General features: G+C 42.2%; 49 protein-coding genes, 1 tRNA gene and 1 riboswitch (1 of these 51 running past the window's edge). Of the genes, 36 read left to right on the top strand and 14 right to left on the bottom strand.

The features are described from left to right. Positions 1-240: 240 nt before the first annotated feature. Entirely contained in the window at positions 241-930 is a 690-nt protein-coding gene (locus QL229_RS12065; RefSeq protein ID WP_138556667.1) for an SAM-dependent methyltransferase, read from the bottom strand. A gap of 228 nt (positions 931-1,158) precedes the next feature. On the opposite strand from QL229_RS12065, the gene QL229_RS12070 reads away from it, so the two are divergent. Further along, complete coding sequence (locus QL229_RS12070) at positions 1,159-2,052, top strand: bifunctional GNAT family N-acetyltransferase/hotdog fold thioesterase (protein WP_135923239.1); 894 nt, start codon at positions 1,159-1,161, stop codon at positions 2,050-2,052. Positions 2,053-2,094: 42 nt separating this feature from the next. On the opposite strand, the gene QL229_RS12075 is transcribed toward QL229_RS12070, so the two are convergent. From QL229_RS12075 to dapA, 5 genes are all read right to left on the bottom strand, one after another. Next, entirely contained in the window at positions 2,095-3,132 is a 1,038-nt protein-coding gene (locus QL229_RS12075) for a phospholipase A (protein WP_281546925.1), read from the bottom strand. 187 nt (positions 3,133-3,319) lie between these two features. Beyond that, complete coding sequence (locus tag QL229_RS12080) at positions 3,320-4,438, bottom strand: succinylglutamate desuccinylase/aspartoacylase family protein (RefSeq protein ID WP_281546926.1); 1,119 nt, start codon at positions 4,436-4,438, stop codon at positions 3,320-3,322. A gap of 5 nt (positions 4,439-4,443) precedes the next feature. Next, the gene (locus QL229_RS12085; RefSeq protein WP_281546927.1) at positions 4,444-5,649 is read right to left on the bottom strand and encodes a PLP-dependent decarboxylase; all 1,206 of its coding nucleotides are present in this window, start codon (positions 5,647-5,649) and stop codon (positions 4,444-4,446) included. Then, entirely contained in the window at positions 5,649-6,389 is a 741-nt protein-coding gene (locus tag QL229_RS12090; RefSeq protein ID WP_135923242.1) for a 2,3,4,5-tetrahydropyridine-2,6-dicarboxylate N-succinyltransferase, read from the bottom strand. Before QL229_RS12090 ends, QL229_RS12085 begins: the two co-directional genes overlap by 1 nt. A gap of 14 nt (positions 6,390-6,403) precedes the next feature. Further along, positions 6,404-7,288 carry a 4-hydroxy-tetrahydrodipicolinate synthase gene (dapA, locus tag QL229_RS12095; RefSeq protein ID WP_135923243.1) on the bottom strand — a complete coding sequence of 295 codons (885 nt, stop codon included), beginning with the start codon at positions 7,286-7,288 and terminating at the stop codon, positions 6,404-6,406. Positions 7,289-7,425: 137 nt separating this feature from the next. Beyond that, positions 7,426-7,622: riboswitch (Lysine riboswitch) on the bottom strand. A 182-nt stretch (positions 7,623-7,804) separates the two neighbouring features. Between dapA and QL229_RS12100 the strand changes: the two genes are divergently transcribed. From QL229_RS12100 to QL229_RS12130, 7 genes are all read left to right on the top strand, one after another. Further along, positions 7,805-8,500 carry a DNA-3-methyladenine glycosylase I gene (locus QL229_RS12100; RefSeq protein ID WP_135923244.1) on the top strand — a complete coding sequence of 232 codons (696 nt, stop codon included), beginning with the start codon at positions 7,805-7,807 and terminating at the stop codon, positions 8,498-8,500. A gap of 8 nt (positions 8,501-8,508) precedes the next feature. Then, a complete protein-coding gene (locus tag QL229_RS12105; protein ID WP_281546928.1) occupies positions 8,509-9,921 on the top strand; it encodes a protein adenylyltransferase SelO family protein in 1,413 nt (470 codons plus the stop codon). A 354-nt stretch (positions 9,922-10,275) separates the two neighbouring features. Further along, a complete protein-coding gene (locus QL229_RS12110; protein ID WP_135923246.1) occupies positions 10,276-11,334 on the top strand; it encodes an OmpA family protein in 1,059 nt (352 codons plus the stop codon). A gap of 472 nt (positions 11,335-11,806) precedes the next feature. Continuing rightward, complete coding sequence (locus QL229_RS12115; RefSeq protein ID WP_135923247.1) at positions 11,807-12,874, top strand: OmpA family protein; 1,068 nt, start codon at positions 11,807-11,809, stop codon at positions 12,872-12,874. 282 nt (positions 12,875-13,156) lie between these two features. Continuing rightward, entirely contained in the window at positions 13,157-15,754 is a 2,598-nt protein-coding gene (gene acnB / locus QL229_RS12120) for a bifunctional aconitate hydratase 2/2-methylisocitrate dehydratase (protein WP_135923248.1), read from the top strand. 196 nt (positions 15,755-15,950) lie between these two features. Beyond that, positions 15,951-16,583, top strand: a complete 633-nt coding sequence (locus tag QL229_RS12125) for a 2OG-Fe dioxygenase family protein (protein WP_199527633.1) — start codon at positions 15,951-15,953, stop codon at positions 16,581-16,583. A 9-nt stretch (positions 16,584-16,592) separates the two neighbouring features. Beyond that, positions 16,593-17,831, top strand: a complete 1,239-nt coding sequence (locus QL229_RS12130) for a cysteine desulfurase-like protein (RefSeq protein WP_281546929.1) — start codon at positions 16,593-16,595, stop codon at positions 17,829-17,831. An 82-nt stretch (positions 17,832-17,913) separates the two neighbouring features. Here the strand turns inward: QL229_RS12130 and QL229_RS12135 are convergent, their stop codons facing one another. Continuing rightward, on the bottom strand, positions 17,914-18,618 hold the full coding sequence (locus QL229_RS12135; protein ID WP_235384238.1) for a 2OG-Fe(II) oxygenase: 705 nt from the start codon (positions 18,616-18,618) through the stop codon (positions 17,914-17,916). A gap of 36 nt (positions 18,619-18,654) precedes the next feature. Between QL229_RS12135 and QL229_RS12140 the strand changes: the two genes are divergently transcribed. The 9 genes from QL229_RS12140 (at position 18,655) to speD (ending at position 27,037) form a co-directional block, all read left to right on the top strand. Beyond that, positions 18,655-19,053 (top strand): thioesterase family protein, encoded by a 399-nt coding sequence (locus QL229_RS12140; protein WP_054552415.1) that lies wholly within the window; start codon positions 18,655-18,657, stop codon positions 19,051-19,053. 82 nt (positions 19,054-19,135) lie between these two features. Then, on the top strand, positions 19,136-19,714 hold the full coding sequence (locus QL229_RS12145; protein WP_138556676.1) for an aminodeoxychorismate/anthranilate synthase component II: 579 nt from the start codon (positions 19,136-19,138) through the stop codon (positions 19,712-19,714). A gap of 48 nt (positions 19,715-19,762) precedes the next feature. Next, a complete protein-coding gene (locus QL229_RS12150; protein WP_138556718.1) occupies positions 19,763-20,923 on the top strand; it encodes an HDOD domain-containing protein in 1,161 nt (386 codons plus the stop codon). Between the two features lie 369 nt (positions 20,924-21,292). Further along, complete coding sequence (locus QL229_RS12155; RefSeq protein ID WP_135923253.1) at positions 21,293-22,498, top strand: aspartate aminotransferase family protein; 1,206 nt, start codon at positions 21,293-21,295, stop codon at positions 22,496-22,498. 82 nt (positions 22,499-22,580) lie between these two features. Then, positions 22,581-23,597: an arginine N-succinyltransferase gene (gene astA, locus QL229_RS12160; RefSeq protein WP_138556677.1), complete on the top strand. Its 1,017-nt coding sequence runs from the start codon at positions 22,581-22,583 to the stop codon at positions 23,595-23,597. Positions 23,598-23,615: 18 nt separating this feature from the next. Further along, positions 23,616-25,085, top strand: a complete 1,470-nt coding sequence (gene astD, locus QL229_RS12165; protein WP_281546930.1) for a succinylglutamate-semialdehyde dehydrogenase — start codon at positions 23,616-23,618, stop codon at positions 25,083-25,085. A gap of 128 nt (positions 25,086-25,213) precedes the next feature. Continuing rightward, positions 25,214-25,561, top strand: coding sequence for a DUF3802 family protein (locus tag QL229_RS12170; RefSeq protein WP_135923256.1), 348 nt, complete (start codon positions 25,214-25,216; stop codon positions 25,559-25,561). A 161-nt stretch (positions 25,562-25,722) separates the two neighbouring features. Then, entirely contained in the window at positions 25,723-26,136 is a 414-nt protein-coding gene (locus QL229_RS12175) for an OsmC family protein (protein WP_138556679.1), read from the top strand. An 88-nt stretch (positions 26,137-26,224) separates the two neighbouring features. Next, complete coding sequence (speD, locus tag QL229_RS12180) at positions 26,225-27,037, top strand: adenosylmethionine decarboxylase (protein ID WP_063701590.1); 813 nt, start codon at positions 26,225-26,227, stop codon at positions 27,035-27,037. Between the two features lie 97 nt (positions 27,038-27,134). Here speD and QL229_RS12185 read toward each other — a convergent pair whose 3' ends face one another. Then, positions 27,135-28,445, bottom strand: coding sequence for a M24 family metallopeptidase (locus tag QL229_RS12185; protein ID WP_281546958.1), 1,311 nt, complete (start codon positions 28,443-28,445; stop codon positions 27,135-27,137). Positions 28,446-28,616: 171 nt separating this feature from the next. Between QL229_RS12185 and QL229_RS12190 the strand changes: the two genes are divergently transcribed. Then, positions 28,617-30,086 (top strand): NAD(P)H-hydrate dehydratase, encoded by a 1,470-nt coding sequence (locus QL229_RS12190; RefSeq protein ID WP_281546959.1) that lies wholly within the window; start codon positions 28,617-28,619, stop codon positions 30,084-30,086. A 589-nt stretch (positions 30,087-30,675) separates the two neighbouring features. Here QL229_RS12190 and ltrA read toward each other — a convergent pair. The 4 genes from ltrA to QL229_RS12210 all read right to left on the bottom strand — a co-directional run bounded on the left by ltrA (position 30,676) and on the right by QL229_RS12210 (position 36,058). Next, complete coding sequence (ltrA, locus tag QL229_RS12195) at positions 30,676-32,373, bottom strand: group II intron reverse transcriptase/maturase (protein ID WP_281546931.1); 1,698 nt, start codon at positions 32,371-32,373, stop codon at positions 30,676-30,678. A 1,078-nt stretch (positions 32,374-33,451) separates the two neighbouring features. Beyond that, complete coding sequence (gene groL, locus QL229_RS12200; RefSeq protein WP_135923258.1) at positions 33,452-35,098, bottom strand: chaperonin GroEL; 1,647 nt, start codon at positions 35,096-35,098, stop codon at positions 33,452-33,454. A gap of 51 nt (positions 35,099-35,149) precedes the next feature. After that, positions 35,150-35,437, bottom strand: coding sequence for a co-chaperone GroES (locus QL229_RS12205; RefSeq protein WP_036973362.1), 288 nt, complete (start codon positions 35,435-35,437; stop codon positions 35,150-35,152). Between the two features lie 144 nt (positions 35,438-35,581). Beyond that, entirely contained in the window at positions 35,582-36,058 is a 477-nt protein-coding gene (locus tag QL229_RS12210) for an FxsA family protein (protein ID WP_135923259.1), read from the bottom strand. A 161-nt stretch (positions 36,059-36,219) separates the two neighbouring features. On the opposite strand from QL229_RS12210, the gene cutA reads away from it, so the two are divergent. The 15 genes from cutA (at position 36,220) to QL229_RS12285 (ending at position 51,862) form a co-directional block, all read left to right on the top strand. Next, a complete protein-coding gene (cutA, locus tag QL229_RS12215; protein ID WP_135923260.1) occupies positions 36,220-36,540 on the top strand; it encodes a divalent-cation tolerance protein CutA in 321 nt (106 codons plus the stop codon). Then, positions 36,540-38,369, top strand: coding sequence for a protein-disulfide reductase DsbD (locus QL229_RS12220; protein ID WP_281546932.1), 1,830 nt, complete (start codon positions 36,540-36,542; stop codon positions 38,367-38,369). The genes cutA and QL229_RS12220 overlap by 1 nt, the downstream gene beginning before the upstream one ends. Positions 38,370-38,717: 348 nt before the next feature. Then, positions 38,718-39,170 (top strand): type II 3-dehydroquinate dehydratase, encoded by a 453-nt coding sequence (gene aroQ, locus QL229_RS12225; RefSeq protein ID WP_281546933.1) that lies wholly within the window; start codon positions 38,718-38,720, stop codon positions 39,168-39,170. Positions 39,171-39,200: 30 nt separating this feature from the next. After that, positions 39,201-39,665 (top strand): acetyl-CoA carboxylase biotin carboxyl carrier protein, encoded by a 465-nt coding sequence (gene accB / locus QL229_RS12230; RefSeq protein ID WP_135923263.1) that lies wholly within the window; start codon positions 39,201-39,203, stop codon positions 39,663-39,665. Between the two features lie 23 nt (positions 39,666-39,688). Next, positions 39,689-41,029, top strand: coding sequence for an acetyl-CoA carboxylase biotin carboxylase subunit (accC, locus tag QL229_RS12235; protein ID WP_135923264.1), 1,341 nt, complete (start codon positions 39,689-39,691; stop codon positions 41,027-41,029). A 141-nt stretch (positions 41,030-41,170) separates the two neighbouring features. Beyond that, a complete protein-coding gene (tsaE, locus tag QL229_RS12240) occupies positions 41,171-41,638 on the top strand; it encodes a tRNA (adenosine(37)-N6)-threonylcarbamoyltransferase complex ATPase subunit type 1 TsaE (protein ID WP_281546934.1) in 468 nt (155 codons plus the stop codon). 72 nt (positions 41,639-41,710) lie between these two features. Continuing rightward, positions 41,711-43,018 carry an N-acetylmuramoyl-L-alanine amidase gene (locus QL229_RS12245; RefSeq protein WP_240704537.1) on the top strand — a complete coding sequence of 436 codons (1,308 nt, stop codon included), beginning with the start codon at positions 41,711-41,713 and terminating at the stop codon, positions 43,016-43,018. Positions 43,019-43,041: 23 nt separating this feature from the next. Further along, on the top strand, positions 43,042-44,874 hold the full coding sequence (mutL, locus tag QL229_RS12250; RefSeq protein WP_199527640.1) for a DNA mismatch repair endonuclease MutL: 1,833 nt from the start codon (positions 43,042-43,044) through the stop codon (positions 44,872-44,874). A 15-nt stretch (positions 44,875-44,889) separates the two neighbouring features. Then, positions 44,890-45,807: a tRNA (adenosine(37)-N6)-dimethylallyltransferase MiaA gene (miaA, locus tag QL229_RS12255; RefSeq protein WP_281546935.1), complete on the top strand. Its 918-nt coding sequence runs from the start codon at positions 44,890-44,892 to the stop codon at positions 45,805-45,807. A gap of 80 nt (positions 45,808-45,887) precedes the next feature. Beyond that, positions 45,888-46,151, top strand: coding sequence for an RNA chaperone Hfq (hfq, locus tag QL229_RS12260; protein WP_130050381.1), 264 nt, complete (start codon positions 45,888-45,890; stop codon positions 46,149-46,151). A 17-nt stretch (positions 46,152-46,168) separates the two neighbouring features. Next, positions 46,169-47,458 carry a ribosome rescue GTPase HflX gene (hflX, locus tag QL229_RS12265; protein ID WP_135923269.1) on the top strand — a complete coding sequence of 430 codons (1,290 nt, stop codon included), beginning with the start codon at positions 46,169-46,171 and terminating at the stop codon, positions 47,456-47,458. Positions 47,459-47,549: 91 nt separating this feature from the next. After that, complete coding sequence (gene hflK, locus QL229_RS12270) at positions 47,550-48,716, top strand: FtsH protease activity modulator HflK (RefSeq protein WP_135923270.1); 1,167 nt, start codon at positions 47,550-47,552, stop codon at positions 48,714-48,716. A 5-nt stretch (positions 48,717-48,721) separates the two neighbouring features. After that, a complete protein-coding gene (gene hflC, locus QL229_RS12275) occupies positions 48,722-49,600 on the top strand; it encodes a protease modulator HflC (RefSeq protein ID WP_135923271.1) in 879 nt (292 codons plus the stop codon). 227 nt (positions 49,601-49,827) lie between these two features. After that, positions 49,828-51,141, top strand: a complete 1,314-nt coding sequence (locus tag QL229_RS12280) for an adenylosuccinate synthase (RefSeq protein ID WP_135923272.1) — start codon at positions 49,828-49,830, stop codon at positions 51,139-51,141. A 112-nt stretch (positions 51,142-51,253) separates the two neighbouring features. Further along, positions 51,254-51,862: a tetratricopeptide repeat protein gene (locus QL229_RS12285; protein WP_135923273.1), complete on the top strand. Its 609-nt coding sequence runs from the start codon at positions 51,254-51,256 to the stop codon at positions 51,860-51,862. A gap of 49 nt (positions 51,863-51,911) precedes the next feature. Here QL229_RS12285 and QL229_RS12290 read toward each other — a convergent pair whose 3' ends face one another. Beyond that, positions 51,912-53,768, bottom strand: a complete 1,857-nt coding sequence (locus QL229_RS12290; protein ID WP_281546936.1) for a sodium:proton antiporter — start codon at positions 53,766-53,768, stop codon at positions 51,912-51,914. Between the two features lie 919 nt (positions 53,769-54,687). On the opposite strand from QL229_RS12290, the gene proB reads away from it, so the two are divergent. Beyond that, positions 54,688-55,788, top strand: a complete 1,101-nt coding sequence (proB, locus tag QL229_RS12295) for a glutamate 5-kinase (RefSeq protein ID WP_135923275.1) — start codon at positions 54,688-54,690, stop codon at positions 55,786-55,788. Then, positions 55,785-57,032, top strand: coding sequence for a glutamate-5-semialdehyde dehydrogenase (locus tag QL229_RS12300; protein WP_135923276.1), 1,248 nt, complete (start codon positions 55,785-55,787; stop codon positions 57,030-57,032). Before proB ends, QL229_RS12300 begins: the two co-directional genes overlap by 4 nt. A 131-nt stretch (positions 57,033-57,163) precedes the next feature. On the opposite strand, the gene QL229_RS12305 is transcribed toward QL229_RS12300, so the two are convergent. Then, a tRNA-Ala gene (locus tag QL229_RS12305) sits at positions 57,164-57,239 on the bottom strand. A gap of 166 nt (positions 57,240-57,405) precedes the next feature. Here QL229_RS12305 and QL229_RS12310 point away from each other — a divergent pair. Next, positions 57,406-57,671 carry the 5' portion of a hypothetical protein gene (locus QL229_RS12310; protein WP_253038513.1) on the top strand. The gene runs 121 nt beyond the window's last position, so the window shows 266 of its 387 coding nt (coding positions 1-266); its start codon is at positions 57,406-57,408; the stop codon falls past the right edge of the window.

A 57,671-nucleotide genomic window follows, 5' to 3' on the forward strand; every position in this document is an offset into this window, starting at 1 on the left:
TTAAGCTAAAACTTACCCCAAACTACTATGGCGCATTATGACGCCGTTGGGGAGTGGAGAGAGTCCATTCCATTAATCCGCAATAATACTTAATCATTTTGAGGGATTAAACCTGTCGCTACCTGCGTTAAAAATTTCTGATTTAGAACAAACTAAATAACGAAATTTTTGCCTTGTTATCAACGAGGTTTTATTGCCTCAAAATAGACTACTTAATTAAGCGGATTGGTATAAGTATTTTTATTTTTTGATCATCACGATATGATTCACATAATTAGGGATCTTTTCGATACTTGGTCGCTTGCCGAATTCGGTGATAAGTAAATGCTCAAGTTGCTTTAACTGCGATGGGTGACTGGATAAAAAGTTAATAAATAATACACCACCTTTAGCCATCGCTGTGCGAAGCTTGGCATAAAAAGTATGTTTGTATAAAAACAGTGGGCCATCTACTTCACTGAATAAATCCAATATAATCCAATTGTATTCGTGTCCTTGCTCAAGTATTTGTTGAGCATCGAAACAGCGTAAATTACTTGTGTGATCTCCACCAAAGTAGCGTTTATAACAGTGAATAATATCGGGGTTTTTTTCCACTGAAATAAGCTGGCTATCAGGGTAGGTATGCTGAAGATAGTTACGAATTGCCCCGCCACCTAAGCCTAACTCTAAAATTTTTTTAGGTTCATCAAGTTTCTGCCAGAGCTTCGCAAGATATTGTAAATGAGGGAAAAGAAGCCTGTTAGGCTGACGTTTTTCGATAACGGATTGAAGAGTTTCGTTAATCAATAACCAACGTAGTTGATTGAGTTGCCTAACTTGAATGCTGTAATTGCCTTGCTTGTGCCAGTAAATCAGCTGCCCTAACTGGTGACATTCTTCAATAAAACTATGCTTTATTGCGCCACTGGGTTCAAAAAAATGTTCCATATCTCGGGCCTTTAGCTTTTATGTTTAAAAAGTATGACAATTGTTTCAGCATAGACTAGTCACCATAAAGTGCAATTGTGCATTAGTTTTTACAGCTCTGAATAATAATTTAAGCTGGGTCACCAAAGTATTATTCCAACTTGCAAGAAGATCGCGTATCGTAATTTGCATTCGTCGAGCCACGTTAGAAAAATAACAGACAGTGGCTGTATTTTCACAGGAGTATTTATGTTTAAAGTGACCACACCGCAAAGTAGCGAAGATTGGCAAGCGTATTATTCATTACGTTGGCAGGTTTTAAGAGCACCTTGGGGTGAGCCGCGCGGTTCTGAGCAAGATGACTTAGAGCAAGATGCCGAGCATCGCTTTATTAAAAACAATGATGGCGAAGTATTAGGTGTAGCACGTTTGCATTTTAATAATCATCAACAAGCACAAGTACGCTATATGGCGGTTGCTGAAGGGAATCGTAATCAGCACATTGGTAGTCGTTTACTGCATGAGCTAGAAAAAATAGCGTGGACTCAAGATGCCGATGAGCTCGTGCTTTTTGCCCGTGAACGTGCCTTAGAGTTTTATAAACGTCACGGCTACGAGCTAAAAGAAAAAGCGCACCTTGCCTATGACGATGTACAACACTGGAAAATGGTAAAACAAAAACCGTCTGAGCCGGGCTGGTTCCGTCATCCAAACTGGACACAAGTACTGCAAAATACGTGGCGTGAGTCGATTCCAATCAGTGATGCGATGGGAATTAAAGTTGAAAGCTATACCGATTGGCAATTTACTACTCGTGCTGATTTAGATGCGAATTTAAACCTTCATAACACTATGTTTGCAGGTTCAATTTACAGTCTGGCGACTTTAACTGGCTGGGGTGCTACTTACCTTGCACTGAAAGAAGCGGGCCTTGAAGGGAATATCGTATTAGCTGATGCTAACATTAAATACCTTAAGCCACTGAATAACGACCCTCGTGGTAGTGTTGAGCTGGCTGGCTGTAAAGGCAAGTTAGCGGATTTAGAAGACAGTGGCAAAGCAAGCTACCATGTACCAGTGAATGTATACGATGGTGATGTGTTAGTTGCTGAATTTGAAGGTCACTTCATTGTTAAAAAATAACGCATATTCAGAGCGAGCTAACTAAATCTCGCTCTTTATCAGCTAAAGCAAGTCAGTTAACAGAATACCCACACCAAAACGTTCAATATCGGCGTTGTAATCAATTAAGCTCTCGCCATAACCATTAAAGTATTGTGCGTAACCACGTAATCTGCCCCATAGAGGGAAAGACCAATCTAATTGGATTGCACCACGGTTATCTGAATTTAAGTTATTACGGGTCATAAAGCTAAATTCATGCTCGTTATAACGGTATGCACCTGAGAATTCAAAGTAACCCATGTATTTGTAAATATCAGGGTTGTCATCGCCACGCGCTTCTAATTCATCGTCTTTTTTATCTTCCGGAATTCGGTACCAAGGCTTAAAGCTAAATACAAAGCCGTCTTTTTCCCATAAGAAATCGGCATAGATACGGTTCCATGAACGTGAATTTGGTTGGCTGCGACCATTAGATTGATGTGATGCACCAATTGCAATTGCCATTTCATCGCCCCAAAGCACATGCTCAGGATCAAGGTAGTTCACCCAGAAGATCTCTGGTTCGTAGTTTGTTTCACGAAACGGTGATGAAATATCTTTGTTATAAAACTGCCAAAACGATTGCATGGTAAACGCAAAGAATACGCCCTGATCTTTATCTGAGAAGCCTTCGAAAATAGGCACTTTAATTGATAGTTGATATTTCACTTCAAGGTTATCAAGTGGTTCACCATCAGTTTGCTCAGCAAGATCTTTTAAACCATCAAATGGACGCTCATTCGGATTAGATACATATGAAAGTGGTAAAATGTAGTTACGCTTATGAGGAGTGATCACATTACGGTTTTTCTTGCTCACTTCTTCACGGGCTTTACGTTTGTCTAAAGCGGTAAGTTTTTTACTCTCGTCTAAGTCAGAGCATTTTTTACGAAGTTCTTCGAGTGTTTGTTTGCCGTCACCGCCAATGGCTTCGTTCAAAATACACTGCTTTACGAGTTCTAGCGCGTCATCTTGTTCATTGGTTTGTGGTTGTTCAGTTTGAGCAAATACAGGTACAGAAAATAAGCCAGCAGCTGCCAGCCAAGTGCGCCATCCCATTGCAGTTCCCTTTTGAATAGACTTATAAGTAAGAATAATTATAACGATTTTTACATAAGTAACCGTGAACTTATACTGAATTGTTGATATTTTAGGTAAATAGAGAGCCCCAAGCTAAGCTTGGAGCCCTGCTGTGACGGCCTAAGGGCATAAGCCGTCGACTCTCACGCAATGAGAAGGGGTGAGCTTATAGCTCAAATACGTTAGTAAAAAACTTATAAAGTTCGGTGCCTTGATTCACGCTTGCTGAGGCAAAATGCAAAATAGCGATGGCGTCTTTATCAAAACTCAATGTTTGTAGTGGCTGCTCAGAAAGGTAGCGCTCCATTCGTAAAATATGAGCAATAGGTTCGCCTGCTTTTATATGACCACCGAGTGGTGCAAGGTATTCAACCATGCCACCCATAGGTGCGTAGTAAGCTACATAATCTTCAAGCATACAGGCATAGCGTGTCATCGCTTTTGGTTGATATGCGGCATCAACCAATACCTCTTTATGATTGAGGTAACTTAAAATGCTATTGGCGTCTTCAAGGGCTGCACTTAAATCGATTTTTTCTTGGCTACCAAGTTCAACGGTAAATGCTTCGACTTGAACTGCAAATTCACGGCCTTGTTTGGCAAGCTCTTCAGATAGTGACCACCATGGGCAGAAACTCGCTTCATCCATTGCGCCATCAAAATCACTTGGGATCAATAACACATGCTCAATATTAAAATAGCTCGCGCTGGCTTTGGCGTATTGGGGGCAGTATAAGTGCTTACTTGAGATAGGCCCTGTGTGAAGATCTAAAACAATATCAGCCTGATGGGCAAGCTTTTGCAAGTTAAGTGCAATGCGCTTACCCGTTGTTAAGCTGTAATCTGGGCCCGTTAATTGGCTGTCGATGTCAGCAACGAGTGCCTGTTTAAACGCAGCTTTAAGGGTCGCATCATCACTGTCTTTGTGCAGTTCAGCAATTTGTGATGGTAATACTTTATTAAAGCGGTACATGCGGTTCCAGTTGGTGCCAGTAATTGGATCGAAGCGACCTAAAGTAAACTCACCTGACTTTTGATTACAACCAATTGGGTTGGCATAAGGCACTAGGGTAATGTCGCCACGCAGCTTGAGTGATTTTAGCTGCTCAAGCAATTGATAAATTACAGCGTTACCTTGTACTTCAGCACCGTGCATATTAGCTTGTATATACACGTTTGGCCCTGTGCCATCGCCTTTTAAACGATACACAGGAATTGTCAGTGGTAGGCCGTTGGCAATTTCGCCAACCACAATATTCTCTTGGCTGATTAATTCTTTACTCATGGTGATTACCTTAAATAATAGCTGGCATCTTCAGCGCTACGAATGCACTCAATATTGCCTTGTTCAAGGATGTATTCAGCCGCTAATTCGTGGCATAAAAAGTACGGCATACTTTCGGTAAAGCCATACGCGCCACATTGGCTGAATACCAACCAGTCTTGCTCACTTAAATCACTAGCTAGTTGGTGCTCACCTAAGCAATCAAGTGCAGTGCAAAGCGGCCCGTATAAAGTCATTGCACTTGGCTCAGCCGTTGACTCACGCAGTAACGCCGCAGGAAAATCTTGGCTTGTTACAGCAGGGCGAAGTAAATGGTTAATACCGCCTGATAAAATCACCTGCTGTTGATTGTAATTTTCTTTGCGTTCAACAACCGGTGTGGCGTAATGGCCGCATTCGCCCACCGCATAGCGGCCAAGTTCCATCCAAAGCTCTTTGACACCGGCATCTGCTTTAATACCCGCCAGAGTCTCGATAAGTGCAGACCAATCGAGTCGGTTAGCATCTTGAGTATAAGGAATGCCTAAGCCACCCCCTAAATCGAGAATATTAAGGTTAATATTTAATGCACTTGCTAGTTGTTGTAATGGCGCAATCATCGCACGCCATAGCTCGGCGAGTTTGTCAGTGCTCAGCATATTGCCCCATTGGAAAATATGCAGGCCATCAAAGTTAAGAGCAGGGTAATCACTTACTGTGAGCGCTTGCCACTCATCACAGCCCAAACCAAAAGGAGTAAGGCTATCGCCGCCAAGTGGGTTCTTTTCGCTGTCTGGCCAACGAAGTTGTACACGCAACAGAACTTGCAGCTGACAATTTGCTTTTGTTGCTTGCTCATTTAACCAGCGAACTTGGTTTATGCTCTCGGCCACGAAGGTACGTACGCCGCGAGCAATAAAATGTGAAATTTGTGCAGGGCTCTTTGCAGGCCCTGTGTTGAGCACGCGCTCGCTATCGATGCCTTGGGCAAGTACTTGCTCAAGTTCACCTTTACTCGCAACATCAAAATTAAACCCTGCGCTGTCTAAACATTGAATAATGCGAGACAGCGGGTTGGCCTTAACGGCATACCAAAGTTTCACATCGGTTTGCGCAGTTAATTGATTTAAATGTGCAGTTAATTTATCTAAATCATAGATAAAAAATGGCGTATCAAGATGTGTTGAAACTTGTTCAACCGCTTGCTTGATGGGCGTGCTCAAAAAGCTCATTAACGTAAAACCTCTTCTAACAATAATGATGCATCGCTTTGTTCGTCACGGTATTTCACGATCAATGCACAAGACATGCTTAAACCTTGCTCGCGAGCCCATGCATTTGAAGCAGGGCGAGAACCTGGGATTACAATCGCGTTTTCTGGAATTGCTTCACCTTTGTTTAGCTGGCGCTCATTAACACAATCGTAGACAGGGATGGTTGCAGATAAGCGCACACCCGGCGCAAGTACAGCACCTTTTTTCACAACCACACCTTCAACAATAACGCAGCCTGCACCGATGAAAGCGTCATCTTCAATAACCACAGGGCTGGCACCAATTGGCTCAAGCACGCCACCTAACTGTACTGCTGCACTTAGGTGAACATTTTTACCTACTTGTGCGCATGAACCCACTAATGCGTGACTGTCGACCATCGTACCTTCGTCGATGAATGCGCCAATATTTACATACGCTGGTGGCATGATAATCGTGCCTTTAGCAACGTGTGCGCCACGACGAACACTGCTACCACCTGGTACCATACGCACGCCGGCATTTGCAGCAAAGCCCTGTGGTGCTAGGTTGTGCTTATCCACAAAACCACCCGGGAACTCGGTGTTAGTACCATTTTTGAAGGCTTCTAAAATGCCTTGTTTAACTTCAACGTTGGCATGCCAGTTGCCATTTTCGTCTTGTGTTGCTGCGCGCACTGCGCCCGATTCTAAGTTGTTTAATAATTCTAACCAGCTCATGATAAAACCTGTTTTTAGTTCCAAGATAAAATTGTGTTGTTTGCGTGGGTGATGCTGTCTGTTTGCTCTAGCTCTAAATGCGTAAGCGGCGGACGTAAATGCGGGGTATTTATTTTACCTTGCAGGTGCATCAGTACTTTTACGGGGATTGGATTTGCGACAGCAAATAAGCTTTGAATCGCTTGCGACCAATCGGTGAATAGATTTGGATATTGACCACTTAAACTGCGTTTAACAAACTCATGGGTTTGACTCGGCCAAGCATTTGCGGCAACCGAAACTAAGCCTTTTGCACCAGCTTGAGCAAAATACGGCATAAGTGCATCATCACCACTGAAGATAGCCAGTGTTGGTGACGCCGTTCTAAAGCCTTCAAATTTGCTAATGTCACCACTGGCTTCTTTTAAAGCCCAAAGGTTTTTGTGCTCAGCAAGGTTTTTGATCACCTGCGGTGAAATCTCAACTGCACTTCGTCCTGGTACGTTATACAACATACAAGGGTGATGACTTGCGTTAAGTAGGCTTTCAAACCAATGTGTTTGGCCAACAACCCCAGGTTTTGCATACAGAGGAGAGCCCAATAGATAGCCATGAATAGGTAGTTGATTGCAGTATTCAACCCAAGCAATTTGCTGCTTTAGGTTCATGCCGCCCACAGCGACCATAAGTGGTACAGTCGGGGCTAATTGGCAAACATGTTCAACAATGGCTTGTTGCTCTTTAAGTGAAAGCGCCAGTCCTTCGCCGGTGCTGCCAAGCAATAAAATACCGTTATTAGCATCTTGCTGCTCGGCGACTAGTTGTCCAAGGGCCGTATAATCGACCTCGCCAGATTCAGAAAATGGCGTGACAAGCGCTGTCCATAGTGGATAGTCGTTTAAATCAAAATTGTTGATCATCTCTCACGAACTTATAAGGTATTCGAAGAGTTTATGCGGGAGCAATTGAATGGAGCCGCATGTCGTCATTCGAACAAGGTATAATTCGAAGAGCGAATGGGCTTAAGATAATAAAGACGCAACGGCCTTATTATACTAAGACCAGAAGCTCTCCACCAAACTAATCAATAGCGTTTTGCTATTGTTGGTGACAGTCGCTGGGATTCAGCCCAGTCGCCCGAAATAAGCACCTCACAAACGGTGTTACTTCTCGGCGTTAATTCCCCTCACGTATGATCAACAGAGTCTGTGCTCCTCCTATACGCTACCTGAATAACGCACCTCTTCCAGCCCTTTATGCTCGCTTTATAGCTTAAAGCCAACATAGTTAAATAGGGTATCAGCGGCGATTAAAGCATTTTAGCCATCTAGGTGTCAAGGCGGAGTATTCGTTTTTTTAGTGACCGATTTTGCAACATGGTTACGTATAAGCGTGTTTTTAGTACACTAGTATTACCCAGACGAATTGGAAGAAAAATGGAAAAGTTTAACGATATCTATCAGCGAGCTGTCACCCGTAAGGGCAGTGAAGAAATGCTGCTTGCACTGCTTTCTGACCCGCTTGATAGCGCTGACATTGCCAAAATGCATGATGACTTATGGTTGGAAGAGTTAACGCGTAAAGTGTTCCAAAGTGGTTTTTATTGGTCTGTTATCAATAGTAAGTGGTCAGGATTTCGAGAGGTATTTTGGGACTTCAGTGTTGAAAAATTATTAATGATGCCACCTGATATGCTCGAGCAAAAAGCCAGTGATGAACGTATTATTCGTAACTTTAAAAAAGTACAAACGATCCCTGAAAATGCCTACATGATCCATGAAGTAGCCGAAAAACATGGTAGTTTCAGCCAATTTGTAGCTGATTGGCCAGTAAATAATATTATCGGTTTGTGGGCTTACTTAAAAAAGCATGGTGCGCGACTAGGTGGGAACACAGGGCCTTATGCATTGCGTGCCATGGGTAAGGATACTTTTTTACTGTCTCGAGACGTAGAAAATTATTTACGTGCTCATGAATTAATTGACGGTGGCTTACAAACTAAAAAGTCATTACAAGCTGCACAAGACTTTTTCAACGAGCTACAACAACAAAGTGGCTTTAGCCTGCAAGCGCTAAGTCAATTAGTTGCCTATGGGGTAGGCGATAACCGCGTTGGCATAGCTGCGCGATAGGATTTTTTATGAAACTGCAAACTAGGTATACCGATATCAGCGAACTATTGGCTATTGAAGATATGCCTAATCGCGCCGCTGATCCCGCATTATTGTTATTCAATGATAAATTAGCTCAGTCGCTTGGTATTAATCATGATCCAGAATACCTAGCAGGACAGTTAAGTGGCTCAATAACTGATGACAGCGTAAAGCCTATTGCTTTAGGTTACTCAGGGCATCAATTTGGTCATTTTTCACCACGTCTGGGGGATGGCAGAGCGCATTTGCTTGGAGCAGTTAAAGACGATCAAGGAGTACTGTGGGACATACAGCTTAAAGGGGCGGGTGCTACAGTGTTTTCACGTGGTGGTGATGGACGTTGTGCGATTGGGCCGGCGGTTCGTGAGTTTATAATGAGCGAAGCGATGGCTGCATTAGGTGTCGCGACAACTCGCTGCTTAGCTGTTGTTACTACCGGCGAAACGGTGTATCGACAACCACCTCGGCCAGGCGCTGTCGTAACTCGCGTAGCAAAAAGTCATATTCGCGTTGGTTCATTTCAGTATTTAGCAACCCAGGGCGATATTGAAGGCTTAGAAAAGTTAGTTGATTACGCACTCAGTTGTCATTTCCCAGAGATAGATACGCGTGCAGAGCAACGTTATGTAGACTTTTTAACCGCAGTCATAGATAAGCAAATTGAGCTTATCATCAGTTGGATGCGAGTGGGATTCATCCATGGTGTAATGAATACAGACAATACATTAGTGAGTGGTGAAACCATTGATTACGGCCCATGCGCTATGATGAACCAGTTTGACTTTGATACTGTGTTTAGTTCCATAGACCATCAAGGGCGCTATGCATTCGGTAACCAACCAAACATTGCGAATTGGAATTGCGCGCGATTAGCTGAGAGCTTGCTGCCATTATTTAAAAATGAACAGCAAGCTTTGTCGTTATTATCCAGTGCAGTAAATAGTTTTGCTGAAAAGTTTAATCTTGCATTTACTACAATGTGGCGACGGAAGTTAGGACTTCTAGATGAACACGACGATAACCAAGCTTTAGTGACTGAGTTACTCACTCTGATGCAGCAAAATAACCTTGATTATACTAATACTTTCAATGCTCTTACGGAGTCATTACTTGCGGATTTTGCATTACCGGATAGTATTAAGGGGTGGGCTGCAAAGTGGCGAGTCAGAACATCAGCTGAAAGTTATGACATCATGCGTGCTGTTAATCCTGCAGTCATTCCACGCAATCATAATATTGAAATGATCTTGGCGGAATATGAAAAAACAGGATGTAGTTCAATGCTGAATGGCTTTTTGTCAGTTTTATCAAAGCCCTACGTTTACGATCAGCAATTCGAATCTTGGTATGAGCCACCTGAAAATGGCGATGCTAATTATCAAACATTTTGTGGTACCTAATGCATTTGTACTTGCTTGAAATAAAAAGTGTTTATTTAGTTTTTTTAAATGCTTGCTGATTGAGCAGAATAAACGCAAGTGCTATCATAGAATGGAGTTAACTTATTGCTTTAGATGATGATCTAATACGACTTTAGAATCATGTTAGACGTAATTTAAATAATTCTTTTGTTATATTGGATTCAGCTTTATTAAGTATTAAGCATCAAGTGTTAAGCATTGATAATTAATAAATAAGTAAAATTGTGGCTTATGAACTATCGTAAGATTGATTTTTTGAGCTACTCAACAGTTTTTAAATACTCAACAAACATTAGCTGAAAACAGCTTTATTGTGAAAATGGGAAGGAAATAATGAAACTAAAATCACTTACTATTGCGTTAGCACTGGCTGCAACGAGTTCTACAGCCCTCGCTGCTGAAAAAGAAGGTTTTTATATTGGCGCATTTGGCGACTATTACGACAATTCTTGGGAAAATGTTCGTGATTATCCGCCAGGTGGATTGAATGTTGATGACTCAACTGGTTGGGGCTTAGAGTTAGGCTATCGTTTCAGTGATTACTGGAGCGCGCGTCTAGAATATGCAGACATGGACTTTGATTGGACTGCAGATTTAGCTAATGGTACTTCAACAAGTGGCTCTGAAAGCGGCGAGCGTTACGGTATTGATGCTTTATATCACTTAGGTGGCGGCCCATTCTATGGTATTTTTGGTCTTAAGAACCTAAGTGCTCTAGATGAAAACTTAACGTTTGCTAACGTTGGTGCCGGTTATCAACACTACTTTACAGACAATTTCGCATTTAACGCTGAAACGTCTTTATATCAAGGTCTTGATCGTGGTTACACTGATGTTGGCGCTAAATTAGGTTTCAGCTATATTTTCGGTAACCAAAGCTCATCTGAGCCAGTAGAGCCTGCGCCGGTTGTTAGCGCTCCAACTGATAGCGATAATGATGGTGTTATGGATGCTGATGATCAGTGTGCTAACACACCAATGACTGATGCAGTAGATAGCACAGGCTGTACATTATACGAAGAAAAAGAAGCAACTATCACCTTGTTAGTTACTTTCCCGCATGATGTAGCAGAAGTACCAAACAAATACTTCAGCGATATTGCAGATGTGGCTGCGTTTATGAAAGAAAACCAAGACACATCAGTTGTATTAGAAGGCCACGCCTCTGCAGTGGGTGATGCTGACTATAATATGAAGCTTTCAGAAAAGCGCGCACAAGATGTTGCTGATGAACTTATCAAAGACGGTATCGCTGCAGATAGAATTTCGACAGTTGGATACGGTGAAGAGCGTTTGAAAAATAAAGCCTACACACTGGAAGCACATGCTGAAAACCGTCGTGTAGAAGCGCAAATTACAAGCGTTGAACGTGTAAAAGTTCTTCGTAAATAAGACTAAACTATTATAAATATGTAAATACTCCTATATTTATAAATAGTTACAAATAGTAAAGCCGAGCCAAGTAGTTGGTTCGGCTTTATTTTTTTTAATTTAAGAACATAATTATTTTTCGATTAAATAAAATAATCTTCAGAATGTACCTTTTTGTTAAATGATAATTTAAGTGAATATTGATTTGAATCATCAAAGTAACTATCAACCATTTGTGCTATAGCTTTTTTAGTTACCTTGTAGAATAATTATTAGGTAATATAATTATTTTTACTGTAATGTTTTTTTAGTATCAATATTGTTGGATTTATATTGATTCTTTTTACGTCGCTGTATTTAGTTGGTGTTGTTAAATTAAGAAAATTTATTATGTTGTTTGGGTTTATTAAGTTTGGATTAATTACTCATCAACTATCTTGACGGAATGTAGGCTACACGGCCTTAAGTTATCTTAAATGGAAGGGAATGAAACATGAAACTGAAACCACTTACAATTGCTTTAGCGCTTGCTGCAACAAGTGCCTCAACAATCGCAGCCGAGAAACAAGGTTTTTATATTGGTGCGTTTGGTGATTACTACGATAATTCATGGGAGAATATCCGTGATTATCCGCCAGGTGGCCTAGACGTAGACGACTCAACAGGGTGGGGTTTAGAGCTTGGTTATCGCTTTAGCGACTACTGGAGTGCCCGCTTAGAATACGCAGATATGGATTTCGATTGGAACGTGACCGACAACGATGGAACTACAATGAGTGGTTCTGAAAGCGGTAAGCGTTACGGTATCGATGGTTTGTATCACTTTGGCGGTGGCCCATTCTACGGTATTTTCGGTTTGAAAAACCTTGACGCTGTTGATGAAGATTTAATGTTTGCTAACGTGGGTGCCGGTTACCAGCACTACTTTACAGATAACTTTGCATTTAACGCAGAAACTTCTTTATACCAAGGTCTTGACCGTGGCTACACTGATGTTGGTGCTAAATTAGGTTTCAGCTATATCTTTGGTGATCAAAGCGAACCAGAGCCAGTTGAGCCAGCACCTGCAGTTGTACCTGTTCCGGTTGAGCCAGTTGATAGCGATGGCGACAGCATTCCAGATGCAGATGACCAATGCGCTAATACACCTATGACAGATGCTGTAGATGCTTCTGGTTGTACATTATACGAAGACCGTGAAGTAACGAAGAGCTTACTAATCACATTCCCTAACAATACATCTAAAGTTTCACAACAATATTTAGATGATATTGACAGTGCAGCTGCATTCTTAAAAGAGCATCCAGGCACTGATGTTGTATTAGAAGGTCACACTTCATCTGTTGGTAAAGCAGACTACAATAAGTGGTTATCGAAAAAACGTGCTGATGCAGTCGCTAAGAAGCTTATTGAAGATGGTATTGATGCGATGCGCCTAACTACAGTTGGTTATGGTGAAGAGCGTCTTAAAAATCCAGCTAACACGCCGGAAGCACATGCAGAAAACCGTCGTGTAGAAGCAAAAGTTAAAGTTATTGAACGTGTTAAAGTAGAGCGTTAATAGTTAGACTTTGCATAGAGTTTAAAACCCAGCCTAGTGCTGGGTTTTTTGCTTTTAAAACACAGATAGGAATGATTCTTAATAAATATTCATCAGAATAGCTTTTTTTTTTAGTACTATTCATGTTATTTATACTGAATATAAAGTGCCTAAGCGCAGCATGGATTTTCATCTATACTTAAAAGCTTTATAATTAACCGTCAGAATACTATAAGTACTGGGTAAAATTGCTATTTAGATTAATAGAACCGAGTACTTTCACGTCACCAAGAGGGCAATATTGTGCTACAAGAATATCGTAAACACGTAGAAGAACGTGCCGCGTTAGGTATCGTACCAGCGCCACTAGATGCTCAGCAAACGGCTGATCTTATTGAACTAATCAAAAATCCACCGGCAGGTGAAGAAGAATTTATCGTAGACCTTCTTGTTAACCGCGTACCACCAGGTGTTGATGATGCTGCTTACATTAAGGCTGGTTTCCTTGCAGCTGTAGCAAAAGGCGAAGCGAGCTCACCACTTGTATCAAAAGAAAAAGCAGCTGAGCTACTTGGTACTATGTTAGGTGGTTACAACATCGCACCTATGATCGAACTTCTAGACGACGAAGCGTTAGCACCAATCGTTGTTAAAGGTTTATCAAACACATTATTAATGTTCGATGCTTTCTACGATGTAGAAGAAAAAGCGAAAGCAGGTAACGAATTTGCTAAGCAAGTAATCGAATCTTGGGCAAATGCAGAATGGTTTGTAAACAAGCCTGCAGTTGCTGAAAAAATCTCAGTTACCGTATTCAAAGTAACGGGCGAAACAAACACAGATGACCTTTCACCTGCTCCAGATGCATGGTCACGTCCTGATATCCCACTACACGCTTTAGCAATGCTGAAGAACGAACGTGATGGTATCAACCCTGACAAACCAGGTGAAGTTGGTCCAATTTCACAACTAGAAGAGCTTAAAACTAAAGGTTTACCTCTTGCATACGTTGGTGATGTAGTTGGTACGGGTTCTTCTCGTAAATCTGCAACTAACTCTGTACTTTGGTTCATGGGTGATGATATTCCTCACGTACCAAACAAACGCGTTGGTGGTGTATGTTTAGGTGGTAAAATCGCGCCTATCTTCTTCAACACAATGGAAGACTCTGGTGCATTACCAATCGAACTACCTGTTGATGAGCTAAACATGGGTGACCAAATCGATATCTTCCCATACGAAGGTGTTGTTAAGCGTCACGGCACAGATGAAGTAATATCAACTTTCTCTCTTAAATCAGACGTAATTCTTGATGAAGTGCGTGCTGGCGGTCGTATTCCACTGATCATCGGTCGTGGTTTAACTGATAAAGCACGTGCATCACTAGGTATGGAAGCTGAAGATATCTTCCGCAAACCTGCCCTTGTAACTGATTCTGGTAAAGGCTTCACATTAGCTCAGAAGATGGTTGGTAAAGCATGTAACATGCCTGGCGTACGTCCTGGTCAATACTGTGAGCCGAAAATGACAACGGTTGGTTCGCAAGATACAACAGGTCCTATGACGCGTGACGAACTTAAAGATCTAGCGTGTTTAGGTTTCTCTGCAGATTTAACAATGCAGTCTTTCTGTCATACATCAGCTTATCCTAAGCCAATCGACGTTAACACTCACCACACACTTCCTGATTTCATCATGAACCGTGGCGGTGTATCACTACGTCCAGGTGACGGTGTAATCCACTCATGGTTAAACCGTATGTTATTACCAGATACAGTAGGTACTGGTGGTGACTCGCATACTCGTTTCCCTCTAGGTATTTCATTCCCAGCGGGTTCTGGTGCAGTAGCATTCGCAGCAGCAACAGGTGTAATGCCACTTGATATGCCTGAGTCAATCTTAGTACGTTTTAAAGGCGAAATGCAGCCAGGTATCACATTACGTGACCTAGTACATGCTATCCCTTATTACGGTATCAAAGAAGGTCTTCTAACAGTTGAGAAGAAAGGTAAGATCAACGAATTCTCTGGTCGTGTACTAGAAATCGAAGGTGTTGAGCACCTAACTGTTGAGCAAGCTTTCGAACTTTCTGATGCATCAGCTGAGCGTTCAGCTGCAGGTTGTACAGTTAAACTTTCTAAAGAGTCTATCGCTGAATACCTAGAGTCAAACATTGTAATGCTTAAGTGGATGATCTCTGAAGGTTACGGTGATGTGCGTACTATTGAGCGTCGTATCACAGCAATGCAAGAGTGGTTAGCTAACCCTGAGCTGATGGAAGCTGATGCTGATGCAGAGTACAAACACGTACTTGAAATCGACCTAGCTGATATCAAAGAGCCAATCCTTTGTGCTCCAAATGACCCTGATGATGCACGTCTTCTTTCAGACGTAACAGGCGAGAAAATCGATGAAGTATTCATCGGTTCTTGTATGACTAACATCGGTCACTTCCGTGCTGCAGGTAAACTACTAGATGGTTTCAGTGGCCGTATCCCAACTCAACTTTGGGTTGCACCACCAACGAAAATGGATAAAGACCAACTTACTGACGAAGGTTACTACGGTATCTTTGGTCGTGTAGGTGCGCGTATCGAAACTCCAGGGTGTTCACTATGTATGGGTAACCAAGCACGAGTTGCTGATAAAGCAACGGTTGTGTCTACCTCTACGCGTAACTTCCCTAACCGTCTAGGTACTGGCGCAAACGTATTCTTAGCATCAGCAGAGCTTGCAGCAGTAGCGGCAATCTTAGGTAAACTACCTACACCTGCTGAGTACCAAGAGTATGCAGATAAGATCAATGCAACTGCAGCTGATACATATCGTTACCTGAACTTCCACCGTATGCCTCAATACACTAAAAAGGCAGACCAAGTAATCGTTCAGCAAGCCGTTTAATTCTAATTAAAATTAAATAGCTAAAAAGCCCGCATCCAGCGGGCTTTTTATTTTAGATAAAAATTCTAATTTACTTCTAAATTCGATCTTAAAGCTACATAAATCATCATTGCTGTTTACATAATAACGCAAAAATTTCCTACCAATTGCATTAAAATCCTCGCCAATATTCTCAACATATTAAGGCGAGATCGTTATGACAAAATTAAACAACCAGAATCTATTGCAACTTCGTTTTGTAAGCCAAGCTCATATTGACGCAGTAAAGCCTTCTTTTGCTAACCTACCTGCGAATCCGTACGCCGATGGTCAATTTCGTAAGCGTCGCTATTCAGTAATCAAAGTCGTTGATGGTGAATTAAAGCTACAACCAACTAAAGCATTTGTGCAGGATGACTCAATCAATACCTTCCAAGGTAATGTTGAACGTACTTATGAAAATTTAGAAGATAGCTTATTAGCCACTGATGGCATGAAGCAAATCGTTAATCAGTTCCGCGATATGACGGGGATCAGCGATGATCGCGATATTGAAATTCACCAATTCAGAATGCTTGCGATTGACAGCGATACACCCGCTGCGCCTGAAGGTGTTCACCAAGATGGTTTTGATCACGTATGTGTATGTGGTGTATCACACGAAAACCTTGAAGGGGGTGAGTTACTTGTTTATGAACATCAGCAAGCAGAGCCTTGTTTCAAAATGGAAATTAAAGACGGCATGTTCGCGCTTATTAATGACCGTGAAGTATGGCACAACGCAACACCAATGAATAAATTAGACGCAAGCAAAGAAGGTTATCTTGATTGCTTCGTACTAACTGCGTAAGGGTATATCATGAACTTAACGCAATTACGTCGTCAATTTCCTGCACTTATGCAACAAGTTGCTGGTCAGTCACCGATTTTCCTTGATGGCCCGGGTGGCTCGCAAGTGCCACAGTCAGTTTTAAGTGCCATGACTGCTTATTTGGGTTACTACAACTCGAACTTAGGTGGTGCATTTTTCTCAAGTGATAAAACGGTTGAGTTAATGGCTAACGCTCGCCAAGCAGCAGCCGATTTATTAAATGCCCCATCTAAAGAGCAAATCGTGTTTGGTGCAAACATGACAAGCTTAACGTTCAGCTTTAGTCGTGCCATCTCGCGTGGTTGGACTGCCGGTGATGAGATTATTGTCACAAATGCTGATCACTACTCAAATGTTTCATCTTGGCAGCAAGCTGCTGAAGATAAGGGTGTAGCAGTAAAAACGGCTCTTATCAATGAAGCTGATTGCAGCTTAGATATGGCACACTTTGAAAGCCTTTTATCAAGTAAAACAAAGCTTGTTGCAGTGACGTATGCATCAAACACTACTGGTTCAATTAATGACATTAAACGCATTGTTGAGCTTGCTCATGCAGTTGGTGCGCTAGTTTATGTTGATGCCGTTCATTACGCACCTCATGAGCTGGTAGATGTACAGGCACTTGATTGCGACTTTTTAGCGTGCTCAGCATACAAGTTCTTTGGCCCTCATCTTGGTATTGTATATGGCAAACGTGAGCACCTTGAAGGTTTCACACCATACAAAGTTGAGCCTGCAAAAGATGTTGCCCCAGGTCGCTGGGAAACGGGTACGCAAAGCTTTGAAGCGCTAGCTGGTCTCATTGCTGCTGTTGATTACATTGCTACAATTAGTGAGCTTGATGACAGTCATTCACGCCGAGAAAAACTGGCGGCTGCCTTTGCTATCACTAAACAGCACGAAATGGCATTAAGTAAGTATTTCTTAACTCGTTTAGCAGATTACCCGAGCATTAAGCTGTTTGGTATTAATGATCTAGAGCGTGTTGCTAATCGCACACCGACTTTTGCTTTAACTTTTGAAGGCGTCGAGCCGCGTGTTGTTTCTGAATTCTTAGGGAAGCAACATATTTGTGTGTGGGATGGTAACTTCTACGCGCAAGGCTTATGTAAGCAACTCGGTGTATTAGAGACAGGCGGCGTAGTTCGCATTGGCTGTATGCATTACAATACAATTGAAGAGCTTGATAAGGTTTTTGATTTATTTGATCAATTACTAAAAAATTAAAGCTAAGTTTTTAGCTATAAGTTTGAAGCAGCCCGAAGGGGCTGCTATTTGACAGAGCTAACAGTCAGTTGGATTTTTACCGCTAGGATTGTGGTTGCCCATAGATTTGCTCTGCACGGTTAAATAGAACCCACGACGTTAAAATATACTTATCATTTGAAATGGGCTTATTACCTCGGTGCGTATGAGTAAAGTAACCCGGTGCTACGACCATAGAACCCTGCTTCGGTGATATTTTACGCTGTTGATAGTAAAACTCAGTTTCACCACCTTCTTCGACATCATTTAAATAGAACATAAATAACAGTACGCGATGCAAGGCTTCGTTATGACCGTTTTGTGGGTATACCTCGCTATGCCAATACGGGTAGCCTCCTTTATTGATATCGTATTTTTGTGCTTGAATAGGCCCGAGGCGGAAAATTTGCTGCACGAGTAATGGCAATTGTGGTTTGCCAACTTCTTCAAAATTATCTTGTGTAAGATCAACTGGCTGACCTGTTTTCGGATGATATACCTTTAAACCAAATGCACCTATCATCATGAAAATATGCTCTTCAAGGTATTTAAAGATGTGGCTGGCGGTTGTTTGCTGAATATGCTTAAGTTGCTCAACGTACTCTGGATGATTATTAAGATATAAATCGCGGCTGTCTTTTTTTGCTAAATCCACGCCGCCAGAGGTAATGCCTTGTTTTAAATGCGGGCTTTGTTCAAATACCGTGATAAAGTTGTCGCAAAATTCTTTGCTGAGGGCGTTTTCGTATACGCGAATAAAGTCCGTCATGAGCTACCTTTAGTTTATATTTTTTATAGGGTTACTATGTTTACTGAGACTATCACACCTCGTTTTAGCGAAACTGATGTGCTAGGGCATATCAACAATACCGTACTCCCTGTATGGTTTGAAGCCGCCCGAGCGCCTATTTTCAGGTTTTTTACCCCCGATCTAAACCCTTATGAGTGGAAATTGATCATTGCTAAGGTTGAGGTAAGTTTTGTCGGTGAGTTGTTTTATGGCCACGATGTAACCGTTAAAACCAGTGTAGAGCACATCGGCTCTAGCTCATTTGTGCTTCGCCAAGAAGCATGGCAACAAGATAACTGCTGCGCCGTTGGTAAAACTGTACTCGTGCGTTACGACTTTGCAAATAAATGCTCGCAAAAACTTAATGAGCAGGAAAGGGCTGACCTTACAGCGCATTTAATCGCTGAGGAATAAACCATTTTTTGCCGACATTTAGCAGCACTTGGGTTAAAATGCGCCTTCATTATTTTGACTGAGTAATTTTGGGTTACACGCAATGCTGTTAATGATCGACAATTATGATTCGTTTACCTACAACTTAGTGCAGTATTTTCAGCGCTTAGATCAAGATGTATTGGTAAAACGTAATGACGAGATCAGCATTGCAGAGATCAAACAGCTTAATCCTGAACATATTGTTCTTTCACCCGGCCCATGTTCACCCAACGAAGCGGGTATTTCGTTACAGGTGGTCGAACAGCTAAAAGGTGAAGTGCCTATTCTTGGGATCTGCTTAGGGCATCAAACTATTGCTCAGGCGCTTGGGGCTGAAGTAGTCAGAGCAAAACGAGTTATGCATGGCAAAACTTCATTGGTTAAACATAACAACCAAGGGGTGTTTAAGGGGTTAGCAAACCCACTTACCGTTTGCCGATATCATTCATTAGTGGTTGATAAGCAGCATTTACCTAATGACCTTACAATCACTGCTTGGACTGAGCAAAATTCTGATTTCGAAGAAATAATGGGTTTAATGCATGCTAATTTAGCGCTTGAAGGGGTGCAGTTTCATCCTGAAGCAATTTTGACTCAGCAGGGACTTGAATTACTTGCTAACTTTTTAACTCGCTTCTAATCTTAGGCTAATGAATTAACAAATATGACTGATAATACCCCTGTGCAAATTACTGAAGAAAAACGACAACAAAGGACTTCGATGGTGCTCAATGAACGCGCCCACGATCTATTGCTTGGTCATAGTTTTGCACAGCGCCAAATTGGTTATATTCACACCTTAGAGATTGACTACGGTGAGTCGATGGAGCAACGCACTTTATTAGAGGTGGAAGTTGCAGCCGAAAAGAAGCGACAAAAAAGCAGTACAGCACACCATAAGTACCGTGCTCAGGCGAGTAAGCAGTTACATCAAGTCATAGAAGCAGCTATGAACAAGCAGCTAGAAGACGTCGACTCGGTTGTGCATGAAACAATTGGTATTCAAGATAGTGTTCCAGCGATTTTAGAAATATTAGCAGTACGCTCTGCATCGGTTGGTCGCCTTGAACCTTTAGTTAAAGATTTAAGTTGGTTAGGCCGCGAGTTGGTTGCCTTTGTTAATTTGCCTTTCTATCGTAAGCAGCGTAACAAGCATACCTCGGTTCAAGTTGATAACCCATTATTAGCGCTGCGTTATATTGGTTTAGATAATTTAAAGTTTGTTGTGCCTACATTTGCGGTTCGCCATTGGATGCCTCACAGTACAGAACCATTTCCATTATTAAAGCGTCGTTTGCGCGATAATTCGATGGCGTGTGCCATTGCGGCTCAAGAGCTTGCTAAATTAAATGGTGTAAATGAGGTACACGCGTTTACCTTAGGTATGTTATTGGATGTTGGCAAAATTGCTTTAGTGCGTTTGTATTTACGCACCTTTGAGCGAGTTTGGCAGCGACAAGTGGCAAAAGCGCGTGAAGAACAAAAGAAAGACTTACACACGGCACTTTTAGAGCTTAAGCCAGATCCCTTGTTTTTAAGCTCATTATTGAGAACTCTGTCAATGAAAGTGACCGCTACTGTTATTGAGCAAATGTCATTTAAGTATTTACCCTTTAATGCGGTGATGCAGCAATTAACAACGCCACTAGCTAAAAACGATGAGTACCTACCACTAACAGAAGTGATATTAAAAGCGCGTTGTTATGCTCAATACTTAAGTTTAAATGAGCACCAATTAGTTGAACAAGACGAAACTGAGCATTGGTTTGCGCACTTTAACTTCACTCAAGAAGAGCTCGATCAGCTTGCAAAATGCAATTTTGATCGCTTCCATATCCAAATTAATTAAAAAAAATGTTAATTTTTTTGCGACTATTCATTCATTGTTTATCAATCCTCACTGACAATTTTTCTGTAAGCATGTTCTGCGGTGCTTACTAGCAGCACGCCTTTTTATCGTATTTAGTCTAAAAAACAACCTTCAAATAGTTATTCACTATCCATGAAAAAATATCTCGAGCCCTTTATTTTCAAGGGCTACATGAAAGTTTTCTAAGAGACAGAACGAAAATTTTCTGAAATAATGAGCGAATGAAAATTGAACCAAAGAGTAATTTTGGTGAATTTACGCTAAGCTCAATCGGCTAATTAAAATGGCTTAGTTTAGCTTTAAGATGCCACCTTACTCTTCGTGTGCTTACAATTAAGAGGATATAAAATGACAGTCAATCGTGAATTATTTGATCAAGTAATGGTTCCTAACTATGCACCATCAAGTGTTATTCCTGTTCGAGGCGAAGGCTCTCGTGTATGGGACCAAGAAGGTCGCGAATTTATCGATTTTGCTGGTGGTATCGCAGTTAACTGTCTAGGTCACTGCCATCCAGCTCTTGTAAGTGCATTAAAAGAGCAAGGCGAGAAAATTTGGCACTTATCAAATGTAATGACTAATGAGCCTGCACTTCGTCTAGCTAAAAAGCTAACTGATGCAACATTTGCAGAGAAAGTATATTTTGCTAACTCAGGCGCAGAAGCAAATGAAGCGGCACTAAAATTAGCGCGTCGTTTTGCTCTTGATAACTATGGCGAGCAAAAGTCGCAAATTATCTCATTCAATAAAGGTTTCCACGGTCGTACATTCTTCACTGTAACGGTAGGTGGCCAAGCTGCATACTCTGATGGTTTTGGTCCTAAACCTGGCGATATCGTGCACTGTGACTATAACGACTTAGCAGCATTCGAAGCGCTTATCTCTGATAATACGTGTGCGGTAATGATGGAGCCTCTGCAAGGCGAAGGCGGTATCATTTCACCAACCAAAGAATTTGTAGAAGGTGTACGTGAGCTGTGTACTAAACACAATGCACTTTTAATTTTTGATGAAGTACAAACAGGTGTTGGTCGTACTGGTGAGCTTTATGCTTATCAAGGTCTAAACGTAACTCCAGATATCTTAACTACAGCCAAAGCGTTAGGTGGTGGTTTCCCAATCGGTGCGATGATCACCACAACTGATATTGCTAAGCACTTAAAAGTAGGTACTCATGGTTCTACTTACGGTGGTAACCCACTTGCATGTGCAGTAGCAGAAGCGGCATTCGATACAGTAAATACACCAGAAGTATTAAATGGTGTTAAAGAAAAGTCGGCATTATTCCGTGAGTTACTAACGGCGATTAACGAAAAGCACAATGTATTCACTGAAATCCGTGGTGAAGGCCTATTAATTGGTGCTGTAGTAACAGAGCAGTTTAAAGGTCGTGCAAAAGAGTTCTTAGTTGCAGCAACAGAAGAAGGCGTGATGTCTTTAGTTGCAGGTGTTGATGTTGTTCGTTTCACTCCGTCACTTGTAATTCCAGAAGCTGATATCCGCGAAGGTATGGCTCGTTTTGAAAAAGCGGTTGCTAAAGTCGCTAATAGTTAATTTCTTAACTGCCAACTCAGGGCAAGCATAGCTTGCCCACATTTCTTAATTTACCGTTATTTATAAGGGAGCAAGCGGACTTATGATGATCCTTCGCCCAATTCAGCAAAGTGATTACGCTTCATTAGTAAAGATTGCCGTAGAGTCAGGACATGGCTTCACATCTTTGCCTAATAATGAACAATTGCTACAAAAGAAAATAGATCATTCTGTCAGCTCATTTGCAAAAGCTGCCCAACAACCAGGTGATGAAGGTTACTTGTTTGTTCTTGAGGATAGCGAGACTGGTGAAGTTGTTGGTACTTCTGGTATCGAAGCAGCTGTTGGTTTAGATGATGCTTTTTATCACTACCATTTAAGTAAAGTGATTCACTCTTCACGGACCCTTGATGTATACAAAGCTGTTGATATTCTTACCTTGTGTAATGATTACACAGGGGCAACAGAGCTATGCACGTTATTCCTAAAAGATGGCTACCGTAAAAATAATAATGGTAAATTACTCTCAAAAGCGCGTTTTATGTTTATAAACCAGCATAGAGAACGCTTTGCTGAAACTGTGATTGCTGAGATGCGTGGTGTATCAGACGAAAACGGTGAAAGCCCATTCTGGCAATGGTTAGAAGAGCACTTTTTTTCAATGGACTTTCCTACTGCCGACTACCTCACCGGGATTGGTCAAAAGGTTTTCATTGCTGAGTTAATGCCTAAGTATCCAATTTACGTCAACTTATTGAGCAAAGATGCGCAAGCTGTAATCGGTCAAGTGCACGCTAACACGCGTCCTGCTATTGAACTTTTAAAAAACGAAGGTTTCACCTTTAACGGTTACGTAGATATCTTTGACGCAGGCCCAACGGTTGAAGCAAAGATCGAAAATATAGCTACAATTCGTAATGCCAAAACATTCAAAGTTGAAATTGGTGAAAGCCAAGGCGACACCACGGTATTGTTAGCAAACGATAAAATTGCTGATTTTAGAGCAACCGTGACTCAAGTTAGCCTATCATGCGATGCCGATAGCATCACAATCTCAAGTGAATTAGCAAAAGCACTTCACCTAGAAGCGGGTGATTCAGTATCACTAGCAGAACTATAGAATTCAGGAGACATATTAATGACTCATGCAGCGCAATTTATTAATGGTCAATGGCAAGCAGGCCTTGGTCATACTTTTCAGTCTGTTAACCCTGCAAACAACGACGTAATTTGGCAAGCAAACAGTGCAACAGCTGAGCAAGTAGACAGTGCCGTGTCTGCTGCACGTGAAGCATTTTACAGCTGGGCTGATAAATCATTCGCTGAGCGTTTAGCGATTGTAAAAACATTTGCTGAAACGCTAAAAGAGCACAGTGAAGAACTCGCTGTTGCGATTGCACAAGAAACCGGTAAACCACTTTGGGAAACGCGCACTGAAGCAGGTGCTATGGTGGGTAAAATTGCTATCTCTGAAAAAGCATTTTTAGAGCGTACTGGTGATGTTGAAAACCCAATGCCGCAAGGCCGTGCGATGATCCGTCACAAACCTCATGGTGTTGTCGCAGTATTTGGCCCATACAACTTCCCTGGCCACTTACCAAATGGTCATATTGTGCCTGCATTATTAGCAGGTAATACCGTGGTATTTAAACCGTCAGAATTAACGCCTGCTGTTGCTGAGTTAACGTTAAAGTTATGGGAAAAAGCCGGTCTTCCTGCAGGTGTTATCAACCTTGTACAAGGTGAAGTTGAAACCGGTAAAGCGCTTGCGTCTCATAAAGGTATTGATGGCTTATTCTTTACGGGCTCTTCTCGTACTGGTCATATTTTACATGAGCAGTTTGCTGGTCAGCCGGGTAAAATCCTAGCGTTAGAGATGGGGGGGAATAACCCGCTTATCGTCACTGATGTTGCTGATACTAAAGCGGCTATCCACGATATTATCCAATCAGCGTTTATCTCAACCGGTCAACGCTGTACCTGTGCGCGTAAACTGTTTTTACCAAAAGGCGAGCAGGGTGATGCTATCTTAGCGGGTCTTATTAAAGCGACTAAAGCGATTAAAGTAGGTGACTACGACGCAGAAGATCAGCCTTTCATGGGTTCAATGATTTCTGCGGCAGCAGCAGCTGGAATGGTTGCAGCGCAAAAGCAACTTGTTGAGCTTGGTGCTGAAGTGTTAGTTGAACTTACTCACAAAGAAAATACGGGCTTTGTAACACCGGGTATTTTAGAGTGTACCGATGTGGCTAACTTCCCAGATGAAGAGCACTTTGGACCACTGCTTAAAGTGTTCCGCTTTACTGACTTTGATGCCGCTATTGATATAGCGAATGACACAAGCTTTGGCTTATCAGCCGGTTTATTAAGTGACAGCGCAGCAGATTACGATCACTTCTTACGTCGTATTCGTGCAGGTATCGTAAACTGGAACCGTCCAATCACAGGTGCATCAAGTGCAGCACCATTTGGTGGTATCGGTGCATCGGGTAACCACAGAGCAAGCGCATATTACGCTGCTGATTATTGTGCATACCCTGTTGCTTCGGTAGAGCTTGAAAAAGTAGCGATGCCAGCGACATTGAGCCCTGGCTTAAAAATCGATTAATAACCGTAAATTATTATAAAAAGCAGCTTAGGCTGCTTTTTTTGTATGAGATGTCTAGCAAAGGTAGCAATTAAAAGCGCTTTCTGCTTAAATCTAAAGAGATAGTTTTTTATTAGGTGTGCAGTCGTATGGTTTTAGATAGGCAAGGGTACGATGATCTTGTCATGTATCTCACTCAAAATTTAGCGCTTTTTGAGAAGCCAGGTCAAATTAAACCAGGAGCTCCAACAGTGTTAGAGCTGATTGAAGACGTGATAGCAGAAAACGTTATGTTACTTTGCGAACAACACACTGAGCTTAATACTGAGCAACGCAGCCAAATTGTCCGCGAAGTAGATGGCATTGTGTATGACTTACAAGAAGTATTAAGTAGCGTTACAAATCACACTGTAACCGTTGAGCAGCATGCTTTTATTGATGAGTTTGCTGGACTGGTAAAAAACTTATTTGATAACGCCGTGGCTGAAAGTGCTTAACGGCCAGTGTTAGCGCTCTTTTTAAGTTCGCAATCAGCGTGCTTGCGCTTGCAGCTGCAAATCCTCAATTAACTGCTTTACTCTTTGGCCTACCGCTTATCTCTTGCATCTGAGTGTGACTTGCTTACAATCAAGCAAAACAACTTGAAGAGACAAAATAAATGCAAGCGAATGTAAAATGGGTAGAGGGTGATACCTTCATTGGCCTTTCAAACTCAGGCCACAATGTCGTTTTTGATGCTGGTAGCGATAGCGCAGCACCAAGCCCAATGGAAATGGTATTAATGTCGGCAGGTTGCTGCTCATCGGTTGATGTAGTAAGCATTCTAAAAAAAGCAAAGCAATCATTCTCTGATGTGCAAGTGAAGCTAACAGCTGAACGTGCTGAGTCTGCACCTCGCGTGTTTACTAAGATTAACCTACACTTTGTGGTTACCGGTGATAATGTCTCTGAAAAACACCTTGCGAGAGCTGTGCAATTGTCTGCAGAAAAGTATTGCTCTGTAGCCTTAATGCTTGATAAATCAGTAGAAATTACGCATAGCCACGAAGTTGTTCTAGAACAGGTAAAATAACGCTTTTTCCGAGCGGGAAATTCGTATAAAATCCGCGAACTTTTATTTCTGCTGGTGCAGGTTTCACTCGTTTAAAGGTTGGTTTAGCATGAATAAACCCTTCGATAAAATTAAGCTTCATGGCTTTAATAACTTAACTAAGAGCTTAAGCTTTAGTATTTACGATATTTGTTACGCAAAGACTGAACAACAGCGTAAAGAATATATTGAATATATCGACGAACAGTATAGTGCTGATCGCCTTACCGATATTTTAGGTGAAGTTGTGGATATTATTGGTGCAAACATCTTGAATGTTTCTCGCCAAGATTACGATCCGCAAGGTGCCAGTGTGACAATTCTGATCTCAGAAGAGCCAATTGAGCAGCAAACTACCTATGACGTTGATGAAGCGCCGGGTCCTTTGCCTGAAACGGTTGTTGCGCACTTAGACAAGAGCCACATCTGTGTTCACACATACCCAGAAGCACATCCTGATGATGGTATTTGTACGTTCCGTGCTGATATTGAAGTATCAACGTGTGGCATCATCTCGCCATTAAAAGCGTTAAACTTCTTAATTCATAGCCTTGAGTCTGATGTTGTAACAATTGACTACCGCGTACGTGGTTTTACGCGTGATGTGGATGGTGTTAAGCACTATATCGACCACGCAATTAACTCAATTCAGAACTACATGACTGAAGATACAAAAGAAGCGTACCAAATGATGGACGTAAACGTGTATCAAGAGAACTTGTTCCACACCAAGATGATGCTAAAAGAAACTGACTTGAATACTTATTTATTCGGTGTTTCTACAGCAGATCTTTCAGAAGACGAAGAAGAAGAAATTCGTTCTAAGTTAACTCGTGAGATGCAAGAAATCTTCTACGGTCGTAACTTACCAGACACAGAGTAAGTAGCCACAAGCTTAAAAAAAACGGCGTGTAATGTATGTTACACGCCGTTTTTATTTCAGGCTTTGTGTTGTGGCAGTCGTAACTGCGAACCCTCAGTTACTTAATAAGTAGCAACTCTGTTTGTCTGCCATCAAGATACCAAACTCCAGAGCTATCAAAAAAAGCATCTTCTTCGAGCATAATACGGATCTCTTTGTTCCAAGGCTCTATAAATACAGCATTATTTAACTCAATCGAATACGCCGTATTTAAGTGAAGCGGGTAGTCACCATCGCCAGCAACACCTTGTTGTGAATCCCACATGCCCAATGTTGTACCTGCTGCGTGGCCATGATAACCAATTGGGTGCGTGTAGATTGTTGGCTTTAATCCTTTAGCAATTGCCTCGGCGCGTGATTCTTTCAGTACTTCGTTACCGGTTTTACCGATTGCAAAATGTGAAGTAAAAATATCTTGCAATTGATTACCGCGTTTTAATGCGTTTATTAAATACTTGGGTGCTTGTGTTTCATTTTCTTTTAACACATAAGCATGTTGTTGAGTGTCAGTATTTAAACGCAAATAGGTAATACCAAAATCAACATGCAGCAGATCGCCTGCTTGAATAATTTGCTCATCACCTTTACTAAAACTGGTCTCATGGTCAAAAGTTGTTTTATCGGCACGTTGTATACTGACGCTTGGGTGAAACCATGTTTGCAGTTTTAATTCCCTTACCCGCTCTCTAAACCACCAAGTTAAATCTGTAGTTGTAGTTTTACCGACAGTGATGACTTTACTTGAAAACCCCTCAGCAATAATTTGATGTGCAATGGCGACCGCTTTTTTATACATTGCTATTTCTTCAGGTATGCGTTGTTCTAGCCAAGCTACCGCGAGGGGCTCTGCAGAAATCAGTTTATTAAGGTATTTATTTGGGAGAGCACTTTTAAGTGCATTAAAATCACTAACAACGAGTCCATCTGCATGAGCCCAGATTTTTGATGTGTTAAGTGCGATATTTTTGGGTTGATATTGCTCAATCAGTTCAACTAAGGCTAACCATTGATCTGGCTGCTGTTGTTTGTCCCATGCTTTTTTAAATACAGTGCCTATGCTGTAGGGCGCAATTGCGAGTGCGTCAACTTCGCCTTGTTTATTGAGTGCAAAAACAAGTATGGTTGTTCGCCTTGCAGAAAGCCAAGTTGCCGGTAGAAAGGTTTTTAAAATAGGGTCTTCATTGTATTCGCGGCTAATCATAAGCCACATATCAATATTATGTTGCTTCATAAGCGAGGGCAAAAGTGTTTTAACTCTAAGCTCTGTGACTTTATCTATAAAAGCAGCTCGCTCCTTCATTGGTAGAACCGATAATTCACTCGCCTTAATGGGCAATGCCCACAAGCTACATAGTATTAGCGCTAGCATGATGTTTGTTTTATTTAGCACGTTGTTGTTTCCTTTATTATTTTTATAAACTGCTTAAAAACATAGCAACACTCTATACAATAAACGAGTAATTTAAGGTGAATTACAGGTTTCTATGCGTAAACTCGCTTGCTAAAGTAAAGGTGTAGATTGGGAATAAAGTTAAGGATAATAATGAATCAGCAGGTATTTTTAGCAAAACAGGTTCGTGAAAATGAAGGCCCAGCAGCTAAACGGTGTGGTGTAACACTTTATGAGCTAATGGAACGGGCCGGACAAGCGACTTATCAGCATCTACTTAACTACTTTCCTGATACTAAAAAGTTTGTTGTATTAACTGGCGTTGGTAATAACGCTGGTGATGGCTATGTTGTGGCACGCTTAGCTAAACATGCTGGGATGCAGGTGACGGTTATAGCAGCAAAACCTGAGCAACCCCTTAAAGGGGATGCGCTCACCGCTCAGCAAGCTTGGTTAGAATTAGGTGGGACAATTACTGCAGATCTAAGCTCCATTAAAACAGCTGACATCATCATTGATGGCTTGCTCGGCACGGGTATTCAAAGCGAGGTGCGAGAGCCATTCGCACAATTAATTAAAGCAGCCAACGAAAGCCAAGTGCCAGTTGTTGCTATTGACCTACCCTCAGGCATTAATGCAGACACAGGTGTAGTACAGGGAGTTGCAATAAAAGCAGCGCTCACCGTCACCTTTGTGGGAATTAAACAAGGTTTAGTAACTGGGCAAGGACGAGCACATACAGGAGAGCTTGAGTTTGCAGACTTAGCTATTCAAGATGCCTTTTTACAATTGACGACACCTACTGCAGAGCTAATCAATTATAAGGCCCTGTCGAGGCTTCCCAAGCGCGATAACAACAGCCATAAAACCAGTCATGGTAAATTGCTGTGCATTGGTGGTAATGCTGGCACCGCAGGCGCAATTCGTTTAACTGTTGAAGCCGCTCTTCGCACAGGTGCGGGCATGGTTAAAGTGTATACCCATAGCAGTTCTATTCTGCCAGTGAGCATTGGGCGGCCTGAGATTATGGTTACCGATACACATTTAATTAGTGCGCTAGAATGGGCGAGTTGTATTGCTATTGGTCCTGGGCTTGGACAGGACGCTTGGTCCGAAACAACCTTTGAAACGGTCATGCAGTATTGCTTTACTAATAATAAGCCATTGGTTATTGATGCTGATGCACTTAATTTAATAGCTCAGCATGCTTCTTCATTTCCATTAGCCAATACGGTTATAACACCGCACCCCGGTGAGGCTGCAAGACTGCTTAATTGTCACGCCAACGATATTGAAGAAAATCGCTTTCATGCGGTAAAGCAGCTTGCACGCAGCTATACCACTACTTGTGTACTCAAAGGTGCTGGCAGTTTAATTGCAGACAAGAACCAAACATGGGTGTGTACAGATGGAAATCCTGCACTTGCCGTTGGCGGCAGTGGTGATGTTTTAACAGGTATCATCGCGGCACTTATCGCACAGGGGCTAACTACCCAGCAAGCAGCCTGCCTAGGGGTCTGCTTACATGCGAAAGCGGGTGATATCGCCGCTGAGCGCGATGGTGAGCGTGGTATGTTGCCAAGTGACTTGTTCGCGATAGTGAGGGAGTTGGTTAACTGAGTGGTCAGCTTCTGATAGCTAAAAGAAAACCCAGCCGAAGCTGGGTTTTTTAAGCAAGATTTTTGGGGGATGATGTCGGGTAGCAGCAGCGCATTACTGCACCGCCGCCCCCTAAGAACCGTACGAGCGAGTTTCCCCGCATACGGCTCAAGCCTTTATAAGTCAGTACCTAAGTACAGACCAGCGACCTAAAATAAGAAAAGGTGCCTAGCTGACTGCTCAACTAGGACTTTTATTACAAGTAACCTAAACCCCCTAAAACAGTAATAAAGCTTGTTACGGCTATTATTGTTTTCGCGATGTCTAGTTTGATTGTAACTTTCAGATCCAATTTCATGGCGGTTGCCTTCAATAAGATCTGGGCGCCCAGATTTTAAACCTGGATTTTATATACCGTCTCAGCCAAAACGGTTGCTGGTTAGTTACACGTGCTTCTAACCACCCTTCGGATATCCATATACTAATTCCTCTTTAGGCACCGCCCATTTTTAGTTTGCAAGAGACCCTCTTACAAGGAGGAAATAGTACACTTTAACCCTTAAGCCGTTTTCTCATAACGACAATGTGGGGTGAGATACCCCACCTTTTCTTATGTATGGACTTCCTGTCTAAAATTCAACCTCAACTTGAGGTTATTATTATGCAATTGTCTATGACAATTAGGGTGCAACAACACCAAGTTTTCTAACTCGTCCGAACCGCCTTTTACCCTTTCCACAATATGATGGATATTCCATCCTGTTTCTTTGGTAATTTTATGGCGGCACATAACACAGCATTGCTGCTGTCTGAGCCAGAGCATCAGCACCTTCCTTTTACCTTGCATTGATTCACGCCAAGCTCGCTCAAGGCGCTGCTCGAAATATTCCTCAAATGCCAAGTCATAAGGATTTGCCTCTGCCTTTATCTTAGTATGTCGCTTTATCACCACATCGTTACATGAGAATAGGCGAAGTATTTTCGACTTCTCCCATTCACCGGAAAATACCCAGTTGCGTTTGCCCACTGTTTTAAAGTATTTAGCCTTAACCCAGTGAAAGCGACGATTTTTATGTCGCCGTCGGCACCACTTCCAAAGCATTTTCCAAACCCGATAATCAACATAATTAAAGGTTTCCTTGGCGACGATATGTCTGTGATAATTAGCCCAACCCCGAAGTACAGGGTTAAGCATGTATATCAGCAAACCGGCCGTCACCGTTTTGTTTCCATTAATTAAGTCTCTGACCTTATGAAGGAACGTCCGCAGGTTCTTTCGGCTTGGCTTAATTAAAAGCTTGCCTTTGTACTTGCGTAGGTTTTGCCCCAAAAAGTCGAATCCAACATCAATATGAGTTATCACCGTTTTTTCTGGCGACAGCGTCAGCCCTCTTTCCGCCATAAAGGCTTCAACGAGTGGTTTTACTTCATCTTCCAGCAACTCTTGTGAGATACCGGTTATTATGAAGTCATCCGCATATCGCACGTAGTTGACCTTGCTCTTGTAGCTTGCCTTGGTGTTCTTCTTCCCAAAATGAGATTCAAGCACCGTTTCCAAACCATCAAGAGCTATATTGGCCAACACAGGAGAAATAATTCCCCCTTGCGGTGTCCCTGCTTCAGTCGGATTTAGTTTACCGGATTCCATGTAACCGGCTTTCAGCCATTTTCCGAGTACTCGTTTATCCAATGGAATATTGGCGAGTAACCAGTCATGACTGATGTTATCGAAGCACCCTTTGATATCCCCTTCTAACACCCATTTGGCAGAATGCTTGCGACTGAGATTCACAAAGCATTGCTCAATCGCATCTGCCGTTGAGCGCATCGGGCGAAAGCCATAGCTGTTTCTATCTGCGGTGGTTTCCGACACAGGCTCTAAGGCCAGCAGGTATAACGCCTGCATAGCTCTGTCTAGCATGGTTGGTATTCCGAGCGGGCGGCGTTTGCCATTCGCTTTAGGAATATACACTCGCTTTAACGGCTTGGGCTTATAGCCTTTACGCGTTAGCCGAAACAACGCTAGCCATTTACTCTCAGGTGTACTCCATAACTCCCCATCGACACCGGCAGTCCTTTTGCCTCGATTTTCAGTTACCCGTTTAACCGCCAATGCCTTGGCAGCAAACGAGCGCACCAACATGCGTTGCAGGGCTTTCACCTTACGCCACTGTTGCTGCTTCGTCGCCTTCGCGATCCGTACTTGTAGCCCTCTCACCTTGCGTTCAACCGAATACCAATCAATGGTATGCCAGCTGTTTGCGTGGTGGGAGAACGCAGGTACATGGAACATACATTCCGTACTCATCTTGCTTTCCTCCATAACCACAAAACGGAGAAAAGCCAAACCCTTACGGGGATAGCTAATCCCCGCTTGGGTTAATTTGTTAGATGGCTTTACACGCCTTCACACGATTAAAGACCAGTCTGAATTTGGCACCCTTTCGAGTCAGGGCAAAGTTAGAACCCCTATCCGAACCATTACAGTTCAGCATTCGCTTGGTCAGACATCCTTTACCCGCTTATTCAACAGCGCTCCTTACGGATTGCCTGCCTGTATTACTGTTACCAGCAATCAGGCGAATAATCGGGCTTACCGAGTTCCATTGCAGTTACACGAGCAACGTAGGTTCTGTCTATCTACCGGTGGTCATAAGACGGCGTAATCCCAGATGTAAAAGGATTAACCGACCACGTACCTTTTGGTCAGAGCGCATCAACAATATTTCGCTCTTTGCGGTTGACGGTATTTATCAACAGTTCACTTACGTTAACCATATTGCCCAGCCTAGCCCCCAGCCAGCTCATTGTTAGCCAACTATGCCCACTCTCACGAGTTAAGACACCGTTTACACAGGGGTACATTGTCAGGAAGCTTTGCACCATGCCGTTACCAGCATCGCACTATCCCTAGGCTACTGTTAGCCGTATAACAGGTCTCGCTACTCAATGTTGAAAACATAAAAGTTGAGACAATAACTACAACAGCTTACGCCCGTAGGTCGTAAACTCGTCGAGATTTAGAAAACGCGTTCAGAAGTAACCTTATAAAGGTTGCATCCTCAGCTTTTGAAGCGAAACTACTTAACAACAGAGCGCCCAAAAGGCATGCGATGAATTACCTTCTCGCTACTCTTCAGGGGGAAACCTGAAACTCTGAAATTGTTTGTTTCCGTAATGCCGATGACTGATGTCTCGGTGACTTGTTTTCCAATCGTAAAGACACGATTGCGCGACCTTATCACTCAGATAAGTCCGGCATTCGGTTTTACCCCCGAATACCGGAGTCGACTACTAGTTTTGCAGGTTGGGAAAGTGAGTGCTATAGTTAGCACTCACTCTGAGCTAGTCCTGCTAGGCTAGTGACCTACGCGACTCTCGTCGCACTACATCATGCCGCCCATACCACCCATGCCGCCCATGCCGCCCATATCAGGAGCACCAGCGTCATCTTTAGGGATTTCAGCAACCATTGCTTCAGTTGTGATCATAAGACCCGCGATTGAAGCTGCGTACTGTAGTGCAGAACGCGTTACTTTAGTTGGGTCTAAGATACCCATTTCGATCATGTCGTTGTACTCGCCAGATGCTGCGTTGTAACCGTAATTACCTTCACCACCTTTTACAGAGTTAACAACAACTGATGCTTCGTCACCTGCGTTCGTTACGATTTGACGAAGTGGTGCTTCCATCGCACGTAGTGCAACTTTAATACCGTGGCTTTGGTCTTCGTTGTCGCCAACTAGCTCAGCAAGTTTGCTTGCTACGCGAACTAGTGCAACACCACCACCCGGTACAACACCTTCTTCAACCGCTGCGCGAGTTGCGTGTAGCGCATCTTCTACGCGGTCTTTCTTCTCTTTCATTTCGATTTCAGTTGCTGCGCCAACTTTGATTACTGCAACACCGCCAGCTAGTTTAGCCATGCGCTCTTGTAGTTTCTCTTTATCGTAGTCAGACGTTGCTTCTTCGATTTGTGCTTTGATTTGTGCAACACGGCCGTTGATACCGTCTTCTTCACCTGCACCATCGATGATTGTTGTATCATCTTTAGTGATCACAACGCGTTTCGCTGTACCTAGGTCTTCGATTGTTGCTTTTTCTAGCTCTAAACCGATTTCTTCAGAAATTACTGTACCACCAGTTAATACTGCGATGTCTTGTAGCATTGCTTTACGACGGTCGCCAAAACCTGGCGCTTTAACTGCAGAAACTTTTACGATGCCGCGCATGTTATTTACAACAAGTGTTGCAAGTGCTTCACCTTCAAGGTCTTCAGCAATAATTAGTAGTGGCTTGCTAGCTTTAGCAACCGCTTCTAATGTAGGTAGTAGCTCACGAATGTTAGATACTTTTTTGTCTACAAGTAGAATGTAAGGGTTGTCTAGCTCTACAGCGCCTTTTTCAGCGTTGTTGATGAAGTAAGGAGACAGGTAACCGCGGTCAAACTGCATACCTTCAACTACGTCTAGTTCGTTTTCTAACGACTGACCTTCTTCAACAGTGATAACGCCTGAATCACGGCCAACTTTTTCCATTGCTTCTGCAATGATGTCACCGATTTCTTTATCAGAGTTAGCAGAAATAGTACCTACTTGAGCAATCGCTTTAGTGTCTGCACATGGTACAGAAAGCGCTTTAAGCTCTTCAACCGCAGCAGTAACTGCTTTATCGATACCACGCTTAAGGTCCATTGGGTTCATACCCGCTGCAACTGCTTTTAAGCCTTCGTTTACGATAGCTTGCGCTAATACAGTTGCTGTTGTTGTACCGTCACCTGCAGCGTCATTCGCTTTAGACGCTACTTCTTTAACCATTTGTGCGCCCATGTTTTCGAACTTGTCTTCAAGCTCGATTTCTTTAGCTACAGACACACCATCTTTAGTGATTACAGGAGCACCGAAAGATTTGTCTAATACAACGTTACGGCCTTTAGGACCTAAAGTTACTCTTACTGCGTTTGCTAAAATATTTACGCCAGTTAGCATTTTGCTACGTGCGTCACCTGCAAAAAGTACTTCTTTTGCTGCCATGATTTAATTCCTCTTAAATTCTGTAAACGGGTTGCTAAACGAAAAGTAGGATTAGCCTACAATGCCTAGAATGTTATCTTCACGCATGATCAGGTACTCTTGACCTTCGATCTTTTCAGCTTTTTCAACATAAGAGCCGAACAGCACAGTGTCACCGGCTTTAACTTCTAATGCTCTTACTTCACCGTTGTCTAAAACACGGCCATTACCAACAGCGATAACTTCTCCGCGAGTTGATTTTTCAGCTGCAGAGCCAGTTAATACAATACCGCCAGCAGACTTAGTTTCTTCTTCTAGACGCTTAACGATGACGCGATCATGTAAAGGACGAATGTTCATTTATTTAGTTCTCCTAACAGTTTCTGAACAGTACAGAAAAAATCTTGTGTTATTGCAGGGGAGTGCTAAGCCACCCGTTGCGTTTCATTGCCTTCATTAATGGGGGTGGCTTAAAAAAATCCAAGTACAAAAATTAAAAAAATTTTAATCTTTTCGCTCAAATTCACCATCAATAGTTGTCGGTTGATGAGTTGGCTCTTCGTGTTGGGGTGCTTTACTGTGGTATTGAAAGTGTGCAGAGCCTTGATTCGCTTGCGAACTCATACGCACAGTTGCATGGCTGGCAAGGCTTGCAGCTAATTTATTACGTATTGCTGGGGTAAGTAATAAAAAGCCAAAAAAGTCTGTCATTATGCCAGGAGTCATTAATAACACTCCGGCAATAATCACACATAAGCCAGTAAATAATTCTTTCGCAGGCATTTGCCCTTGCGCCATTTGTAGTTGCACATTTTGGATTGCTCCCATCCCTTGCTGCTTCACTAATTTGGCACCAACAATGGCCGTGACGATAACTAGCGCTATGGTGGCAAACCCGCCAATGACTTCACTCACTTGAATAAGTAAGGCAATCTCCACAATCGGCACTAAAATAAATAACAAAAACAAAAATCTAAACATAACGCTCTCTAAAAATGTCACTCTCTTTGGAGTCAATGAAATATAAGTTGGGGTGATCGGGTCTTTTTTCAAGCTGGAGCCATGGATCACCTAGCTCGCTACACATTATTGCTGCTATCAGCTACTATGGTGCGACTCACGTGATCAAAAAAAGGTTCCTTATGAATACGCATTATCGACTGATTTTTACTACTTGTGCGAATGAAGCTGAGGCTCGTCAGCTGGCTCAACACCTAGTGAAAGAAAAGCTAGCTGCCTGTGTCAATATTCTGCCTACTATCGAATCTATCTATATGTGGGAAGGCGAGTTAACGCAAGCGACAGAGAGTAAATTACTGATCAAAACTAAATCAGAAAAAATGAATGAGGTGATCCAAACTATCAAGAAATTGCATAGTTATGAGGTCCCTGAGATTCAGGTCGTTGATGTAGCAACAGGCAATTTAGCCTATTTTAATTGGATGGATGAGGTACTTAATTAATGCGATCGTTCCTTTTATTACTTTGCGCACTGTGGTTATTGCCTGCAAGCGCAAGTAATAGCAATTTACTTGGTAATTTACTGCAGCAACCGGCAGAACACACCTTTCTCCCTGTTGATAAAGCCTTTGTTTTTGATTTTGATCAGCAAGGTAAAACCTTATTCATTGGTTGGGATATAGCGCCCGATTATTATCTTTATAAAAAGAAAGTCGAAATTATTGCCAAGGGAGCTGATATAGAGGTGCCTGAGCTTGGTAAAGGCGTCATTATTGAAGATGAGTTTTTTGGTAAGACCGAAGTATTTTTTGATTCATTAAGTGTGATAACAAAAGTAAGCAACATCACAGATGGGGCAGTTGTTAAAGTTCGTTTTCAAGGCTGTGCCGAAGCGGGGTTATGTTATCCGCCAGAAGTGAGAACCATTCCTTTATCTGTGATTGCTGGTGAGCAAGTATCGCAAACTGCAGATGCTGGCAATGCATTGGCTGCATTAACACAAGCCGAAGAGGTAAATGACGCATCATCAGCGCCTTCTCAAGAAGTATCAAAACCAGTTGGTGAGCAGTCATATACCGATAAACTAGCGTCACAAGGTTTACTAACGAACCTAGTTATCTTCTTTTTAGTCGGTGTTGGTCTGGCTTTTACACCATGCGTATTCCCAATGTTTCCGATTTTGTCGAGCCTTATTGCAGGTCAGCAGAACCTATCGACTAAAAAAGCGTTTTCGCTGTCGTTTATTTATGTGCAAGGGATGGCAGTTACCTATGCAGCACTGGGCTTAGTGGTTGCATCTTTAGGTGGGCAAGTACAAGGGTATTTGCAGCATCCTACAGTACTAATCAGCTTTAGTATCTTATTTGTATTGCTAGCAATGTCGATGTTTGGCTGGTACGAAATTAAACTGCCAAGCGGCATGATGAATAAACTCACTCAGGTTAGCAACCAGCAAAAAGGCGGCAACTATGTTGGCGTATTTATGATGGGTGTACTGTCTGGCTTAATTGCTTCACCTTGTACTACTGCACCACTGTCAGCTGCATTGCTTTATGTTGCACAAAGTGGTGATTATTTAGTGGGAGGTTTAACTTTGTATGTACTGAGCTTAGGCATGGGACTGCCTTTATTATTGCTTGGTACATCAGGTGGTAAACTACTTCCCAAAGCCGGTGGTTGGATGGAGCAAGTGAAAACCCTATTCGGCTTCATCATGCTGGTCGTGCCGCTTATTCTGTTAGAGCGTATTGTTGATATCGAGATCATCTGGTTAATGGCGGGTTTATTAGCACTTGCTACAGCGCTTTATTTACATCATTGGCAAAGTGGTCAGTCGCAAGGTAAGTTAAAAACAGCATTATGGTTTGCTGCAACCTTACTGGTTGTGACTGGGGCGAGTTTAACAAAAAGTTATTTTTGGCCTACTAAAGCGGCGGTTGCACAAGCTGAAGTGCAAACACATGGCTTTAGACAAGTTGCTAATTTAAGTGAATTGAAAGAAGAGATTGCAAAGGCAAGTAGCGAAGGGCGCTTAGTAATGGTCGACTTATACGCTGACTGGTGCGTCGCGTGTAAAGAGTTTGAACACTACACGTTTCCTGATGCTAAGGTACAAGAACAATTTGCGCACTTTGAGTTAATCCAAATCGATTTAACCGAAAGTGATGCAAAAACCATTGAGCTAATGGAAGAATACACAGTATTCGGGTTACCCAGCATTTTGTTCTTTGACAGCCAAGGTAATGAGCTTTTAGAGCAACGTGTAACAGGCTTTTTAAATGCCAAAGACTTTGCAGAACATCTGGCAAAAGTGCGAAATACTGCTAAATAAACGCAAACGTGCTAGAAAATAGCAAAACGCCACTCATCTGAGTGGCGTTTTTGTTTCTCACTAAGAAAAAGTACTCTAACTAAAAGTAAATGAGTGATTTTTGTTGTAAAAGTTCAATTAAACAGCAAGAGAATACAGTGATTAACCCAGTTGTGTGCCTTGCTATGCCTACATTTGCTTTGTGCTATGAGTGATTAGACCAGTATTTTGCTGCTATTTACGTCGAAATATCTATAATAGGTGGTTAACGTGAGAAATAGTTGCTATTTTACATCGATACGCTTAGGTTAAGCGTGGGTTTATGATGAATATGGTTAAACTGCTTACTTAAAGGATATATCGCGTATTATGGCTGCAAAATTCAAACTTTTAGTTCTTAATGGGCCAAATTTAAACATGCTTGGCAAGCGTGAACCAGAAAAGTACGGCACCCAATCTCTTGATGAGATTATCGCTGAACTTAGTAAGGTTGCTGCGGGTCACAATGTTGATTTAACGCATTTTCAAAGTAACAGTGAAGCTGCATTAATAGAGCGAATTCACGATGCATGGCAAGTGGTTGATGCAATTATTATTAACCCTGCCGCATTTACGCATACAAGCGTTGCCTTACGGGATGCATTACTCAGTGTGAACATTCCCTTTTACGAGGTGCATTTAAGTAATGTGCACGCACGGGAGGCATTTCGTCATCATTCGTATTTTTCGGATGTGGCACAAGGCATTATCGTAGGATTAGGAGCAATGGGTTATAAAGTAGCACTTGAAGCTGCGGTTAGCCGGTTGCAAAACACACATTAATTTTAAATAAAACTTACAGGCGGGTCGTTCATGGATATTCGCAAGATCAAAAAACTTATCGAACTAGTAGAAGAATCTGGTATTGCTGAATTAGAAATCACTGAAGGTGAAGAATCAGTACGCATTAATCGTAACAACATGAGTGCAGCGCCTGCAATGCAGTATGCTCCTCAACAGTACGCAGCGCCTGCACCAGCGCCAGCAGCTCCTGCTCCTGCAGCAGAAGCGCCAGCGGCAGACGCAGCACCAGCAGCACCAACAGGTCATCAAGTTAAATCGCCTATGGTTGGTTCTTTCTACTCAGCAGCTTCTCCTGAAGCAGCACCTTATGTAGAAGTAGGTTCAAAAGTAAATGTTGGCGACACGTTATGTATCGTTGAAGCAATGAAAATGATGAACCAAATCGAATCTGATAAAGCCGGCACAGTAAAAGCTATCTTAGTTGAAAATGGCGAGCCAGTAGAATTCGATCAACCTTTATTCATCATTGAATAACAGCGCAACAAAAGGCCAACTCTATGTTAGATAAAGTAGTCATTGCAAACCGAGGTGAAATTGCACTTCGCGTACTGCGCGCCTGCAAAGAGCTTGGGATCAAAACTGTTGCTGTGCATTCAACGGCAGACCGTGATCTTAAGCACGTGTTACTGGCAGACGAAACAATTTGTATTGGTAAACCGGCAGCAAGTGAAAGTTACCTAGATATTCCGCGCATTATTGCAGCGGCAGAAGTAACAGACGCAGTTGCTATACACCCAGGTTATGGTTTCCTTTCTGAAAATGCAGACTTTGCTGATCAAGTTGAGCAAAGTGGCTTTGTATTTATCGGCCCTAGAGGCGACACCATTCGTTTAATGGGTGATAAAGTTTCTGCAATCGAAGCAATGCGTAAAGCGGGTGTACCTTGTGTACCAGGCTCTGATGGCCCATTAACGGCAGACAGCGAGCGTAATATTCAAATCGCTAAGCGTATTGGTTACCCTGTAATCATTAAAGCAGCAGGCGGCGGCGGTGGTCGTGGTATGCGTGTTGTTCGCAGCGAAAAAGAACTAATCGATTCAATCGCTCTTACTCAGCAAGAAGCTAAGCAGTTCTTTGGTAATGGCATGGTTTACATGGAAAAGTTCCTTGAAAACCCTCGTCACATCGAAGTTCAAGTACTTGCTGATGGTCAAGGCAATGCAGTTCACTTAGGTGAGCGTGATTGTTCAATGCAACGTCGTCACCAAAAAGTTGTTGAAGAGGCACCAGCGCCAGGTATCACTGCTGAGATGCGTAAGTTCATCGGTGACCGTTGTACTCGTGCATGTATCGAAATTGGTTATCGCGGTGCAGGTACGTTCGAATTCTTATATGAAAACGGCGAGTTCTATTTCATCGAAATGAATACCCGTATTCAGGTTGAGCACCCAGTAACAGAAATGGTCACTGGCGTTGACTTAATCAAAGAGCAGTTAAAAATTGCAGCTGGCCAACCATTATCATTCACTCAAGAAGATGTGGTTATTCGTGGTCACGCAATTGAGTGTCGTATTAATGCGGAAGACCCAGAAACATTTATTCCATCACCAGGTAAAATCACGCGATTCCACCCTGCTGGCGGTTTAGGTATTCGTTGGGACAGCCACATCTATGCAGATTACACAGTACCACCTCATTACGATTCAATGATTGGTAAGCTGATCTGTTACGGTGAAAACCGTGATGTAGCAATTGCTCGTTCACGCAATGCGTTAAACGAATTAGTGATTGATGGCATCAAGACCAACACACCACTGCACAAGAAAATCTTGGCAGATGAGAACTTCCAAAACGGTGGTACAAACATCCACTACCTTGAGAAGAAACTCGGTCTGTAAAAAAATTCTGTTTAAGCTAAAAAGCCGGCAACTTTGCCGGCTTTTTTATGTCAAATTAGGCATAAGAGCGGCTCTCGCCTTATAAAAATTATCTGGTATGATTAACAAAGTAATGTGTTTTTAGTTTTTCATGAGGTAACAATGACCGACAGTGTTGGTTTTCCACTGGCTGATGAAGCTGCAACGGTAAATATGGGCAATCAACTTGCAGCGTTGATGGAACAAGGGGCTGTCATTTATTTGCACGGTGATTTAGGTGCCGGTAAAACCACATTAACCCGTGGTATCGTGCAAGGTTTTGGTCATCAAGGAAAGGTTAAGAGTCCGACATATACACTGGTTGAGCCTTATCAACTAACTAAAGCTGATGTTTATCACTTTGATTTATATCGTTTAGGTGATCCTGAAGAGCTTGAATATATGGGCATTCGTGATTATTTTTCGCCACAGGCTATTTGTGTTGTTGAATGGCCTGAGAATGGAGGTGAATTTATCCCAACTCCCGACCTTGATATTACTTTGCGTTATGACGGTGAGGCACGTGCTATTGTTATTAATAGCTTAACTAAGCGCGGTCAATCTATTGTCGAACAATTGAAGAGCGTGTAAGAATAAACATATAAAAATAAAGGTGTACTAGTAAAAATGGGTCGTTGTACGTTTAAACTATTAACTATTTTAATGTTTTTGGTTGTGAGCCAGGTTGCGCTTGCACAAAATACTATTAATAGCGTACGCGTTTGGCCCTCACCAGATAGCACCCGTGTGGTATTTGATCTAGATGAAAAGCCTGATTACAGCTATTTCATGCTGAAAAACCCTGCGCGTTTAGTCATTGATCTAAAAGATACAGATAAGCTCGATAACTTACCTGCTATTCCGCAAAAGCATCAAATAGTTTCAAAACTTCGTTACTCAAAGCCTAAAGATAGCAAAAGTGTGCGTTTTGTTTTTGAACTAGCACGCGCCAGTAAACCTGTGGTGTTTGCCTTATTACCTACCGAACCATACAAGCACCGTTTAGTCGTTGATCTCATCGACAAAACACCGAAAGCTGAGCCTATTGCTGCAACGAATACCAGCGTTAAAAAGCGTGAGCTACAGCAAGAGCGCGATATCGTGATTGCCATTGATGCAGGTCACGGTGGTGAAGACCCAGGCTCAATTGGTCCATCGGGTACTTATGAAAAAGATATTACGCTACAAATAGCCAAGCGCTTAGAGCGAATGATCGATGCCGAAAAAGGCATGATTTCGCGCATGGTGCGCCGTAGTGATTATTTTGTTAACTTAAATACGCGAACCAGCATTGCCCGTGAGAAAAAGGCCGATTTCTTTGTCTCGATTCATGCCGATGCGTTTACTAGCCCGCAGCCAAATGGTGCTTCTGTGTGGGTACTCTCACTGCGCCGAGCTAACTCAGAAATAGGTAAGTGGATTGAAGATAAAGAAAAGCACTCCGAGCTTTTGGGTGGTGCCGCTGGGGTATTAAAAGATACCGCGAGCGAAAAATATTTAGCACAAGCACTGCTTGATATGTCGATGGATCATTCGATGAAAACAGGCTTTAGTGTTGCACAAGAAGTAGTTAGCGAATTAAGAAAAGTAGCTAAAATGCATAAGAAGCAACCACAAGCGGCGAGCCTTGCGGTATTAAAATCACCGGATATTCCGTCTATTTTGGTCGAGACAGGGTTTATTTCGAATCCGCGTGAAGAGCGAATGCTAAAAACGGCGCAGCATCAGGAGCGCTTAGCGAAAGCAATTTTCACCTCAATTAAAAATTACTACATGCAAAATCCCCCAGATGACTCGTTATTTGCGAAATTAAAAGCGCAATTTCCAACAAAGCACAGAGTACGTCCGGGTGAGTCGTTAAGTATTTTGGCAAGCAGATACAACACCTCTGTTAGTAAGCTAAAAACGGTCAATAACTTAAAATCGAATACCTTGTTTATAGGTCAAGAGCTTGATATTCCGCAAAGCTAGTCAATTTTCGTGTTAGGAACACTATGAGTATAGAAATACTACCCGCGCGATTGGCTAACCAAATTGCTGCGGGTGAAGTGGTTGAACGCCCTGCATCGGTTGTAAAAGAGCTGGTCGAAAACAGTTTAGATGCTGGCGCAACGCGCATTCAAATAGATATTGAACGGGGTGGTCATAAGCTCATTCGCATTCGCGATAATGGCTCAGGTATTAATAAAGATGAGCTAACCCTCGCGCTTTCACGCCATGCTACGAGTAAACTAAAATCACTCGATGATCTTGAGAACATTTGCTCGCTGGGTTTTCGTGGTGAAGCACTGGCGTCTATTAGCTCTGTATCACGGTTAACATTAAGTTCAAAGCCAAAACACCAAGAGGCAGCATGGCAAGCCTTTGCTGAAGGTCGTGACATGGCTGTGCAAGTAAAACCAACCGCACATCCTGATGGTACTACTATCGAGGTTAAAGACTTGTTCTTTAACACGCCAGCACGCCGTAAATTTCTTCGCACCGAGAAAACCGAGTTTTCACATATTGATGAACTTATAAAGCGCATTGCGCTGAGTCGTTTTGATGTGTCTATTACGCTTACTCATAACGGTAAAGTGGTGCGTCAATACCGTGCTAAACCAAACCCTGAGCAAGCAATAACGCGTGTCGCTCAAGTTGCTGGCAAAGCCTTTAGTGAACAAGGGCTGCATATTCAATCTGGTGAAGCTGGTTTGATGCTGCGTGGTTGGGTATTACCGGTGGGCTCAGCGAATAGCACGCAATATACCTATGTTAATAATCGCATGATGCGCGATAAACTCATTTTGCATGCGATCCGCCAAGCGTTTGAAGAAGTCGCAGGTTCAGAAGAGCTACCAGGCTTTGTAATTTATATTGATATTGACCCTCGTCAGGTCGATGTAAACGTGCACCCGGCTAAGCATGAAGTGCGTTTTCATCAAGGTCGTTTAGTGCATGACTTTATTTTGCAGGCAATTAAACAAGTTGTTGTGCCGCTTCAGCAAGAGGCTGGTTTTGTTCAGGAGCCGACCTTTGACCGCACTCCGTTTGCCGAGGCTAATTCACAAAGCTCGCAGCCACACTTTAATCAGGCTATGGCAACTGAGCAATATGATTACCCTAAATCTGAATTACAGCCAACACGCTCACCGAGTTATTCAGGAGCCACAGGGCGCTCAGGTGGAGGTTTTAGTAGTAACAGCCAAGGACGCAGTAAAACATCGCATCAAGATGTGAATGCTTTTTATCAAGGGATCAGTGAGCAACATGCCGCGCATTTTGATCAAGTACGCCCAGAGCCAAGCATTGCTGCCCCCGTTACTGAGCAGACAAAGCTTGCTAAACTCATTCACGTACGTGAAGGTGAGTGTGTATTTAGTGAAGATAATCAATTGTTTGCTGCTCACTTTAAACATGCCTTAGCACTCGACTGGCAAGCCCAAGTAGAGCAAGCGGGTAGCCTTGACGGCAAAGCCTTATTATTACCTGTAAGAGTCAATGCAAGTGCTGACGATATGAACGCTTTAAATGCTCAGCAATCGTGGTTTACCTTACTAGGCTTTGATTTAATACTTGAAAAACAGTTTGTGATGGTAAAAAAATTACCACCCTGTCTTTATTTACTCGATGTGAGTAATGCTATTGAACGGCTGATCAACGGCTGTAAAGCATCAGCTAATTCACTTGATGAATGGCTAAATTGGCTGGTTCAGCAAATACCAACACGTTATTACGCAAGCCAAGCCTTCGCGGAGCAAGTATCGCGGTTAGAAAATAATCCACAAACTATGCAACGTTTACGCGAAAAAGCGGTTAAAATAGAACTATCTCAGTTTTTAAATTAAGCAAGGTATTTAGGCTTGAATAACTTACCGGTCATTTTTTTAATGGGACCAACCGCTGCGGGGAAAACCGATTTAGCAATTTCATTGTGTGAGCATTTAAACACTGAAATAATCAGTGTTGATTCAGCATTGGTCTATAAAGATATGGATATAGGCACAGCAAAACCAAACACTGAAGAGCTTGCTCGTGCGCCACATCATTTGATTGATATTATTGACCCTGCAGAAAGTTATTCAGTGGCGGATTTTCGCCGTGATGCGATTGAAAAGATTGATCTATTTCATAAGCAAGGTAAAGTACCTGTCCTAGTAGGCGGTACAATGATGTACTTTAAGTCGCTTATTGATGGCCTATCGCCGCTACCAGAAGCATCACCGGAAGTTCGCGGTGAGCTGGAAAAAGAAGCAAAACAATTTGGTTGGCCTCATTTGCATAAAGAGCTGATGAATATCGACCCAGATGCTGCGAATAAAATGAGTGAAAATGATTCACAACGAATTAATCGCGCATTAGAAGTGTATCGTATTACAGGTAAAACAATGACTGAGCTGCAAAAACAAAAGCAGCCTGAGCTACCTTATACTTTTCATCAATTTGCCATTGCGCCTGATGATCGCAGTGAATTACATAAGCGGATTGAGAAAAGGTTTAAAATAATGCTCGAACAGGGGTTTGAAAATGAAGTTTCGTCCCTATATAGACGTAAGGATTTACACCCAGATCTACCTTCAATACGTTGTGTAGGTTATAGACAAATGTGGGATTACATTGCAGGCGAAATTGACTATGATGAAATGGTTTTTCGCGGTATTGCAGCCACACGACAGTTAGCCAAGCGGCAGTTAACTTGGTTAAGAGGTTGGCCTGAAGTAACTTGGTTAACCACGGGTGATGAAGAAAACTTGCAACGTGTAGTAAGTTCGCTAAGCTAGTAGTAGTTAGAATTTTTTTAGCTTTGTTAAATTAGTTCAGCTACTTAATTATAATAACACCTAGAACGAAGGAAAATAACATGGCAAAAGGCCAGTCGTTACAAGACCCATTTTTAAATGCGTTACGTCGTGAGCGCATTCCAGTATCAATCTTTTTGGTTAATGGCATTAAGTTGCAGGGTAAAATCCAGTCATTTGACCAATTTGTTATTTTACTTGAAAACACCGTAAATCAAATGGTGTATAAACACGCTATTTCAACTGTTGTTCCAGCGCGTTCTGTTAACTTCCAAGGTGTTCAAGGAAGTGATGATTCAGAAGAGCAAGAACCTGGAAATTTTTAAACTTAGGAGCGTAATGCTTGTTTGACCGTTATGAAGCCGGCGAACAGGCAGTTTTAGTTCATATCGACTTACCTAAAGAGGGAGATCGTGAAGATCTTCACGAATTAGAGTTGTTGGTATCTTCTGCTGGTGTTAGTAGTTTGGCGATTGTGCAAGGCAGTCGTCAAGCACCTCATCCGAAGCTTTTCGTCGGTACCGGAAAAGCAGAAGAAATCGCTGAAACTGTCAAAATCCACAATGCAGATGTCATTATTTTCAACCATCAACTTAGCCCGTCACAGGAACGCAATTTAGAGCGCGTTTGTCAGTGCCGTGTACTTGATCGTACGAGTTTGATCCTTGATATTTTTGCGCAGCGAGCGCGTACTCACGAAGGTAAACTTCAAGTTGAGTTAGCTCAGCTAAGGCATATTTCTACCCGCTTGATCAGAGGTTGGACCCACCTTGAAAGACAAAAAGGCGGGATAGGTTTACGTGGTCCGGGTGAAACCCAGCTTGAAACCGATAGACGATTACTGCGCGCAAGAATTAAAAATATTCGTGCCCGTTTAGATAAAGTGGCTGTTCAACGTGAGCAAGGGCGTCGTGCGCGAACGCGTAACGAAATCCCTACAGTATCGCTAGTGGGTTATACCAATGCGGGTAAATCAACATTATTTAACCGTATTACTGATTCTGATGTGTATGCAGCTGATCAGTTATTTGCAACGCTAGATCCAACTCTACGTAAGTTGGATATTGGCGATATCGGCCCCGTAATTTTAGCCGATACAGTTGGTTTTATTCGTCATCTACCTCATGATTTAGTAGCGGCGTTTAAAGCAACCTTAACTGAAACCCGCGAAGCTGATTTACAGTTACATGTTATCGACGTGGCAGACCCACGACGTAAAGAAAATATTGAGCAAGTACAGTCTGTTTTAAAAGAGATTGAAGCAGATGAGGTGCCGCAGTTACTAGTTTATAACAAAATAGATGCGCTAGATGACGTTGCGCCGCGTATAGATAGAAACGACGAAGGTCAGCCGATTCGAGTTTGGTTGTCTGCGCGTACAGGTGTAGGTTGCGAACTACTATCAGAGGCAATTAATGAGTTACTTGCCAAGAAGATGTTTGCTGATGAGCTAAAATTACCCCCTCAGCATGGTCGTATTCGAGCTGCACTATTTAATTTAAACGCGGTTCATCAAGAGAGTTTTGATGAACAAGGTAACTGGCTGTTGTCAGTACGATTACCTATGGCAGAGTGGAACCGCTTGAAAAAAGAAATGGGACAAGAGCTCGATTCTTTTATTGCAGCTGACTAAAAGTTACCAGCATTTGTCTTTTTTAGTATGAGAAATGCTGTAGATTTGATAGATTTAACCTAATTCATTTAGATAACAATGGAGTATAGCTATGGCCTGGAATGAACCGGGTAACAATGGCAATGATAAAGATCCGTGGAATAATAAAGGCGGAAAAGATCAAGGCCCACCTGATTTAGACGAGGTACTGCGTAAGTTCGGCAACAAGTTTGGCGGTTTATTTGGTGGTAATAAGCCAGGTAAAAATAACGGCGGACTTGGTGGCGCAGGCATTTCTTTCATCCTGATTATTGCCGTCATTGTATGGGCATTAAGTGGTATTTACACAGTAAAAGAAGCTGAACGTGGTATTGTTTTACAGTTTGGTCAATATGACCGTATTGCAGAACCAGGCTTACGTTGGAAAATGACCTTCATTGAACGCGTGATCCCGGTTGATATCGAAGCAGTTCGTTCTTTATCTGCAAAAGGTTTCATGCTAACCGAAGACGAAAACGTGGTTAATGTTGAGTTTGAAGTACAATACCGTGTTATCGACCCGCATTTATACAAGTTTAGCGTCACCGATGCTGATCATAGCTTACAGCAAGCATTAGATAGCGCACTGCGTTATGTAATTGGTCATGTGAAGATGGACCAAGTGTTAACAACAGGCCGTGAGCTTGTTCGTCAACAAACATGGGATGAGCTAAACAAAATCATCGAGCCGTATAATTTAGGTATTATCGTTAGTGATGTGAACTTTAAAGATTCACGTCCGCCGGGTGAAGTAAAAGACGCCTTTGATGATGCAATTGCAGCGCAAGAAGATGAAGAACGTTTCATTCGTGAAGCTGAAGCCTATGCCCGTGAAATTGAACCGCGAGCGCGTGGTCAGGTTACACGTATGACGCAAGAAGCAGAAGCATACCGTGAACGTATTACGCTTGAAGCACAAGGTGAAGTGGCACGATTTGAAAAGCTACTACCTGAATATCAAGCAGCAAAAGAAGTAACACGTCAGCGCTTATACATCGATGCGATGGAAGAAGTACTTGGTAACAGCTCTAAAGTGTTAGTTGATGTGAAAGGCGGTAATAACATGTTGTATTTACCACTTGATAAAATCATGGAAAAGCAAGGTACAGCAACACGTGTTGCATTACCAAGCTCAAGTGATATCAAAGATCTTCGCAATAAAATAAACACGTCGCGTAACAGTACGGTTAATTCGAGTAATGATCGTTTCGCAACTGACCGTTTTAATGAGGGGAGATAAGCAAGATGAAAAATTTTAGTTTAGTAATACTTGCCCTTGCTGTTGTATTGTCTTTCTCTGCTGTATTTGTTGTTCAAGAAGGCGAAAAGGCGATCGTACTGTTATTCAGCAAAGTTGAAAAAGACAGCAACGATAACGCGGTGGTATATGGCCCTGGTTTACATTTAAAAGTACCATTCTTTAGCCAAGTACGTCGTTTAGATGCACGTATTCAAACGCTTGATGGTGCACCTGACCGCTTTGTAACAAGCGAGAAAAAAGACTTAATCGTTGATTCGTATGTGAAATGGCGTATTAATGATTTTAGTGCTTTTTATCTTCGTGCACGTGGTGATAAGCAATACGCTGAAACATTACTTAAGCAAAAAGTGAACAATGGTCTTCGTACTAACTTTGGTTCGCGTACAATCAGAGAGATAGTTTCTGGTGAACGTAGTGAGCTAATGGAAGAAGCATTAGTACAAGCTTCAGAAAGTGCGCAGGAGCTAGGTATCGAAGTGCTAGACGTGCGTGTTAAGCAAATTAACTTACCGCAAGAAGTGAGTAGCTCAATCTTCCAACGTATGCGTGCTGAGCGTACTGCAGTGGCAAAAGAGCACCGTTCTGAAGGTCAAGAAAAAGCTGAAACCATTCGTGCTGAAGTAGACCGTCGAGTTACAGTTATGCTGGCAGATGCTGAACGAAATGCACGTACGGTTCGTGGTCAAGGTGATGCTGAAGCTGCTGCTATTTACGCGAATGCTTACAGCAAAGATGCTGAGTTCTTTGGTTTTGTGCGCAGCTTAGAAGCGTATAAAAAGACCTTCAAAGATAAACAAGACGTAATGGTGATTTCACCAGACAGCGACTTCTTTAACTATATGAAAGGATCGAAAGCACAGTAATTAAATACTGTGTTGAACAAAAGCCCTGCAGTTTGTAGGGCTTTTTTGTTTCTGTGTTTTATTAATTTATTCACTCTTGCCAGTTTATAACTCCCTGTTCTGACACAGCTTGTCGCGTTTATTTAGATGATAAAAATTCAGGCGCAGAAAAAATAAGCTAAACGGGGTGATCTTTCACCTCGTTTTCTGATAAAATCTCGTCCTAATTTTTTCTAAGTGAATTTGCAATGGGTAAAAACGTTGTTGTACTAGGCACCCAATGGGGTGACGAAGGTAAGGGTAAGGTAGTTGACCTCCTTACAGACAAAGCATCTTTAGTAGTTCGTTATCAAGGTGGTCATAACGCAGGCCATACTTTGGTAATCAACGGTGAAAAGACGGTTTTACACCTTATTCCATCGGGTGTATTACGTGACAATGTTAAGTGTGTGATTGGTAATGGTGTTGTTTTATCACCAGAAGCATTAATGAAAGAAATCGGTATGCTAGAAGAGCGTGGCGTACCAGTACGTGAGCGCTTATTAATTAGCGAAGCATGTCCGTTAATTTTACCTTTCCACATTGCATTAGATTTAGCCCGTGAAAAAGCACGTGGCGATAAGCCAATCGGTACGACAGGTCGTGGTATCGGTCCAGCTTATGAAGATAAAGTAGCACGTCGTGGTTTACGTGTCGGTGATTTATTCAACCCAGAACAGTTTGCTAGCAAGCTTAAAGAAGTATTGGAATACCATAACTTCACGTTAGAGCATTACTACAAAGTTGAACCAGTTGACTTCCAAAAGACATTTGACGATGCAATGGCTATCGCAGATATCTTAAAAGCTATGGTTGTTGATGTTACTGAGCTACTTGATCAAACACGTTTAGCGGGTGACAACATCTTATTTGAAGGTGCACAAGGTACATTACTTGATATCGACCACGGTACTTACCCGTACGTAACATCGTCAAACACAACAGCGGGTGGTGTAGCGACAGGTGCTGGTTTTGGTCCATTACACCTTGATTATGTGCTAGGTATTATTAAAGCTTACACAACACGTGTAGGTTCTGGTCCGTTCCCTACAGAGCTTTACGACGGTCTTGATAAACAAGATCCAGTAGGTAAGCACTTAGGTGAAAAAGGTCATGAGTTCGGTGCAACGACTGGTCGTTTACGCCGTACTGGTTGGTTAGATGCAGTGGCAATGCGCCGTGCAGTTCAAATCAACAGCATCTCAGGTTTCTGTTTAACTAAACTAGACGTATTAGATGGTTTAGAAACATTAAAAATCTGTACTGGTTACCAGTTAGAAGATGGCACTGTAACGAACGTTACGCCATTAGCAGCTGAAGGTTACGAGAAAGTAACACCAGTATACGAAGAGATGCCGGGCTGGTCAGAAAACACAGTAGGTGCTACGTCAGTTGATCAATTACCGCAAGCGGCACTTGATTACATCAAGCGTATTGAAGAAATCACTGGTGTTCCAGTTGATATTATCTCTACTGGCCCTGATCGTGTAGAAACTATGGTATTACGCAGCCCATTTGCATAATCGTCATAGTGACTGAAAAAGCTGCTTCGGCAGCTTTTTTTGTGCCCAAAATTCACTCTGGAATGATAATTGTATATTATTTGCTAAGACCGACTTTATTTAAGTGATTTTGATGCGTGTTTTATTGCCTTTAACATTACTCTTCTCAAGCCTAAGCATGGCTGAAGAGCCTATTACAGCTGTGCCTCTTTACACAGAGAGCGAGTTAATCGCTCTAATAAATAAAAACACCCATTTGGCACGTGTAAAGGCAGATGATTGCCAGTTAGTTCAAGATATCGAAGCGCGAGCCAATAAAATGGCGTTGCCATCGTATCAGTTCTTGTATGGTGACATGCTAGCGTATGCCGTATGTGTCGACCGAAATGTAGAACTTGGTGTCTATTATATGCGTAAGGCTGCTGAGCAGGGTCTAGCGGCCGCACTTGAGCAATTAGGGCGCTACTATGATGTCGGTCAATTAGTACAGCAAGATAAAGCAATGGCTGTAACTTATCTGCGAGAGGCATCTGCACAGGGGAATTTAAAAGCCCAGATGCGGTTGGTAAATTTGTTTAACCAAGGTTATGGTAGTCCGCGAGATTATGAAGATGCTTACCGTTGGTTGTTTCATTCAATGGTTGCTGATAAAGCCACCCATAAAAAAATTGAAGGCTTACTTGCTAAGCTTGCCGAAAAAATGCCTGACAGCGTCGTCGCACGTGCTCGCTTGCCGATGTAGTCGGTATAATTGTGTATAAAAAAGGCCAGTTTTAAACTGGCCTTTTTTATTAATCTTCTTTTATCTCTTTATTTTTGCCGTTATTAGGGTCTTTTAAAACCGACATCTTTGGAGGCTGAAGCGCAACAATACGCTCACCTACTTGAGGGGCTTTTTCCATGTTGGTTGTGAACGGGCGAATTTTCACAGGAGAGTCATCGTCATCTGACTTTTCACCATGCAAAATAAACAGTGGAATTGCTTCGCTGTTTACTTCTTTGTATTGTTCCCAACTAAATTCTTCTGAAATCCGTGTGGCACTGACTTTGCCACCTTTTGCAATTAGGCTACTCAAGCGAGCATACGCACCATTATCGCCAAACAAAATTTGTCGAGACAAAAAGGTTGCACTGTCTTTGTTTGCTTTGGCGTGGTTCGTTGAAGAACGTAATGAAAACACATCCTTTTCGTCGAGTAGGTGTGAGAAGTATTGCACGCCTAATGCGTTGTGATGGCGGTTAGGCGAAAGCGCTAATACGCTGCGAATCGTCGTTAACGGTAAATAACGCTCAGCATGCTCAGATTGTGGATTACCATAGTAGCAAGGCAAACCATCCATACGTGCCATTTTACAGTTCTCCCATGCAGGATCAGACAAGTGCACCGGAATATTTTGATCTTTTAAGCCGCGTGCGATGGCTCTTGCTACATGGTTGGCACCAATAATCAAAATGGTATTTGGTGCAGGTTGGCGCACTTTTAACAGCTTTGCCAATGGTGTTGCCGTTAAGCTTTGTAGTACCACTGTAACGATAATCACGGTGAATATGAGTGGTACCATTTTTTCTGCATCAGCAATACCGGCTTCAACCATACTTAATGCGAAGACAGAACCTACCGCTGCGGCTACGATACCGCGCGGTGCAATCCATGACAGCACTAAACGAGACTTAATTGGTAAGTCGGTTCTAAACGTAGATATCGCAATACACGCTGGGCGAGCCACAAATAGCACAATAGCTAAGAAAATAAACACATCGCTGTGTAACATCATCAAATCAGATAATTGAAGGCGAGCTGCAAGTAAAATGAATAGCGATGAAATTAAAATCATCGATAAATCTTCTTTAAACTCAAGCACTGAATCAATTTCGAGTTCATCTTGGTTGGCAAGCCAAATACCAAATACTGTTACTGCTAGTAAGCCCGATTCATGGCTTAAGTGATTAGAGACAGTAAAGCTAATAAGTACTAAGGCTAGAATACCAAACTTGTGTAATTCAAATGGCAGCCACTCACGGCGAATAAGAAGCGTAGTAAGCCATCCGGCAACTACACCAATTGTCAAACCAACGCCTAAGGTTTTAAATAGCGCGATAATGGTATGGCTAAATACTTCACCCTGACCAACCAACATAACGGCTTCAAACACCAATACCGCAAATAAAGCCCCAATTGGGTCAATCACGATGCCTTCCCAGCGGAGGATACGGTCGATATCTTGAGTGGGCCTCATAGAGTTTAAAAGTGGCGCTATGACAGTAGGGCCTGTAACAACTAACACTGCTCCTAAAACAGCAGCAACACGCCAATTAAGCTCTAAAATCCAGTAGGCACTGAGACTTATGACCAGGCAGGTCGTGATCATCCCGATTGAACAGAGGTTTCGAACCACTTTACCAATGCCTTTAAGTTCTCGAAAGTGCAATGTTAATGATCCTTCAAACAGGATCACCGCCACACTTAAAGAGACGACAGGAAATAACAAGTCGCCAAGAAGTGCATCAGGCTCTAGCACACCACTAAAGGGTCCGAGTAATAAACCTGTTAGTAGTAAAAACAAAATAGCCGGTACACGAAACGCCCACGCTACCCATTGTGCCAATACTGAACACAAGGCGATCCCTGCTATAAAAATTGCTGACATAGAATGAATTATCCTTTAGTTACTACAACTTAAAAATACCAACACCTTAGATAATCGCGTTTCAAGACGATAATTAGTCGCTGACTTTCCAAATATAATGCTTGCTTATTAAAGCCTACTCACCGTCATGGATACAAGCAATCTTGTTGCTTCAAATACGATTTTAGTCGTTATTACTACTTTTTGGGGGTGTTTTGAAAATAAAACTTAGTTTGGCTCATTAAAAATTATTACATATCAACAAAAGACCTCTAACATACTGTTATTAAATGTGTATTTTCTGTGGTTATGGTAAGTATAAGGCTTATGACTACTTTTCGCACTTGATCTCTGCCCCTAATTTCCCGTATTATAGTTCGTGTTCAAACAATTTGATATCTAAATAGTTATTAGCGATAAGCACATTGTTTTTAGCTTTGATTTCAAAAAATCAGTTGTTTGCGACATTTTTAGTGTTTTATACACTTTGTTTTCAAATTAAATAGAAATGAACTTGTGTAGATTCAGCGTACATTTATTACGTGTTGAATATAATTATGGTTCATTATCTGGTCAATGTTTAGCTCCCATCGTGGCAGCTGAATCTCGGTCATACAATCTACACCCTATCTGCTGGTGTACCAGATTGTATAGGCTCTATGTATGTTGTTATTAATAAAAGCCGCACACAGCTTTTTACAGCGATACATAAACAACACTTATCTTTTTTATCAACTTATGGTTTATAACCGTTTGGTCTACTGACTGAATAAAAGTTGTGCTATATCTAATCGCAGTCGTTGCGTGGCATAGTCGTGTGTATAGATAAGTGGTTTGACAAAGTGATAATAGTCAGTGCGTTTAGTGATACTAATCGCGAGTCTTTTTATCAGTGGCATAGTGGCACTGAACAGATAGTAAAATGGAAAGTTGAACAGTTATGCAAAAGTTTAAATGGCGACGTATAGTATTAAAAGTTGGTAGCGCATTGATCGCACCGGAGCAGGACGGGTGTCGTTCTCGCTACTTACTAACCATTGCACAGTTCATCGTTCGCTGTCGTGCGCAAGGTATCGAAGTAATTTTAGTGTCATCGGGTTCGGTTGCTGCAGGTTCACACTTGTTTCCAAAGCAAGAAAAGCGCTCAGTGACAATGAAAAAAGCGATGGCAGCAGCCGGTCAAACCGAAATGATGGCAATGTGGGATCGCTTCTTTGATTTCCCATCTGCGCAAATTTTATTAACACACGGTGATTTACGTGACCGTGAGCGTTATACCAGTATACGTGAAACAGTATTTACTTTACTGGAGCACGGTGTATTACCTATTATCAATGAAAATGACACGGTAACAACCGATGATCTTAAAGTGGGTGATAATGACAACTTATCAGCCATGGTTGCTGCTGCGGCCGATGCTGATGCGTTAATGATTTTTTCAGATGTAGACGGTCTTTATAATAAAAATCCTAATTTACATGAAGATGCGGTACTACTTCCGGAAATCGAAAGCATTGATGAATCGATTTATGCAATGGCAGGCTGTGCTACAAGCGCAGTAGGTACAGGTGGTATGAAAACGAAAATTGAAGCGGCAGAAAAAGCGACTTCACACGGTATTACTACCTTTATCTTGAATGGTTTCAAAGAAGAAACATTTAATCGATTATTAGAGGGTGACAACCCAGGTACAATCTTCACACCTTATGAAAAGCCAATGCAAGAAGCTGTGCACTGGATGACACACACTGCAAATGAGCAGGGTGAGGTTGTTGTTGAAGGCTCAATTGACGAGTCAACCGAAGATGGTTGTATTCGCAGCGATGAGATCGTTGCAGTACATGGAGAATTTGGCGTAGGCGATACTATTTTAGTCCGCAGTGATGATGGTACGCGTCTAGCAAAAGCGACAGCGAATTACAGTAGCTGTTTATTGAATTTTATTGCTGACAACGAGCAAAGTGAATTTAGCGAAAAGATGCAAGATTCAATCGGCCCAGTTGTTTCAGAAAAAGATATCGCATTATTGGAGAAGTCATGAGTTTAATTACGGATATTTCGAGTCAAGCAGCTAAAGCGGCTACGCAGTTAGCCCTGCTTGATACTGCTACTAAGAATCAAGTTTTAACTGAGATGGCAGAGGCGCTACGTGAAAGCAAAGCCTTTATCATCAAAGAAAACGAAAGTGATTTAGCGGCAGCGCGTGATAATAACCTTGCTGCAGCTATGATTGACCGTTTAACGCTTAATGATGAGCGCATTGAGGCAATGGCTGAAGGTATTGAAGTAATTGTAAGCCTTGATGATCCAGTTGGTCAGTTGCGTGAAATTTCAGAGCGTCCTAATGGTATTAAGATCAGTAAGATGCGTGTACCACTTGGTGTTGTGTGTATGATCTATGAAGCACGCCCAAATGTGACGGCTGATGCGGGTGCATTATGCTTTAAATCAGGTAATGGTGTTATTTTACGTGGTGGTAAAGAAGCACTTCGTAGCTCGCAAGCTATTGCAAGTGTGATGCACAAAGTACTTGAAAAGCATGGTTTACCAGCAGCGTTAATTTCGGTGATCCCAGATCCAGACCGTGGCTTATTGATGGAACTGATGCAACAGCGCGACACTATTGACTTAATCATTCCGCGTGGTGGTGAAGGTTTAATTAATTTTGTAACGGAAAACAGCACCATTCCAGTAATTCAGCACTTTAAAGGTGTATGCCACCTTTATGTAGATAAAGATGCTGACCTGAATGTAGCAATCAATTTACTATTGAATGGTAAAACTCAGCGTACTGGTGTGTGTAATGCTCTAGAAGGCTTAGTGGTACACCAAGATATCGCCGATGAGTTTTTAAATCTGTGTGCTGTTGTTCTTCGTCAAGAAGGCGTTAAAGTAAATGCAGATGCGAAAGCTGCCGAGTACTTTGATAATGCAACAGTACTTGCTGACGACGAGTTTGGTGAAGAGTACTTAGATCTAGAAATCGCAATCAAGGTGGTACCTGACTTTGCCGGTGCTATTGATCATATTGCTAAGTTTGGTTCAAACCATACCGAAGTGATTTGTACTAAAGACAAAGCCGCTGCAGAGCTATTCCAACGTAGTGTAGATGCATCTGTGGTAATGGTTAATGCGTCATCGCGTTTTTCTGATGGTTCACAGTTAGGTTTAGGTGCTGAGATTGGCATTGCGACAACTAAGCTACATGCTTATGGTCCAATGGGTCTTGAGTCACTTACAACTGAAAAATATTTAGTGAATGGCGAAGGTCAAATTCGTGAGTAATCACTAAAATATTGTTTAAAAAGCCGGGCTCTGCTCGGTTTTTTTGTGTCTAAAATAAAACGAATCGAAATATAAAGATGAGTTTTTTAGATATTTAAATTTGGCAGATTGCCTAAAGAGAGGTAGGAAAGTGGTGGAGCTAAGCAGGATCGAACTGCTGACCTCCTGCGTGCAAGGCAGGCGCTCTCCCAGCTGAGCTATAGCCCCACATTCCTAAAATACAGGATGCTTAAGTCTTGCGTCTCAAGCGGGGTGAACTTTAATTATTTTTATCTTTTTGGTCAAGTATTTTTTTTAAATTGATCGAATTTTTACTCTGAAGTTTTATTTTTGCTAGACTAGAGCCCATTCACTGTACAAGGCTTATCCAATAATGAAAAAAATAGCATGGCTTTTACTCGCATTACTTGCTGGTTGCGCAAGCCAAGAGGAGGCCCCGCCTTTTGAAATTAATAATAAACAGTTTTACGAAAAAAATGACGACCAAGGCAATAAAATTTTTGCCTATGTAGTGTCAGTTAAGGCGCAAGGAAGACGTCCAATCAACCTTGATAAGCCAATGACACGTAGTCAGTTTAAAGACTTTGCTGAGCAAGAAGTATTTGAAGAGTCGAGCAACTTAAAACTCATGCTCGAAGA

This window comes from Pseudoalteromonas sp. PAR1, from assembly GCF_947311895.1.
Taxonomy (GTDB): Bacteria; Pseudomonadota; Gammaproteobacteria; order Enterobacterales; family Alteromonadaceae; genus Pseudoalteromonas; species Pseudoalteromonas lipolytica_C.

Excerpts from the sequence above, each read along its gene's own strand:
- hflC (WP_135923271.1), top strand. The coding sequence starts at position 48,722 with ATGAAAAATTTTAGTTTAGTAATACTTGCCCTTGCTGTTGTATTGTCT.
- QL229_RS12125 (WP_199527633.1), top strand. The coding sequence starts at position 15,951 with ATGACAAAATTAAACAACCAGAATCTATTGCAACTTCGTTTTGTAAGC.
- QL229_RS12145 (WP_138556676.1), top strand. The coding sequence starts at position 19,136 with ATGCTGTTAATGATCGACAATTATGATTCGTTTACCTACAACTTAGTG.
- accB (WP_135923263.1), top strand. The coding sequence starts at position 39,201 with ATGGATATTCGCAAGATCAAAAAACTTATCGAACTAGTAGAAGAATCT.
- QL229_RS12285 (WP_135923273.1), top strand. The coding sequence starts at position 51,254 with ATGCGTGTTTTATTGCCTTTAACATTACTCTTCTCAAGCCTAAGCATG.
- QL229_RS12105 (WP_281546928.1), top strand. The coding sequence starts at position 8,509 with ATGAAACTGCAAACTAGGTATACCGATATCAGCGAACTATTGGCTATT.
- QL229_RS12185 (WP_281546958.1), bottom strand. The coding sequence starts at position 28,445 with ATGCTAGCGCTAATACTATGTAGCTTGTGGGCATTGCCCATTAAGGCG.
- tsaE (WP_281546934.1), top strand. The coding sequence starts at position 41,171 with ATGACCGACAGTGTTGGTTTTCCACTGGCTGATGAAGCTGCAACGGTA.
- QL229_RS12210 (WP_135923259.1), bottom strand. The coding sequence starts at position 36,058 with ATGTTTAGATTTTTGTTTTTGTTATTTATTTTAGTGCCGATTGTGGAG.
- QL229_RS12075 (WP_281546925.1), bottom strand. The coding sequence starts at position 3,132 with ATGGGATGGCGCACTTGGCTGGCAGCTGCTGGCTTATTTTCTGTACCT.
- QL229_RS12115 (WP_135923247.1), top strand. The coding sequence starts at position 11,807 with ATGAAACTGAAACCACTTACAATTGCTTTAGCGCTTGCTGCAACAAGT.
- astA (WP_138556677.1), top strand. The coding sequence starts at position 22,581 with ATGATGATCCTTCGCCCAATTCAGCAAAGTGATTACGCTTCATTAGTA.
- mutL (WP_199527640.1), top strand. The coding sequence starts at position 43,042 with ATGAGTATAGAAATACTACCCGCGCGATTGGCTAACCAAATTGCTGCG.
- QL229_RS12080 (WP_281546926.1), bottom strand. The coding sequence starts at position 4,438 with ATGAGTAAAGAATTAATCAGCCAAGAGAATATTGTGGTTGGCGAAATT.
- aroQ (WP_281546933.1), top strand. The coding sequence starts at position 38,718 with ATGGCTGCAAAATTCAAACTTTTAGTTCTTAATGGGCCAAATTTAAAC.
- QL229_RS12155 (WP_135923253.1), top strand. The coding sequence starts at position 21,293 with ATGACAGTCAATCGTGAATTATTTGATCAAGTAATGGTTCCTAACTAT.
- QL229_RS12100 (WP_135923244.1), top strand. The coding sequence starts at position 7,805 with ATGGAAAAGTTTAACGATATCTATCAGCGAGCTGTCACCCGTAAGGGC.
- QL229_RS12245 (WP_240704537.1), top strand. The coding sequence starts at position 41,711 with ATGTTTTTGGTTGTGAGCCAGGTTGCGCTTGCACAAAATACTATTAAT.
- proB (WP_135923275.1), top strand. The coding sequence starts at position 54,688 with ATGCAAAAGTTTAAATGGCGACGTATAGTATTAAAAGTTGGTAGCGCA.
- QL229_RS12300 (WP_135923276.1), top strand. The coding sequence starts at position 55,785 with ATGAGTTTAATTACGGATATTTCGAGTCAAGCAGCTAAAGCGGCTACG.
- ltrA (WP_281546931.1), bottom strand. The coding sequence starts at position 32,373 with ATGAGTACGGAATGTATGTTCCATGTACCTGCGTTCTCCCACCACGCA.
- QL229_RS12220 (WP_281546932.1), top strand. The coding sequence starts at position 36,540 with ATGCGATCGTTCCTTTTATTACTTTGCGCACTGTGGTTATTGCCTGCA.
- QL229_RS12135 (WP_235384238.1), bottom strand. The coding sequence starts at position 18,618 with ATGACGGACTTTATTCGCGTATACGAAAACGCCCTCAGCAAAGAATTT.
- QL229_RS12110 (WP_135923246.1), top strand. The coding sequence starts at position 10,276 with ATGAAACTAAAATCACTTACTATTGCGTTAGCACTGGCTGCAACGAGT.
- QL229_RS12205 (WP_036973362.1), bottom strand. The coding sequence starts at position 35,437 with ATGAACATTCGTCCTTTACATGATCGCGTCATCGTTAAGCGTCTAGAA.
- cutA (WP_135923260.1), top strand. The coding sequence starts at position 36,220 with ATGAATACGCATTATCGACTGATTTTTACTACTTGTGCGAATGAAGCT.
- astD (WP_281546930.1), top strand. The coding sequence starts at position 23,616 with ATGACTCATGCAGCGCAATTTATTAATGGTCAATGGCAAGCAGGCCTT.
- groL (WP_135923258.1), bottom strand. The coding sequence starts at position 35,098 with ATGGCAGCAAAAGAAGTACTTTTTGCAGGTGACGCACGTAGCAAAATG.
- QL229_RS12290 (WP_281546936.1), bottom strand. The coding sequence starts at position 53,768 with ATGTCAGCAATTTTTATAGCAGGGATCGCCTTGTGTTCAGTATTGGCA.
- accC (WP_135923264.1), top strand. The coding sequence starts at position 39,689 with ATGTTAGATAAAGTAGTCATTGCAAACCGAGGTGAAATTGCACTTCGC.
- QL229_RS12140 (WP_054552415.1), top strand. The coding sequence starts at position 18,655 with ATGTTTACTGAGACTATCACACCTCGTTTTAGCGAAACTGATGTGCTA.
- QL229_RS12070 (WP_135923239.1), top strand. The coding sequence starts at position 1,159 with ATGTTTAAAGTGACCACACCGCAAAGTAGCGAAGATTGGCAAGCGTAT.
- QL229_RS12170 (WP_135923256.1), top strand. The coding sequence starts at position 25,214 with ATGGTTTTAGATAGGCAAGGGTACGATGATCTTGTCATGTATCTCACT.
- hfq (WP_130050381.1), top strand. The coding sequence starts at position 45,888 with ATGGCAAAAGGCCAGTCGTTACAAGACCCATTTTTAAATGCGTTACGT.
- QL229_RS12175 (WP_138556679.1), top strand. The coding sequence starts at position 25,723 with ATGCAAGCGAATGTAAAATGGGTAGAGGGTGATACCTTCATTGGCCTT.
- QL229_RS12280 (WP_135923272.1), top strand. The coding sequence starts at position 49,828 with ATGGGTAAAAACGTTGTTGTACTAGGCACCCAATGGGGTGACGAAGGT.
- speD (WP_063701590.1), top strand. The coding sequence starts at position 26,225 with ATGAATAAACCCTTCGATAAAATTAAGCTTCATGGCTTTAATAACTTA.
- QL229_RS12130 (WP_281546929.1), top strand. The coding sequence starts at position 16,593 with ATGAACTTAACGCAATTACGTCGTCAATTTCCTGCACTTATGCAACAA.
- dapA (WP_135923243.1), bottom strand. The coding sequence starts at position 7,288 with ATGATCAACAATTTTGATTTAAACGACTATCCACTATGGACAGCGCTT.
- QL229_RS12090 (WP_135923242.1), bottom strand. The coding sequence starts at position 6,389 with ATGAGCTGGTTAGAATTATTAAACAACTTAGAATCGGGCGCAGTGCGC.
- QL229_RS12085 (WP_281546927.1), bottom strand. The coding sequence starts at position 5,649 with ATGAGCTTTTTGAGCACGCCCATCAAGCAAGCGGTTGAACAAGTTTCA.
- hflK (WP_135923270.1), top strand. The coding sequence starts at position 47,550 with ATGGCCTGGAATGAACCGGGTAACAATGGCAATGATAAAGATCCGTGG.
- QL229_RS12065 (WP_138556667.1), bottom strand. The coding sequence starts at position 930 with ATGGAACATTTTTTTGAACCCAGTGGCGCAATAAAGCATAGTTTTATT.